This is a genomic window from Vibrio sp. J383, assembly GCF_023503985.1.
Taxonomy (GTDB): domain Bacteria; phylum Pseudomonadota; class Gammaproteobacteria; order Enterobacterales; family Vibrionaceae; genus Vibrio; species Vibrio splendidus.
In genome coordinates this window covers 400,298-457,968 of record NZ_CP097294.1, presented here as the reverse complement: position 1 = coordinate 457,968, position 57,671 = coordinate 400,298, and the positions used below count along the sequence as shown (strand labels likewise).

Genomic DNA, 57,671 nt, shown 5'->3' with positions numbered 1-57,671 from the left:
TCGATCTCTTCTCGATGGGGCGCGACGATCTTGCCTGATGGTTTCACTCTGGATTGGTACATCAACTTGCTAACAGATCCTCGCTTCTTACAAGCCTTTGGTCGTTCACTGTTTATCTGTGTCGCTGCGTTGTCACTGAGTGTGGTGTTGGTTCTGCCTGCGATTTTCGTGGTGTTTTACTATTTTCCGAAACTCGACAAGGTGATGAATATCCTGATCTTATTGCCGTTCGCCGTGCCGCCGGTGGTGTCATCGGTGGGTTTGCTTCAACTGTATGCTGATAGTGAAATTTCCTTGATAGGCACGCCGTGGATTTTGATTGGCACCTACTTCACCATCGCGCTGCCATTCATGTATCGCGCGATTTCCAACAGCTTTGAAGCGATCAACCTGCACGACTTGATGGACGCAGCACACCTACTCGGTGCAAGCACCACCAAGGCGTTCTTGTTGATTATTCTGCCAAACCTTAAGAAAGGCTTAATGGCGTCGCTGTTCTTGTCGTTCTCGTTCCTATTGGGCGAGTTCGTGTTCGCCAACATCTTGGTGGGTACACGTTACGAGACACTGCAAATCTACCTATACAACATGCGTCAAACCAGCGGCCACTTCACGTCAGCCTTAGTGATGACGTACTTCCTGTTTATTTTCTTACTGACTTGGTTGGCAAGTCGTTTCAGCCAGGGAACAAAATAATGAGCTATGTAAATGCGAAAAACCTCACCAAGCGTTTTGGTGACAACACGGTGTTTGAAGACATTGAATTTTCCATCGAGAAGGGCGAATTCATCACGCTGCTTGGCCCGAGTGGCTGTGGTAAATCAACGCTGCTGCGCAGCTTGGCAGGTTTGAATCCGGTCGATGGTGGCGAAATCTGGGTGAATGGCGAAGAGATTACTCACCAAGTGCCGCAACAGCGTGGCATCGGCATGGTGTTTCAATCTTATGCGCTGTTCCCGAACATGACGGTTGAGGGGAATATTGCGTTTGGCCTCAAGATGAAAAAGCTTGCTGCTGATGAGATTAAGCGTGAAGTCGCGAAAGTGATTGGGCTGGTGGACTTAACGGGCAAAGAGAAGTTCTACCCGCATCAGTTATCGGGCGGTCAGCGCCAACGTGTGGCCTTGGCAAGAGCTTTGGTGGTGAAGCCGCGTATTTTGTTGTTGGATGAGCCGCTTTCTGCACTGGATGCTAAGATCCGTAAACACCTACGCCAACAGATCCGAGATATTCAAAAAGAGATGAATCTGACCACGATCTTCGTGACTCATGATCAGGAGGAAGCGATGATCATGTCTGACCGTATCTTCTTGATGAACAAAGGCGAGATCGTACAAGCAGGTACACCCGAAGAGATCTACACTCAACCAGCCAATGAATTTGTGGCTGGGTTCATGGGTCACTACAATCTGGTGCAAGCGAACAAAGCCAAGCAACTTTTCAATATTGAAACAGAGTGGAAAGTGGCGATTCGACCTGAGTCTATCTACGTGAAAGAGCAAGGTCGACAATATGGCGAACATATCTCCGCGCCGAAAACGGGCACCATTCGCAACCACCAGCTCTTGGGTAACGTGATTCGCTACCAAGTGGACGTTGATGAGTGTGAATTAACGGTCGACCTACTTAACCGTTCTTCTGAACGATTGTTGGCCAATGGCAGTCAACTTGAACTCCTGTTTAACCTTAACGAAATTCAACCTGTGAGAGCCTAAGATGTTCAAACCTTTGTATGTATTTGATATGGACGAAACGCTGATCAATGCTGATGCAGCAATGCTTTGGAATGAGTTCTTGGTTGAAAAGGGCATTGCCACAGCGCCCAACTTTATTGAAGAAGATAAGCGCTTAATGGGCTTGTATTCGGAAGGCAAACTGAACATGGAAGATTACCTCACGTTTTCCATGCAGCCTTTGGCCGATATGCCAACAGAGCAAGTCACCGCATTGGTGGAAGAGTGTGTTGAACAGCATATTTTGCCTAGACAGTTCAAGCAGTCGAAACCCTTGATTGAGCAGCTTGAGAATGATGATATCGACATGTTGATCATCTCTGCCAGCGTGACTTTCTTGGTGGAAGCGGTGGGTCGCAAGATTGGTATCGAGAATGCACTCGGTATTGATTTGATTGAAAACCAAGGCCATTTTACTTCTCAAATATCAGGTGTGCCAAGCTACCGTGAAGGCAAAGTCACCCGTTTAAAAGAGTGGTTAGACAATCAAGAAACTAACTACTCAGACATTCACTTTTATACCGATTCAATCAACGACTTACCTTTGTGTGAACACGCTGATTTTGCTTACTTGGTGAATCCATGCCCGCGTTTGAAAGCACTGGCTGATCAACCGAATTGGTCGATTCTCAACTGGGATTAACGCAAATTTTCAATTCGAATTAGGTTCGCTCTAGAACTCATCAAGCCGCTGACGACAGCGGCTTTTTTGCATCATCAGTCTAATGTTCGATTTATTACCTTAGCTGACAAAAGGATAGATGTAACAATTCAATAACATCTCTTGCTCTGCTGTAAATCAAACCACCATCTTTCAATCCCTTGATAGCACTCACTTTCCTGCCTTAGTTGTCTGTGTGTAACAAATATTTTACAAGTTGACGGGTTTTCATCGAAATTGCCCATTTTCCTCCATCCATTCCATTATTTCCGCTTGTGGGCCAAATTTAATTAAGGGCAAAAATCACGTAATACAAAACCAATAGGTACAAGGAGAAAGTTCATGGTGGATACATACAACCCGCTTGGCACGGATGGATTCGAGTTTGTTGAATACACGGCCGTTGACCACAAGGGAATTGAGCAACTTAAAGCACTGTTTGTGTCACTTGGTTTTGCTGAGGTCGCCAAGCATCGCTCAAAAGAGGCTTGGCTGTATCGACAAGGTGACATCAACTTCATCGTTAATGAACAGCCACACAGCCAAGCGGAAGCGTTCGCTAAAGTGCATGGGCCATCGGTGTGCGGCATGGCCTTTCGTGTCAACGAAGCAACAGCTGCAATGGAACAAGCGTTTAAGGGCGGTGGTGAAGAGTACAAAACAGAAATAGGGCCGATGGAGCTGAGTATTCCTGCCATTTACGGCATCGGTGAAAGCCTGCTCTATTTTGTGGATCGTTATGGCAAGCAGAGCATCTATGACGTCGATTTCCGATTCTATGACGATGCGGAACAACGCATGGCCGAAGCCAATGTTGGCTTGTATGAAATCGACCATCTCACGCACAACGTGAAACAAGGCAATATGGATGTATGGTCTGGGTTCTATGAGCGTCTTGGCAACTTCCGCGAGATTCGCTACTTCGACATTGAAGGCAAGCTGACAGGCCTTGTGAGCCGCGCCATGACCTCACCGTGTGGCAAAATCCGAATTCCAATCAATGAGTCTTCCGACGACAAATCACAAATCGAAGAGTTTATTCGCGAATACAACGGCGAAGGCATCCAACACATCGCACTCGCCACAGATGACATCTACAAAACCGTGAAGACTCTGCGTGATCGCGGTATGGACTTTATGCCAACCCCAGATACCTATTATGAGAAAGTTGATGATCGTGTGAAAGGCCACGGTGAAGATACCGATCTGCTGCGCGACCTACGCGTTCTGATTGATGGCGCACCGACCAAAGATGGCATCTTACTGCAAATTTTCACGCAGACGGTAATCGGGCCTGTGTTCTTTGAAATCATTCAGCGTAAAGGCAACGAAGGCTTTGGCGAAGGCAACTTCAAGGCGCTGTTTGAATCGATTGAAGAGGACCAGATTCGTCGAGGAGTATTAGACGATGCATAAATGGATCTCGTTTCCTCATCGGGAGGGGGTGTGCTCTAAACAAGCGCATGCCGACTTCCCCGAAGAGGCAATTTATGAGCGAGAGGCGGGCCGAAGTGGATTCTTCGGCCCTGCCGCTCATTTTCATCACCAACATGCCCCAACAGGTTGGTCGGAGTGGGAGGGCGATCTGCGCCCTCGCGCTTTTGATTTTACGCTGGTGGAAAAAGCCAGCCAGATAACCCCTTGGGCGGTGCCTCATCTTTTGCACAATGCGGACTGCAAAATTCGTGTGTGGCGCATGGATGAGAAGATGGATTTCTTAGTGCGTAATTCCGACGGTGATGAGCTGCTGTTCATTCACCAAGGTAGCGCCGATCTCTATTGTGACTATGGTCATCTAGCGGTGAGTGAAGGGGATTACGTGATGATCCCGCGCTCAACCAACTGGCGTTTAGAGCCAAGTGAGCCGATGTTCATCTTGATGATTGAGAACACAGACGCGGCTTACTCCCTGCCAGAGAAAGGCATGGTCGGTAATCACGCGGTGTTTGATCCGGCGGTGCTCGACATCCCTTCAATCAATGATCAATTTCGCGCTCAGTATTCGGAAAACCAGACTCAGGTTCAGGTAAAACGTCACGACAAAGTCAGCGTGATCACCTATCCGTTCAATCCATTGGATGCAATTGGTTGGCACGGCGACTTAGCTGTGGTGAAAGTGAATTGGCGCGATATTAGACCGTTGATGTCACATCGCTACCACTTGCCACCTTCTGCGCATACGACGTTTGTTGGCGCAGGCTTTGTGGTGTGCACCTTTGTACCGCGACCGATTGAGAGCGATCCAGGTGCATTGAAAGTGCCGTTTTACCACAACAATGATGACTACGACGAAGTGCTGTTCTATCACGCTGGTGACTTCTTCAGTCGCGACAATATTGAAGCGGGCATGGTGACTTTCCACCCTGCGGGCTTCACGCATGGGCCTCACCCTAAAGCCTTTAAGGCAGGTCAGGCGCATAAGAAGAAGTTTACCGATGAAGTTGCGGTGATGATCGATACTCGCCATGCACTGCAGTTCTCTGATGAACTCGATAGCGTTGAAAACAAAGAATATGTCTACAGTTGGCAAGACTCTGGTTTGAAAGAAATGGCTGACGATAAGAAATAAGGGACAAGGATGAAATTAGCAACCAAGAAAAATGGCACTCGCGATGGTCTATTGATGGTCGTGAGTAAAGATCTCAAACAGTGCGTAGCTGCCACCGAAATCTTCCACGCGATGCACCTTGCACCCACCATGCAGGTGGCTTTGGATAACTGGGACAGCGTTGTTTCTCAGTTACAAGAGTTATACACCTCGTTAAACAACGGGCATGTGACTGGCAGTGAAGTGTTTGCCACTCAGTATTGTGAATCGCCATTGCCACGCGCTTATCAATGGGCGGATGGCAGCGCGTATGTCAACCACGTTGAACTGGTGCGTAAGGCGCGTGGTGCTGAAATGCCAGAAAGCTTCTGGGTCGATCCTTTAATGTACCAAGGCGGCTCAGATGCGTTTATCGGCCCGCGTGACAATATTGAATTTGTTAGCGACGAATGGGGCATCGATTTCGAGGGTGAAGTCGCGGTTGTCACCGGTGATGTACCGATGGGTGCTAGCGCCAAGCAAGCGCATGATTCGATTCGTCTGCTGATGTTGGTGAACGATGTGTCGCTGCGTGGCTTGATTCCGGCAGAGCTTGCTAAGGGCTTTGGCTTCTTCCAATCTAAACCGTCTTCGGCGTTCTCTCCGGTCGCTGTGACACCTGATGAGTTTGGTGAACAATGGAAAGGCAGCAAGGTGCATTTACCGTTGATATCGACCTACAACGACCAACCTTTTGGTTGTCCGAATGCGGGCGTCGATATGACTTTCAATTTTGCCGAACTAGTTGTGCATGCAGCGAAAACTCGACCATTATCGGCAGGCGCGATCATAGGTTCAGGCACGGTATCGAATAAGCAAGGCACTGACCACGGCACCTCAATTGCCGAGGGCGGCGTGGGTTATTCATGCATAGCTGAAGTTCGTATGATTGAGACCATCCGTGATGGTAAGCCTTCGACTCAATTCATGTCGTTTGGTGACTCGATCAAGCTTGAGATGTTTGATGCTGCAGGTCATTCTATTTTTGGCGCGATAGACCAAAAAGTGAGCCAGTATCGAGCGCTATAATCCACATAATAGGATTTCTATATGAGCGAGAGCATCGTGAACAAGAGCATTATACTTTACGGTTACTGGCGCTCTTCCGCTGCCTATCGAGTGCGTATTGGATTAAACTTAAAGCAACTCAGCTATGAGTCTAAATCGGTGCACTTGGTGCGCAATGGCGGCGAGCAGCATGATCCACAATATCGCGATCTCAATGCCAGTGAATTAGTGCCGGTGCTGGTGGATGGTGACGTTCAGCTCAATCAATCGCTGGTTATTCTTCAATATCTCGATGAGCACTATTTGTGTGTGAGCAGCCGAGAAGCCTCGATAATCCCTGAGCAAACACCACTGCGCTATCAAGCGCTGGCAATGGCTCAGGACATTGCGATGGAAATTCATCCTCTTAATAATCTACGTGTGTTGCAGTATTTGGAGCGAGAATTATCATGCGGGCAAGAGGCTAAAATGGATTGGATTCACTATTGGATGAGCCAAGGGTTTTCAGCGTTAGAAGAGAAGCTGGCGAAGCACAGAAAAGCACATGGAGATTCAGTGTATAGCCTCACGGATGCGCCTTGCATCGTCGATATCTGCTTAGTGCCACAAGTCTATAATGCACTGCGTTTTGATGTTGATATGTCGTCTTATCCGCTGATTAACTCGATTGTCGAAGCGTGTAATCAGTTACCCGCTTTTATTGATGCGATGCCAGAGAACCAAGCGGATGCGAATGCACCGATGTGAACGTATTGAATTGTTTTTTATGAACTGGAAACGTTATTTGGATGAAGTCTCGTTATAATTACGCTTTGGTATATTTAAAGATATTATGTATTCATTCTTTTCAGGTTTAATTTCTAATTTTATGAATATTTATCTCATCTAGCATTAAACGGTCCTAATAAAATAAGCCTCATTATAATTAAATAAGAGGCTTGTAATATAATTTATATTAGTAGTATTTATCACTCGATAAGGTTAGTAATAAACAATACCTTCGCCTTTCGTAATCAGAGTACCAGCTTCATTGGTAATTATTTTATCTAAATCAAATAATGAACCAATCGCCGCATTACCCAATCCAGCTTCAACGAATTTACACACGGCATCAATTTTTGGCCCCATAGAACCAGCAGGGAACGAAAATTCTGCTAAACCAGCAGGCGTTGCTTGCTTCATTTCTGCTTGGTCTTCTTTACCATAGTTACGGTAAATCGAACCATCGGTTAAGATAATAAATAGGTCAGCATGGATTTTTTCAGCCAGTAATTCAGCCGTAAGATCTTTGTCGATTACGCACTCTACGCCAGTACTCTTACCCTGTTCAATACTCACGGGAACACCGCCGCCGCCACAAGCGATAACAAGGTTTTCTGTATCTAGAAGTGTTTCAATTTGCTGTATTTCAACAATGCTTTTTGGCATAGGAGAAGGCACAACGCGTCGGTAGTACTCGCCATCTGCTTTAAACTGCATTGTGCTTTGAGCCATTAACTCTTTAGCTCGTTGCTCTGTATATACAGGCCCAACAAATTTTGTCGGGTTAGCAAACGCAGGGTCTTTTTTGCATACTTCAGTTTGCGTGACTAGCGTCGCTACGTCTAATTCAGGGTCAATGTTTCTTAGCTCTTGTTGTAACATGTAGCCCACCATGCCACAGGTTTGAGAGCCGAGTACATCCATTGGGTATGGGGTAGTCTCTGGCGAATATTCGCTATAAGCCGCGTTTTGTTCCATCAACAAACCTACTTGTGGGCCATTACCATGAACGATAACAATCTCATGCTCGCGTGCGATTGCAGCAATACTCGCCGCTGATTTGATTATATTTTCACGTTGGTTCTCAGCCGTTAATGCTTGTCCTCTTGCTAAAAGAGCGTTACCGCCTAAAGCTAATACTATCCGCATGATAATGATCTCCGATCATTTAATAATGATTTTATTTATTTTACGTAGGGATTAACCGCTTGTTTCTAATTAAATTCAAGCTTATTAATAACAATGACTATGTTTTTTAATTACTCTTAAGTAATTAACATGCCGAGATAGTATGGGAAAATAACCGTTCTAAATGTGATAGCTATCAAATTATCATTTCACTAGAAATAGAGCTGTGGAAACGGTAATTATTATAATTCGATTAAATATCCATAAGCTGGGATACAATCCAGTGGTGGACTCTTTTTTTGTATAAATGATTCGTCTTTAGTGAATATTATCTCAGCCCAAAAAATGAATAATTTAACATTTTTGTTTTAAATATGACGTTCAGATCTCATTAAGAACTTTAGAAACGGTACGGGGCAAAACTGAGGCAAGGGTTCACGAGCTTAAAGAGTAGTTTCGATTCGGTTTTTATTGGCAAATCAAGGGCTGCTTAAAGTGTTCAGTGTTTAATGCTTCTCCCGTTGCTTTCTTCACTCAGTCATCGGTTTTCAATCGGCTGCCTTTACTTCAGATGTTATCTGACAGCCAAGTGAAAAGTGGAGATAGCTTGCTACGTTCTAGGCCTAATCGCTAAAGCGACACAACGCGCTTTATCTCTTCCAAGACCTCGGCGTTAGCGATAGCCCCGAGGTTTTCTACACTCTTGCCATTGATCACCTGTTTCACTGCTAGCTCCACAAGCTTGCCCGACCGTGTTTTTGGCACATCGCTGATCGCAAATATCTGGCTTGGCACGTGTCTTGGTGAACAAGAGGATTTGAGTTTGCTTTTGATGGCTGTCAGTAACTCATCATCTAGATCCACACCTTGTTGTAGTTGAACAAACAGCCATATCTGTTCGTTGCGGTCGATGTCCTTACCGACTGCGATAGAATCAACTATGCCGTCAATGGTGTTCACTTGTTGATAGATCTCAGCGGTACCAATTCGCACGCCACCAGGGTTGAGTGTGGTGTCGCCTCGCCCGTAGAACAGGTAGCCGCCATGTTCGCTCTGTGCGACTTCATCACCGTGATGCCACACATTATCGAATCTATCCCAATAAGTGCTGTGATAGCGCTCTCCGGTGTCATTCCAGAAGCCTACAGGAAAGTTGGGTAAGGAATTGGTGCACACCAGTTCGCCGCGTTCGTGATTGACCTTTTGACCAGACGAATTGAACACTTTGATGTCGACTCCAAGCCCTGCCTGTTGGCACTCACCGCGATACACAGGCGAGATTGGGTTACCCAAAACAAAGCAGCCACAAATATCCGTGCCACCAGAAATGGACGCTAAATGCAGGTCTTGTTTGATGTGCATGTAGACGTAATCGAACTGCTCTGGGTAGAGCACTGAACCGGTCGAGCACAGTGTTCTTAATTTAGGAAGGTTGTGACTGTCGATCGGTGAGAGCTCCGCTTTCTCAATCGCTTCTAGGTACTTGGCTGAGGTGCCAAATGTCGATACATCAGCTCGCTGCGCTAAATCCCACAGAACGTTAGGTTGCGGATAAACTGGGCTGCCATCAAAGATGACCAAACAAGCCCCGCTGGCGAGTGCAGAGACGTGCCAGTTCCACATCATCCAGCCACAAGTGGTGTAATAGAACACGCGATCGTTGGGCTTTATATCGCAATGAAGTTGATGCTCTTTTAGGTGATTGATGATGGTGCCGCCAACAGAATGCACAATGCACTTTGGCTTGCCCGTTGTGCCGGAAGAGTAGAGTACAAACAGAGGTTCATTGAAGTTCACACGAGTGAATCGAAGAGGTTTTGGCTGATAGTGATTAATGATGCTGTGCCAGCTTTGGGTTAACACATTGTGTTCAACGTTGTTCTTCTCTAAATGACTCTTCTCTAAATCGCTCTTATCTAAATCATTGTTCGGTTTCAAGTAACTGATCTGACACACCTGTTTTAATTCGTTTAAGTGTTCGATGATTTCACGGTTCTTGTCCGTCATATCGAACATTTTGCCATTGAAGGTGTAACCGTCACAGGTGAACAACACTTTGGGTTTCACTTGGCCAAATCGCTCAATCACACTCTCGACGCCAAAGTCAGGTGAGGTTGATGTCCAAATCGCCCCCAAGCTGGTGGTCGCTAGCATTGCGACCACGGTTTGTGGCAGATAAGGGGTATAAGCGGCAACTACATCACCTTGCTCCACGCCACAATCCAGGAGCCACTGTTGAACACTAGAGACAGCTTCACACAGGGTTTTCCATGTATAACTCTGTTGTTCGCCACGCTCATTCTCAAACCAAATCGCACGTTCATCCGGAATCTCTTGCGCCAAACGCAGCAAATTTTCGGCGTAGTTTACTTGCGCATTCGGAAACCAAACCGCATCGCGATTCGATTTAGGCTGCTGCCAGCGGCTCTCGCCTTGAATGTTGATGCGCTCGCCTTGTGCTTTATTAATACAGTCTTGCGAGCCGACCATTCCACAAAACTGCCATACGTTCTGCCAAAACAACTCTGGATGTTCCACAGACCATTGATGAAGCTCCGCGTAGTTTTTCAATTCCCGCTCGAGTACGCCCTGCTGATCAAGGCTATCCATGAATCGGGTCACGTTGGCTTGTGCTATACGCTGCTCACTAGGTTGCCAAATTGGCTTATTGCTTTCGTGCATTCCTTTACCTTTAACAAAAAGTTAACGTTTTCAGTCTGGTATTTAGGTTTTACAAAGTCAAAAGATCAGCAAAATAAGGGGTTGTCGAAATTGTGTAAATAAAATGTTACATGATCGCTTGTTTCGAAAAATCGCGCAAATTGGCGGATATAAGGAGTGGAGATAGGCTTAAAGGGAGACATTCGAAAGGAGGTGTGTAATGACTCAATATCATTCTAAGCCCGTGAGCCAAGAGGGATGGGTTGAGTGGAGCCTCGAAGAAGACGCCATTTGGCACGACTTAGTGAAAAGGCAACTGGACGTTATTAATGACCGCGCATGCGATGCCTATTTGCACGGTTTGACCCTGCTGGATCTGCCATTAGACAGAGTTCCCCAGCTTCCAGAGATAAACAAAGTGCTAATGGAAACAACAGGTTGGCAGGTACAGCCTGTGCCAGCGTTGATCGATTTCGACCGTTTCTTTGATTTACTCGCCAATAAGAAATTCCCAGTTGCGACATTTCTGAGAACACGAGACGAGTTCGATTACTTACAAGAACCTGATTTCTTTCATGAAATTTTCGGTCACTGTGCCATGCTCACCAATACCGATTTTGCGACATTCACTGAGCACTACGGCAAACTAGGCCAAGCAGCTACACCTAAACAGCGTGCGTATCTTGCCCGTTTGTATTGGTTTACGGTCGAGTTCGGTTTAGTAAAAGAAGGCGATAGGCTGAAAATCTATGGCGGTGGCATTCTTTCGTCTCCGGCGGAAACCATGTATGCGTTGGAAGGGGACTTGGCCGTTCGTGAGCGGTTCGATCTGCAAACGGTTTTAAGAACCCCTTATCGCATCGACATCATACAACCGAAATATTACGTGATTGATGAGCTGTCTGAGCTCTTCAAAATCAGTCAGGAAAACCTATTGCAGCAAGCTGATCTCGCGATAGACGAGGGATTACTACCACCACTTTTTGAACCTAAGGAACCAACACATGTTGAATGAACAAAAATGCGAAGCCTGCAGTATCGATGCAATTTCTCTTAATAAAGATGACCAACAATCTTTACTGTTGGAGTTGTCTGATTGGCAGATCATCGAAAGAGACGGCATCCCACAACTTGAGAAGGTGTTTAAGTTTAAGAACTACAAACAAGCATGGGCATTCAGCAACAAAGTGTCAGAGTTAGCAGAAGAAGAATTCCATCACCCTTCGATCTTATTGGAATGGGGCAAAGTCACCGTCACCTGGTGGAGCCACTCAATCAAAGGCCTGCACAAGAATGACTTCATCTGCGCCTCACGCTGCGATGTGTTTGCGGTGAGTGAGTAGCCTTTTTGGGTATAGATGAGGCTTTTTTCCGACCTCTGTGATGTGATTATCTTATTATTCGGCTCATAAGGTGAGTCGAATAAGCGCTTAAACGGCTCATGGTATGAGTTGAATAAGCGATACTTTCGTATCATTGGGCGTAACTTCTCCCAAAGTAGCTTGACCTGCATCAGCGACTTGCTGCTTTCTCGTCCGACAACCCCCACTATTGCTCATAGTATTGGTTTTATGAGGCTGCTCTATGATATATTTCTCGGCCAAGCGTATTACAGACGAAGGCTAATAATGTCTATCAACCTTTCACTCCTTCCACCCAGCGAGAAAAATAAAATCGAACTGGATAAGCAAGCATCGTTTCTTGTATGGAAACTGAAGCAAGCGAAATGTGGCCCTGAAGCCATTGTTGAAGAAGCAATGAAGCTAGGTGATCCTGAAGAAAAGGCTTGGTTTGATCAGTCTGTTGAAAAATACAAACGAGTAATGGGTGTCGCATAAACGCAGACAAACCTTACCCAGCAAAGCTGTTGAATTGAAATGACGCAGTAATTTGCTAGAATTTGCACCGTTAATTGAATCAGAGAGAAGATCCCGATGGGAAGAAGTTTTGAAGTGCGCAAGGCCTCAATGGCGAAAACTGCAGGCGCAAAAATTAAAGTTTATTCTAAATACGGTAAAGAGATTTACGTACTGGCTAAGAACGGTAGCTCTGACCCAGACATGAACTTACCTCTTAAGCACCTGATTGCTAAAGCGAAGAAAGACCAAGTACCCGCTCACGTTATCGACAAAGCGATCGATAAAGCGAACGGCGGCGGCGGTGAAGACTTCCAACCAGCTCGTTACGAAGGTTTTGGCCCAGGTGGCACAAGCGTAATCGTTGACTGTTTAACAGACAACGGCAACCGTACTTTCCAAGACGTTCGCCAATGTTTCGTTAAGACTGGCGCGAAAATCGGTGTTGAAGGTACTGTTTCTCACATGTTCGCTCACCAAGCTGTATTCCAGTTTGCTGGTGAAGATGACGAGATCATCCTAGAAACGCTAATGATGGAAGACGTAGACGTAACTGACGTTGAGCTAGAAGACGGTGTTATCACTGTATTCGCTCCAACGACTGAGTTCTTCAAAACGAAGACTGCATTACACACTGCGTTCCCAGAGCTAACGCTAGACGTTGAGGAAATCACTTTCGTTCCTCAAACAACTACGCCAGTAGCTGAAGAAGATTCTGAGAAGTTCCAGAAGTTCTTAGACATGCTTGACGACTGTGATGACGTTCAGCAGGTTTACCACAACGCTGAGCTGTAATATCAATCATAATTGATAGCTTTGCTCTTGTGAGTAGAATGTAGAATACAAAAAACCGAGCCTAGTGCTCGGTTTTTTTATGGGAGTAATTCAGGCGTTTATCCATGAGCAGAGCTTTTTGAACGCATCTCTTTGATCGCAGAACCTAGGTCATAGCTCCTGAATATTAGCCCTTGATCATCGTTCCGTGATCTCAGGTTCGCAAAGCGTTCTCGGGCGACAAATCCATGCTGAGAGTTTTCTGATCAAAGGGAGCACGGTGAGGTTGAGCGTGATGGCACATGGCCAAGCAATGAAAAAGCTCTGCAGCCAGATTGGTGGCCACTCGTGGCTGAAGCCCATTTTGTAACCTGAGATAAGGCCAGACATAATCGTTGCCATGGTCAAGGAAGATAAAATCGCGGTGACCCAAAATTGTTTGTTGTTCATACTATGTTCTCCCGTGATTTTCTGTTGTTGATGAGATAAGGTTACATCTATCCATTAATGAGAAAAATAGGCACATATAGAAGTATGAATTCCATATTTGGAAACATTGATGATCTGTTCTTATTCTGTGCAGTGGTTGAAGAGGGTTCTTTGCTTTCGGCATCGAAACGTCTGCAATTGCCTGTGTCGACCATGTCGCGTCGGTTAACCGCATTGGAAGAGCGCCTGAATATTCGTCTTTTGGAAAAGAAAGGTCGAGAGTTGGTGGCCACTAAAGACGGTGAGGCGGCCTTTGCTGCACTGAGCAGTGGCATGGAGTCTATCCATCAAGGCTTTAATAGCTTGTTGGAAGAGCGTGATGCTATCCAAGGCAAGATTAAGCTCGCAGTACCTCATAACTTCTATAGTGGCTTTCTACGGTCGACAGTAGAGCAATTCCTCACTCAATATCCAAACGTTCAGCTCGATCTTACCCTGAGCCAACAACAGCTCATTCCGCAGACCGACCGTGATTTACTGATTACGTTTAAGATCTCGGATATGGAAGGCATGATTGCTCGTCCGCTTTTCAAGGCCAAACACGGATTTTTCGCGAGCCAAGAATATTTGGATTCGCGTGAAACAATAGAAAAGCCGGACGACCTGGAGCTGCAAGATTGGATTAATGTCGATGATGTGTTTGATATGCCGCTCTACAAATCCGACCGCTTAGAGCAGATGATCACGATTAAACCCAAGTTCATCGTCAACGATATTCATGCGGTGGCGGCCGCGGCGCAAAAAGGCTTGGGGCTCGCTTCATTGCCTTTTCGTCATGTATCCCCTGAGATGAATCTGATTCAAGTGCTCCCTGAGTACCATCGGGGTGATCGCCAAGCGTATTTAGTGTACAAAGAAAGAAAATATCAGCCAAAGGCTTTGACCCTGCTTATTGATGCATTGATTGAGAGTGTTCGATCTTTTCATAGCGATGACTCGGTCAAATAAAAGGAGAAAGAAATGAAAGTAAGTTTTATCGGGCTAGGCGTTATGGGCTTCCCAATGGCAGGCCACCTAGTCAAAGCCGGTTTTGAAGTAACGGTATTTAACCGCACTCACAGCAAAGCGCTAGACTGGGCTGATAAACACCAAGGTAAAGCGGCAGAATCTGTGGCTGAGTGCGTCGCAGAAGCTGACGTAGTATTAGTTTGTGTGGGCAACGATGACGATGTACGCAGCATGACAACCAGCGAAACAGGCGCATTGGCAGCAATGAAGCCAAACGCAATTCTTGTCGATCACACCACAACGTCGGCAGTTCTGTCTGAAGAGCTTGAAGTGGCAGCGAAGCAAGCCGGTATTCGCTTTATGGATGCACCAGTGTCTGGTGGTCAAGCGGGCGCAGAAAACGGCGTGTTAACCATCATGTGTGGTGGTGAACAAGCGCTTTTCAACGACCTTCAACCTGTATTCGAAGCTTACGGAAAATCGTCGGTTCTGATGGGTAAAGTCGGCCAAGGCCAACGCGCAAAAATGGTTAATCAGATCTGCATCGCGGGTGTATTGAACGGCTTATCTGAAGGCTTGGTACTTGCTGAAAAATCAGGTTTGGACATCCCAACTCTGGTTGATTGCCTGAAAAACGGCGCAGCTGGTTCATGGCAGATGGAAAACCGCGCAACCACAATGGCGCAAGACAAGTTCGATTTCGGTTTCGCGATTGATTGGATGATCAAAGACTTAGGCTTCTGTCTAGATGAAGCTGAACGCCAAGGTATCCAACTTCCACTGACTGAAAAGACCAACAACGCATACAAGGCACTGTCTGCCCAAGGACAAGGCCGCATGGATACATCAGTATTGATGAAAGCTGTGGTTGAAGAGACAAAGAAATAGAAAGAGTAATAGAAGCTTCGTTTAGATAACTAAAAATAGCCGCTGATTAGCGGCTATTTTTTTTGGGTTTGTGCTTTGGTGAATTCCCAGTCTTCATATAAAAGAATAGGTAAATTGCTAGCTCTGAGGCTCTCAATTTGGCAAACATGCTTACTTAAGGTTTGTCGGCATTACAATTCAGAGACATCCGCAAAGATTTTATATTGATGTATCAACCCCTGCTTAAAAGATAAGAAAGTCGCGAACTTAGCGGCATGCGCGCTGCCATTTAGGCGCACGTAATCCACCTGACCCTCACACGCAACCGTATCATCGTTTACGTAGATCCCAGAAAACGTATGTGTCATTGATTCAATTGATCCAAAGAACGCTGCGTTGACCGCTTCGACCGCTGGCTTTCCTACTACTGGTGCGGCGTTCGAAAAATGAAACGACACGTCATCATGCAGTAGTGCCATTAGGGCGTGGACATCCTTTTGGTCGACGATTTGATATAGATGTTTTGTCTGTTCGATTAATGGTGACATAGCAATTGCTCCTTTGAATTTGAACTATTTGGATTTGAACGAGATTAAGATTTAGCGTGATTAAATAAGTACAGGCTTATCAGCAACAGTATTACGGCTGCGATCAATTGCAGCGTTAATGGCTCGCCATACCACGTGATCCCAATGGAAACGCCGACGACGGTCACCACATTTCCCACTTGGCTAAAGCCCAGCCCATCGGTGATTCGCTGAAAACGAAACGTCAGTAAGTAACTGAGTGCTGATAAGCTTGCCATGAGCGCGAGTACGCCAGCTCCGTTTGGAATGAATTCACCATCGACCGCATGAGTAAACGGAAGCCATATCATGCTCTGTAGTGTCAGCATGCCAGCGGCTAGAACAATTGGATTGGCAAGAGGGGGGAACGCGCGACTGCGATAGACATTGCCAGCGGCTAAAAATATGGGTACGAGTAGCGCAATGGCCAGTGCTGACCAAGGGGATGACGTGTTCATTTGTGGTGACAAAGTCACAGAGAGTGCGGCAACGACCCCAACCATGATCCCGAGTACTTTTCGCCAGGTTAACGAGGAGCCTTGGAAAGGTAAGGTGAATAACAAGGTAAAGATGGGCGACAAAGTGACGAGTACACTGAACGTACTGGTATTGAGAGATTGTAGGGCATAGGTTGACGCCAGATTAGGAATTGCGACGCCCAGTAAACCAGCCCAAAGATAATAACGGTAATGCACCAATGCCGTTCGGTTGAGCTGACCTCGCATAACCAATAACGTCATCAACAATATAGCTGCACCTGCCATCGGTATAATCGCGACATCAATCGGTGGAATGCCAATGGTCACAGCATATTTGGCTAACGCAAAATTCACGGCGACAAGACTGCCAATGCTGACCACGTATAGCGGAGACTGGAATTGCCGACCGATACCATTAATGTGCCTTTTTTCCGCTGTCGGTTTTATCAGTGATTTCATGTCTTACTCTATTGTTGAAGTCGATGAAATCAGGATAAAAGACCTAGATTGATTAGAGAATAGGCTCTACACTCTCCACACTGTATCCAAATTAGCGACAATCATGCAGCACTTAGACGCTATTCCTTATTTCCTTGCGGTGGTAAAACAATCGAGCTTTGCGGGCGCAGCGCGTGAACTGGGCGTGTCACGTTCGGCGGTCAACAAGCGGGTGATCCAACTAGAGTCGAGTCTTGGAGTGCGTTTGCTGCATCGTACTACGCGCCAAGTATCGCTTACTGAATCTGGTGAGCAGTTTTATGATCACCTCACCAAAGCCAATTATTGGCTGCAGAAAGCTGAAGATGCAGCAACCAGTCAGCAAAATCAGGCAATTGGCACATTGCGGGTTAGTGCGCCAATGTCTTTTGGTCGTCTGGTATTAGCCCCTCTCATCCCACAATTTCTTAAACGCTACCCTCATATTCACATCGACATGACGATGGACGATGGTTACGTCGATATTGTCGAAGGAGGATATGACGTCGCGATTCGAGCTGGGGATTTAAATGACTCGAGTTTGGTGGCGAAGCGGTTAACCAGCGTCCGTAGCGTTATCTGCGCCTCGCCTACGTATTTTGATGAGAATGGTTTGTCGATCCCAACCGAGATCTGCGAACTCAGTGCACACAACGCTTTGCTCTATCGTCATACATCTGAGAGCGCCGAGTGGTTTTTTGGTCACCAAGATCAGGTGACCAGTGTTGTAGTGAAAGGCAATTACCGAGTCAACAACAGCGAAGCATTACTGTGTGCGACCCTTGCAGGGCTTGGGATCGCTAGGCTTCCCGACTTTATTGCTAATGCACCCATTCAGTCTGGGGAATTGCTGCCCTTGCTACCTAGCTATCTGATGCCAGAGAAAAATGTCTATGCATTGTTTCCTGAGCGAGATCCAATGCCCCTCAAACTACGATTGTTTATCGATTTCCTTGCAGATTCGCTCAATGATCGTTGAAAGTTTACGAAGTTGATAAGAGGCTTTAGGCGTACCTAGCCTTTTTATCCTTTCCTACTCGTGCTTTTTGTTTGGAGCTCCCACCACTCACGCCCCGATTCAACCATTCACTCCTCGTAATTACCATTCGTCGCATTGATAAAACTACATGACAAATTCTAGTTAACCTTTCAACGTCAACATTTGAAAGGGATTAGAAATCATGACTACTTCACACTCATTTAAATCAGGCTTTACCACTTCTCTGCTTAAGCGTTCATTACTGATTGCGCTTGTTTCTTTTGCACCGTCATTAGCTTTGGCTAACCCAAGCTCTGACGTGCTCGATATCTACAATCAAGCCGCGCAAGGCAATGAAGACCTGGTTGAGGTGGCTTATGAACGCCTTAATGACACGCTGCAAAAAGATGGCGCAACACCACTGACTTTGGTTTACCTAGGAAGCACAGAAACCCTGATGGGGCGTGATGCGTTCTTACCTTGGAACAAGATGAAGTATGTGGAAAAGGGTTTGTCGACCATTGATAAATCACTGGTGCTGCTTAAAGACGAAGACCAACCGATTCATGAGCAACCTCGTGTTCAAGGGCTGCCAGATTCTTACCTGACTCGCGCTATGGCTGCGGTGACTTACACCTCTCTGCCAGACATGTTTAACCATTTCGATCGTGGTTATGACTTGTTCCTCTCGTTACTCGCGGAAGATGATTTCCAACAACAACATTTCGCTGCGACCTCATGGATTTACCGTTACGCCATTACCGCATCGATTCGTGCTGAAGACTTCGAGCAAGCACAGGTGTGGCTTGAAACAATGGAAAGTACCGATGCCGGAAACATCGAGACCATGACAGCGAAGGCCCTAATAGCGAAAGCCAAGTAACAGTTGCCAAAGCCAAATAACAGCTGTGAAAGCTCAATTGCGGTTTACGAGAGCTTGATAATGGATTGGTAATAAGAGGACAACGAAATGATTGAATTTAAAGATATCGGCAAAGCATATGTCACGGGCGGTCAACGTGTTGATGCACTAAACGGGGTCGATGGACACATCCAACGTGGTGAAATGGTGGCGCTGTGCGGCCCGTCGGGTTCTGGCAAAAGCACACTTTTGAATATTTTGGGTTTGTTGGATATGGACTATCGAGGGCAGATCAACATTGATGGCCAGCCGTATCCGACAGAGCAAATCGCCGCTGCACGTTTTCGTCGTCAGTCGTTGGGTTTTGTGTTTCAGCGCTTCAATTTGGTTCCTGTAATGACGGCTCTTGAGAATGTAGCTTATCCATTGATGTTGAACCAATGCTCTAAGCAAGAACAGCAGACCAGAGCACAAGACATGTTAGAGCGTGTTGGGCTAGGGGATTACGTTCATCACCGACCAGACAACCTTTCAGGTGGCCAGCAACAACGTGTCGCGATAGCCAGAGCGCTGATTCATAACCCAAGCTTGGTGATTGCTGATGAGCCGACAGCCAGCTTAGACAGTCACACTGCGAACCTTGTGATCGATATCATGAAAGAGCTCGGCCACGAAATGGGCACGACTTTTATCGTCGCAACGCATGACCCAAGAATGGCGCAGCGTTGTGACAGAGTGATTGAGTTAATCGATGGAAAACTCGCTCCACAAGCCGCAACCACGGAGGCTATCTCATGGGCAAGTTAACACAAAGAATGAGCACGTTTTTGCTTCCTACCTCGGTGCGTTTGGCGTGGCTTAATTTATTGAGAAACGGTCGCCGCAGTTTGTTGTCGGTATTGATCATCGCGATTGCGGTGTTTGCATTGACCAGTGCGGGTGGCTATGGGCTTTACACTTATGAATCACTAAGAGAGTCGACGGCGCGTGATACTGGTCATCTCACTTTGAGCACGCCGGGTTATTTTGAACAAGACGAAGACATGCCGCTGAGCAATGGTCTCGATAATGTTCAAACACTAACCAAGAGCATCATTGGTGACAGTGACGTGCGTGGTGTGCAGCCGCGAGTCTACTTCAGCGGTTTGGTGTCTAACGGCAGCAAATCGACCATCTTTATGGGAACGGGCGTGAATGAGCGTGAGCTCGATATGAAAGGACCTTTCCTTGATGTGCGCAGCGGGCAAACCCTGTCGGATGTGAAATCCCCAAGATACGACAGTCAAGAGCCACAAGTAATGCTGGGAACTGACCTTGCTCGCAACCTCAAAGTTGCGGTTGGTGATTGGGTGACACTGCTTGCGACTACTAGTGATGGCGCTTTGAATGCCTTTGATTTTAAGGTGCAGGGCATCTACTCGACTGGGGTTCCTGAGCTGGATAAGCGTCAGCTGTATGTTCACATCACCGCAGCCCAAGAGCTTTTGGCCTCAGACAAAGTCAGTACCTTGTCGGTGTTCCTATTTGAAACAAGCAAGACTTCGACCGTTCAACAACGCATTCAATCGACTTTAGATCGAAATAGTGCGAGCCAAAGCGATCAAGGCACAGAGATCGAGATTACTCCGTGGCAAGATCGCGCGTTTTTCTACACTAAGGTTAAAGATCTATACGACCGGATCTTCGGCATCATGGGTGCTGTTATGGCATTGGTGGTATTCGTGTCTTTGTTTAACACCATGACCATGTCGGTGACCGAGCGCACTCGTGAAATTGGCACCTTGTCGGCACTCGGCAGTTACCCTTCTGAAATCGTGGCAGGCTTCTTAAAAGAGGCGGGATTACTGGCGGTGATTGGCAGTGCGATCGGTGCGTTAGTGAGTGGTTTAGTGTCGCTGTTATTGCTGGTAGTTGATATACAGATGCCGCCACCTCCAGGCAGAACCGAAGGTTACCCACTCAACATTTACTTCTCACTGGAATTAGTTGGTTACGCCACTTTAGGTGTGCTGACGATATGTTTGCTGGCTGCTTATTTCTCTGCTCGCAAAGGCGTGAATAAGCCAATCACGGAGGCGCTGGTTTATGTATAAGTTTACTCGTTTACTCACTGTTTTAGGTTCTGCATTGGTTCTAGTATCGACACCAAGCTGGGCTGTCGATTCGCAACAAGTCACAGAGATGATTGCCAAAGCTGATAGCTATCGTTTGGACAACGATAAAGCGTCTAAGGTGGTTTCCTTGGTGACGCTGTACCAAAACGATCAGCTTGATAAAACCCGCGAATACAATGTTTACACAAGGCCAAATCGAGAGTCGTTAGTGGTTTTCAAATCGGCCGTGGAAGCGGGACAAAAGATGCTGGTGATTGAAGACAATTATTGGCTGTTGATGCCGAAATCACGCAGACCAATTCGTATTACACCGATGCAAAAACTATTGGGTGAAGCCTCGGTTGGCGATATTTCGACCCTAACTTGGAGCGAAGATTACCAAGGTGAGTGGGTGACTCAGCAAGATATTGAGATGCCATCTGGCGAGCAGCAAAGTTCTCATCATCTTAAACTAACGGCGAAAACCAAAGGGGCAAGTTATCAATCGATTGACCTTTGGTTAACGTCAGATCGCGCGTTTCCTATCAAAGCCGATTTGTATCTGCGTTCAGGAAAGTTGGCAAAACAAGCGTGGTTTACAGAGGGTGTGCGTGATGGTTTACCCACAGTTGTGTCGATGACCTTGCTCGATAAGATTCAACCGAGCAAAAAGACCGTGATTGAATACAGTGAAATCAGCGAGCAAACCTTAGCGGATAAGTATTACAACCCCGCTTATCTGTCGCGTAACAGTGTGTCTGGATTGTAGGTGAGCGTTATGAAAGCCTCTCATTGCAAACACCACCTAAGCTCTTCAGTCACAGCCTTGCTTGCTTTGTGCTTTATGAACGACGCAACTCAGGCGGATGAGTTGAGCTTGGTCTGGGACTGGCAACTCAGTGCAGAAGCTGTTGAATCGAGAGAGTCGCCATTCAGCCCCTTACCATCTGATAATCGTCAGTCATTCAATGGCTTGCTGGATCTTGAGGTTGGATATGGCAATTGGCTTGGTCTGTTCGCAGTGAAAGCCAACGATATTCTAAGCAATAACCCTCAACAACATGACGCGAGCTTTGAATCGGAATTCATTGTGCGTGAGTTGTTTTGGCAAGGGGGTGTTGAGCTGTCGAATTCGGCGTTCGGTGACCATTACCTAGATGTCACGCTCGGTAAGGTTCGCCTTGATTGGGGCGTGGGTTATGGCTACCGACCTTTAGACATCATCAAGCCTTATCGACAAAACCCGGTGGGCATTGTCGCAGAAGAGGGCGCGGGTGTGGCTTCGGCGTCACTGTTCGATATGACAGGAGAATGGACACTGCTTTACAGTGATTCTTCGTGGACTTCTCAAGACGTAAATGAATTCGAAAAGCAGAACCAGCAACAAGGGTTTGGGGTGCGTCGTTACAACTTAGTGGGCGATCATGAGTATCAATGGGTCGCTTATTATGACGATGTGCGCCATGGCTTGCTTGGGATGAGTGTGATCTCGGTATTGAATCTCGCGTGGGAATTTCATGGCTCGGCAGTCTATCAACGCCAAAGTCTTGGCTACAGTCAGCCTCACTCAATGCTTAAACCGGTTTATCTAGAAGAGCAGGGAGAGGCTTATCAAGCGCTAGCCGGACTAACATGGGCCAATGACACAGGCCATAATGTGGTTCTGGAATACTGGTTTGATAGCCGAGCTTGGAGTCATTCTGAGTGGCAAAGCGCGATAGCGAGTGCTGAGTCTTTGTCAGTAAATCCGATGACAGCATCACTAGCAGGTTCTTACGCTCAAGGTTTTCAACATGCCAATTTGGTCCAACATAACATCATGTTTCACTGGTCTTTGGATTCAACAAATGGTTGGCTTGAAAATATCACGCCGACATTCGATGTTATGCTGTCTCCTCAAGACGGTGGTTTCATTGCAACGCAGTGGCTTAATTATCAGGCTTTAGACAATGGCGATTCATCGTTGGATTTGGAACTTGCTGCACGCTTTCTAGGCGGTAAAAGTGATTCTGCTTACGCCAACCTACCCGATAGTCATATGATTCTATTAAACATCAAAGGGCGATTTTAATGAACACTTCTTCAAACAGTCAGCTTTCATGGATTAAGAGCTTCACGCTGACGACCTTGTTTTGTTTTATCATTGCCGTCACCACTCAAACGATTTGGGGCGGAGACCTTGTGGTTAACCTCGCGATCAGTTTTGGCTTTGGCTACAGCGCCGTGGGTTCTTCTTTCATCTTAGTTAAGTTGTTCAAGAGAACATCCAGAACGCTTGAAGTGGGCATCTCAATGGTGTTCGCGATGACCTTTGGTACCTTGAATGCGCACTATTGGTTGAACGGATATTTTGGAGCCAATATCTCGGACCTTAAATCCGTGGTGTTGCTCGGTGTGATTTTCTGTTCGGTTTGCTATTACTATTTCTACACCCGAGAGCAGCAGTTACGTGCCGATAACGAATTGGAAGTGGCCAAGCGTCGTCAGGCAGACCAAGAAAAGGTTGTGGTGCTGAGTCAGCTTAAGCAACTGCAAAGCCAAATTGAACCGCACTTCTTGTTCAACACACTTGCGACCATCAATGTGTTGATTGAGAGTGACAGCGCGAAAGCCAAGTTGATGCTCGAAAAACTCACTGACTTATTGCGTGTGACTTTGAAAAACAGCCGCACTGAGCAATCGACCATCGCACAAGAGGTCGATTTGCTAGACGCTTATCTGAATATCCAAAAGATACGCTTGGGTGAGCGCTTAACGTTCTCGATTGAAACACACGAGATTAGCGATTTGCAGGTGATTCCCCCGTTCTTGATTCAACCCTTGGTCGAGAATGCACTCACACACGGTATTGAACCCAAAGCCGCTGGTGGCCAAGTGAATATCCGCATAGTTCAACAAGCACAGCAGCTAGAAATTGAAGTGTCCGATAATGGTGCGGGGTTGAAAACGCCTTCTGCGAATACGGGTCACGGTGTTGGGTTAAGCAATATTCGTCAAAGAATCGAAACCCTGTATGGTGATAAGGCGAGCCTAACGATTACTGAACACGCTGAAGGCGGGGTAGTCTCGACGATCTTGTTACCGTTGACTGATGCAGCCACCTAGAATTACAGATCAGAAAACACCGAGCAGTGACGCAAAATAGACGATTTACAGTGTGAATTTAAAGGACTAACCATGAACAACCCAGCAGTACAGCCGAGCGTAACGGCGATTATCGCAGACGATGAAGCACTGTTAAGGCACCACCTAGACAAGAGCCTTGCTGAGGTTTGGCCGGAGCTAGAGATCGTTAGCAAGGCACAAAATGGTTTGGAGGCGATGCAGAGTATTCAGCAGCTTAAGCCCGACGTGGCTTTTCTCGATATTCGTATGCCTGAGCTGGATGGTATCTCGCTCGCGAAACAACTCAACAAGCTAGATTCGCCGCCATTGATTGTGTTCATCACCGCTTATGACGAATACGCGGTCAAAGCCTTTGAGCACAATGCGATGGATTACCTGCTGAAACCCATCAACGAAGAGCGCTTACTCGCTACCTGTCAGAAGGTTCAAGCGCGTTTGTTAAGCCGTCAAAAACAGCCTGATGACATCTCAGTACAGCCCGATATCACAGCGTTAATGGCTCAGCTTCAACAGCTATCACAATCGACTTCCCAGCAAACGCAGCCTCCTTATCTATCGCAGCCCCTTTATCAACAGCAGAAGAAACATCTAACGTGGCTTAAAGCCAGTGTTGGGGAAGACATTCACCTAATCGCCGTCGATGATGTGGCTTTCTTCAAAGCTGAAGATAAGTACGTGTCTATATTTAAAAAGGGTCAAGGCGGTTCGTTAGAAGAGTTTATTCTTCGCGTGTCGCTAAAAGAACTGATCGCTCAGCTCAATCCTGATGAGTTTTGGCAGATCCACCGCTCCGTGGTGGTGAAAGTCTCCGCTATTGATAAGGTGAAGAAAGGGCTCTCAGGCCAGATGTCGGCGTATGTTTCTGGAGAGAAGTTACCGATCAGCCGCGCTTCGCAAGCCCTGTTTAAAGGTATGTAGCGAACAAGCTTAAAAGGATGTATTAGGCTCTATCAAAACGCTGCTTTAAACGAGCATAGTCAATCTTACATAACGCACGGTGATTTATAAAATGAAGATCTAGATCACAAAGATATTCATCGGGTTAAATATAAAATAATAATCGTTAGCTCAATCTGTATATTGTCGATGAATGACATTAAGAGGTTGTTATGAAAACATATTATTTAGCGGCGGCAGTATGCCTTACCTTAGTTGGCTGTAGTTCAACATCAAATATCACCGAAACCTTAATCCAACCGGATCCGGCATGGACTTCGGGTCAGCTAGAAAATGGCCTTACCTATCATGTTTATCCAGATCATGAAGAGTCTGTCTCTGTACGTTTAGTCGTGCACGCGGGTTCGTTCCAAGAAACTGACCAACAAGAAGGTTATGCGCACTTTTTGGAGCACATGGCATTCAATGGCAGTAAGAATTTCTCTCAAAATGATGTGATACGTCTATTCGAAGATGCAGGCGCTAGCTTTGGTGCTGATATCAACGCCTATACCTCTTACCAAGAAACTGTGTACCAATTAGATTTACCTGATAATGTCCAATTACAGTCTGCCCTGACGTGGATGCGAGATATTGGTGATGGTCTGGACCTATCAAGTTCAGAAGTTGAAAAAGAAAAAGGCGTGATTCTTGGTGAGTTTCGTTATGCACGCTTAGACGACAAACCATTTGCAGAACAATTCTTTGACCACTTCATTGAGGGTGGTCAGTATGAAGGTCAAGATGCCCTTGGTACTAAAGAATCTGTGCTCAACGTGACTTCTCAAGGGCTAAATAGCTTTTATCAGACGTGGTATCAACCTCAAATCGTTGAAGTGATTGTCTCGGGTGATATCGACACAAAAATCGCTATCCCACTCATTGAAGAGAAGTTTTCAGATTGGCAGCGTGGTAAAACTCCAAAGCCAGAAAAACAAAGAATCACAAACTTCAATGACGGTGATTATATCGAGTATGCAGAAGGGGAAACCCCAAGTATTTCTTTGATGATAAACCGAGGTTCAAGCGAGATAGAGACTCGCGAACAACAACATCAGCTTTGGCTAGATGAGACCGCGCAGCAACTGATTCGACAACGACTCAATACCAAGTTCAATGATGCGGCCTTAGCGACTCAATGGGTGGTGGCTGAACATTACTCTATGGAATATCAGCGTTATTCATCGATCAGCGTTGGTTACCCTGTGGGCGCGCGTGATGTGACTCAACAAGAGCTTATCGCGACATTGGCATCTCTGCGTGATTATGGTGTGTCTGAAAATGAGATCATCAGCGAACAGCACTATTACCAAGATTTGCTCGATAATGTTGAGATCGATTGGGACAACATGGACAGCGTACAGCACGCTAACCAGAAAGCGATGGCTTTAGTGAACGAACAGGTCGTGCAATCACAACGAGACTATGAAGCGAGCCTTGAAGAGTTTGTCGCAAACCTCGACCTTGATGTGATTAATGCCAATATTAAGGCTTTGCTTTCTAGCGACTATTTCGTAGTGGTTGGTATGAATGAAAGTGAAGATAAAGTTGCGATTACCCAAGCCATCGAGAGCTTAAAAGCAACTTATAGCGAAAAGGGTGCCAAACCGTTGTTTTCGGTGACCAGGAGTGCTTTTGCTGTACCGAGTTCGCAAGGCGACATTGAGTTAGTTGAACAGATGTATGTAGACCCATATGTTCAAAAGTGGACGCTTAGCAATGGTATCGATATGTGGTATCTGCGTGACTATCATGCAGGTGATGACATAGGTATTTACTACACAAGCTTAGGCGGCAAGGCAGCAATTGATCCTAGCTTATACCCAGCGACAGAGTTAGTCCTTCCTGCTATTGGTAGAAGTGGTGTTGGCAGTTTTTCAGGAACGGAGCTTGATGCGCATTTGGATCGTGAAGATATCCAGGTTTATCCGTTTATCGATTTTACCCGCCATGGCGTCGAATTTAAGCTCAACAGTGGTGGCTTAGCGGAAACTTTTGCTGCACTCAACGCGATCGTTACATCAGTTAAAGTGTCGCCAGAGCAACTTGAGGCGGTTAAACAAGAGTTCATTCAAAATCGAGATTCTTACTTAGCAAGCCCGACTGGTCAGTTCGCATATGCAATGAACCAAAATACCTATCAAGCGGACAGTGATCATGTGTTGCTCGATAGTGAAAGTGTGGAAACGGTTTCTGTTGAAGAGATAAAGAGCGTCCATCAGCAGTTGTTTGGTCAATTCCGAAATAATCAGCTGGTTATTGTGGGCGACATTGATCCAAGTGAACTGAAACCTCTGGTTCGCCAGTACTTGGCTTCTATTCCATTGGAAAAAGCCGTTGTGCCGGACTTTAACGTCGCGTACAAGCACCCATCTAAAGCGCGTATTGATTTGTCGGTCAACACGGCTAATAGCACTGAGTACATGCTAAGAGTCATTGCGGAGCCTTCCGAGCAAACTGGAATAGTAAGAGGGCAAACGGCGAAAGATATCTTTATGGAAGACATGCTGCAACGCCTGCTTGTTACTCGTTTAGACGCGTACATACGTGAAGATTTAAGCCTAGATTACTCACCTTATGCTTACTATGCATCCCAAGATGGTGAAACAAGTCATGACTGGTTTATTGGTGCGATGATCGACCCTAAAAATGCTGATCAGATAGAAGTAGCGATTGATAAAGTGGTTGCAGATCTTTTGAAGGGTGTCTCACAAGACGAAGTTAGAGTGGCAGGCAAGCAATTAGAAGCGGACTTTACGCCTTTAGATACTATCGTTGTTGACCAAGCATGGTTCGTGTCTCGTTATCTTTTGCACGACTATGGTGTAGAAGCCTTGTTTAACGTGAAAGCGACGGTTAACTCGATTTCTCGTGAAGACATGAATCAACTTGTCCAACGCATCTTTGGTGAAAATAGCCGTAAGGTTAAGAACATCATGCGTCCTAAAGCCTAAAGCCTAAAGCTTGAAGCAGACAGAAACACTTAACCCAAAGCCAAGCGCACACCGCTTGGCTTTCTTGTTTTTACACCATTCATAATATCTATGCACCAAGCTTTGTTGAGCTCTTTTTGAGGTATATAAATCTAAATGCCGTGAGTGCCTAATCGGTTGCATCGTATCATTTTCTAAAAAAATGTTTTAAATCAAGACAGCGTTTCATTTGTATTGTAGATTGACGATCTACGAGAATGTTGTTTGGATATTAGATTGCTTAAATTAGGTACCCGATTAGTCTTAATGTTGTTTTTACTGAGCTTTGGCTTAGTGAACTCTAACGGCTATTCGTTCCCTTCTAAGCCATTTCAAATATACTCGGCTCAAGAGCAATCTTCGCAGAATGAACAATCTTCCTCGATAAAACAGTGTAAACAAGCCGCTACGGATAACCCGTCGAGCTACTTCGAGTGCAACAAAGCTCAGTTTGGCACCGATCCTTCTGGTGACAGTTCCAACTATCACGACACAGAGTCGAGCCTCCAAGCTGCAAACTTCAGACGTATGCTCAGTAACGAGCAAGAAAGCGTGGCCGATCTTGAGCCAGCTTATCATTTACTGATTGACTTCTCTCCCCCCTCAATACTGGCTTCCCTGCTCTTCAACACGCCGTTGTTGGATTCCAAGCTGCACTGGACCAGTATTGTGAGTTCTCCGTCTTCCCGGCTTTCGGGGTGGAAAGAGGGCAACATCCAATACTCGCATTTCCGAGAACTTCTTAGCTAATCGTTTGACCCTAAATTGGTCGTATCGATGGTCGCCTAGTGCCCATTGAACTCGCCAGTTAACCAAGACAAACATAGCGACATCAGCTTTAGCATCACTACCATTCAATCAGCTTGTTCTGGTTTCAGCTATCGATCGTGTTCGCAAAACATTAGTTATACCAATCGTAGTAAATAACTGGTCATCCTAGCTGGTTAAAACGCTCGTTCACTGCTTTTTTCCGGTGCTATTTTTGAGCTCGTATTTACGGTGATTGGTAAAAAGAAGAGATCTTGACTGTGAAAAAACGCATTCAAAGAAAACAAATCAACCACTATTCAAAGTGGAAATACGCGGTGCTTATCGCCACCATTATCATCATGGTTCTGAGTGCTTTACCTTCTTGGTATGGCGAGAATGCATCGGTTCAAATCAGCAATCGCTCTGAGCAGACAATCGATGCGACTCAAATTACTCAATACCTTGCGAGCGAAGGCATCCAAGCCAAATCTGCATTTCAAAAAGACCAACGTTTAGTCGTGATCTTAGAAGATGCTGAACAACAAGCGAAAGCCAAAGAGGTGCTGAATGAGCGCCTATTGGATAACGCGACCGTTGCGTTAGCGATGGAGCCAGCAGCACCAAAATGGTTGACTGACATGGGTTTTGCGCCGATTCAGTTAGGCCTTGATTTACGTGGTGGTGTGCAGTTCCTATTAGAAGTGGATATGGAGCCAGTTTATCACGCGCAAGCTCAAGCGATGGTCGACGAGATCACCAACGAAGTGCGTTATGCCCGCGGTAAAGTGGTGAACAATCAAGTTCAGTTTGATTTCCGTACCGACGCCGATTTCGAAAAAGCCCAGAAGCTGATTCGTCAAGAGTTCCCACAATGGCTACGTAACCGCTCAGACAAGTCGCTAACGTTAACTCAGTCTGAAGAAGAACAAAGAACGCTACGCAACCTTACGGTTCAACAAAACCTGCAAATCATGCGCAGCCGTATTGAAGAGCTAGGCATCACTGAGGCATCGATTCAACGTCAAGGTGAAAGCCGTATCCGTATCGAGTTGCCGGGTGTACAAGACCCTGCAGCTGCGAAAGACGTGATTGGTGCAACCGCATCTTTGGCGTTCTATTCGGTGTACGACAATGCCACTCGCAGTACTCAAACCCTGAAAGATTCAGACGGTAACCGTGTGGTCGTCGACCGCAAGGCTGTGTTGAGTGGCGAACACATTATTGATGCTCGCAGTGGCATTGGTGAGATGGGCAGTGCAGAAGTCAACATTACGCTGGATTCTTCTGGTGGTAAGAAAATGTCTGAGTTCTCACGTCATAACATCGGTAAGCCAATGGCAACGGTGTACAGTGAATATAGCCGCGATAGAGCGGGCAACAGCAAGCAAGACAGTGAAGTGATTAGTGTGGCAAACATCCAATCTCAACTGGGTAGCCGCTTCAGAATCACAGGCGCTGGCAGCTTAGCTGATGCGCAAGAGCTTGCGTTACTGCTGCGTGCGGGGTCATTGACTGCGCCTGTGACCATCATTGAAGAACGTACCATTGGCCCATCTTTGGGGGCTGAAAATGTAACTAACGGCTTTGCTGCTTTGGCACTTGGTCTTGGCCTTACACTGACGTTTATGGCGCTATGGTACCGCCGCTTAGGTTGGGTCGCGAACTGTGCATTGGTGGTTAACATGACCACATTGTTTGGTTTGATTGCGCTGCTACCGGGTGCGGTATTAACTCTGCCGGGTATTGCGGGTTTAGTACTGACCGTCGGTATGGCGGTGGACACCAATGTGCTTATCTTCGAGCGTATTCGAGACAAGATGAAAGAAGGGCGCAGCTTTGCTAGCTCTATCGATCGTGGTTTCGATAGCGCATTCTCGTCTATTTTTGATGCTAACGTCACCACCATGATCGTTGCTGTGGCTCTATATACCATTGGTAATGGACCGATTCAGGGCTTCGCTCTGACACTGGGCTTAGGTCTTCTAACCAGTATGTTTACGGGTATTTTTGCTTCACGAGCAATCATCAATTTGGTTTGGGGGCGTGACCAACGCCACGATGTAAGGATTTAAGCATGAGTATTTCAAAAATGACTATTTCAGACCGCTATTTTTCAAACAGTAATATGACTCGCCTTCGTAAGGTGATGTCTATGATCTCTATTGTGCTGTTCATGAGCTCTGTGATGCTGGTGGCAGTGAAAGGTTTTAACTGGGGTTTGGACTTTACAGGCGGTGTGGTTGCCGAAGTTCAGCTCTCTGATCAAGTGACTAAAGACGCGTTAAAAACAAAACTCGATACAGCTTTCCAACAAGACGTGCAAGTGGTTGGTATGGCAGAACAGGATCGCTGGACTATTCGTTACAGCCAACTGACAGACGCTCCACAGCCAAACTTAGTGGATGCTTTGTCATCGGTAAGTGACCAAGTAAAAGTGCTTAACAGCAGCGTGGTTGGGCCTCAAGTGGGTCAAGACATGGTTGACCAAGGTGGCTTGGCGGTATTGGTGTGTTTCCTAATGATCATGCTGTACCTGAGTGTACGGTTTGAATGGCGTTTGGCACTCGGTGCGCTTGCCGCGATCATTTATGACGTGACGCTTATCTTGGGTCTGTTCGCTTTTACTCAGTTTGAGTTCAACCTGACCGTATTGGCGGCCGTGCTAGCGATTCTCGGTTATTCATTGAATGACTCGATCATCATCGCCGACCGTGTGCGCGAAATGCTGCGCGGCAATCCAAACGGTGATACTGATAACCTGCTTAACGAATCGGTTAAAGCGACCTTCTCACGCACCATGGTGACTTCAGGAACAACGCTAATCACCGTATCAGCGCTTTGGCTACTGGGTGGCGCTGCGCTGCAAGGTTTCGCTATTGCACTCGTTGTCGGCATTGTCAGCGGTACGTGGTCTTCAGTGTCTGTCGGCATAACACTGCCTAAGCTACTTGGCCTACAGCCTTGTCACTACCAAGTGAAAGCGCCAGTAGAAGTTGAGGGTGAGTACCCTTAGGTTATCTTACCCCTTGAGGTTACGAATTAAATAGTGCTCAGGCTAGTGATTAGTAACCAGTGAGCGAGCTTACCAAGCCCTTCGTTTTTAACAGAACGAAGGGCTTTATTTTTATAAGAGTCAAACAGTTAGTGAAAAGAGAGGCTATTTCAAAAAACGATAGATTGAACAGGCAAGCACACATGATATGAAGTATGTTTATATGACGTTCGTAGAAATGAGGCAAGGGAATGGAATATCGACATCAATGTCATGTAGGCGACCATGGTGATGCACTGAAGCATCCAGTATTGAGTGCACTGGTTCAGTCATTAATGCAGCAGCATTCACGCCTCAACGTTATCGACACGCACTCAGGTACAGGGTGTTATGACCTCACCACCGCACCAAGTAATCACGCAGGTGAGTTTGCAGAAGGGGTCGGGTACTTGTGGCGAAATAAGGCTTATCTTCCTCCGGCGTTCGCTTCTTTTATGTCGGTTCTTGAATACTACAATCCGAATCAACTTATCTCTTTGTATCCGGGTTCTGCCGCCATCACTTACCAGCAAGGTCGCAGCCAAGATAGCTTCTATTTTTCAGACATTCAGCAAGATGAAGCTGATTTACTGCAAACTAATATTGAGAAGTTACAATGTAACCTAAATATATCGAGCAAGCTTACGATTAGCGCAGGTGATGGGCTTAAAGCGTTACCTGATGACGTAGCTAAACATGACAACCACCATCTGATTGTTATTGACCCGCCTTATGAAACCGATTCTGAATATCTCGCGGTGATTGACGCCTTGGTTAAGGCGTATCAGCAATCTGAGAAGGTGTCAGCCCTTATTTGGTATCCGCTTTACACGGACGACAAGAGCTCACTGATTCTGAACCACTGTGTGACCGCAGTGAAAGATGGTTTGCTGCCAAGCCCAATTAAGTCGGAGCTTCGCCTTCGAGACCCGAAAGGAGATGATCGCCTAATCGGTAGTGGTTTGTTGTTATTTAATCCACCTCAAGGGATTGCAGGAACGGTCGCAGATACGCTTGATTATTTACACAGCCAACTCGCGACCAATGGCGAAGGTTACTGGCAAATGAGAAGCCTATAGATCTGATTTTTATGGGATTTGTGATAATTTTCGAGATGTAGATCGCTAAATCATTTCAATCTGTATGGTTTAAATTGACCAAACTCTAACTTTTATCGATTGATTAATTGCAGTGAATCATTTAAAAATAGAATATCAATGCGCACAAGTGCATAATGGCTCATAAGTTAAATAATTAATCTTAAGATTAAACTAGATTGTGGTTTACCCCCTAAACTGCATAAGGCTCGCACTAGTCATGCGAGCCTTTCTTTTGCCTGTCGGAAATGTTTCTAGTGGTTAGAAACCATTATCTCCTCCAAATTCACTACAACGCTGGGTAATCGATGTAGCCTTTTTCGTTGCCGCCGAACAGAGTGGCGCCGTCGAGATTGGATAGTTCACGGCCGTTTTGTAGGCGTGAAACGAGATCTGGATTCGCAACGAATGGGCGACCAAATGCGACCAGGTCGGCGTAGCCTTTGCTTAACACTTCTTCGGCGCGTTCTGGTGTGTAGCTGCCAGCAACGATGATGGTGTTAGAGAACAACTCTCTTAGCTCTACACGGAAGCTTTCAGGTATCACCGGCGCGTCATCCCAATCGGCTTCTGATAGGTGTAGATAAGCGATATTACGAGCTTGCAGTTCCTTTGACGCTTCTAAAATCGTTGGCACGATGTCTGGGCAGTTCATGTCTTTGAAGGTGATGAAGGGAGCTAAACGTACGCCCACTTTGTCAGCACCAATCGCTTCAATTACCGCATCCACGACTTCGATTAGAAAACGAAGTCGGTTCTCGCGGCTGCCGCCATAGTTGTCGGTGCGCTTGTTTGAATTTGTTCTTAAGAATTGATCGATCAGGTAGCCATTACCACCGTGGATTTCCACTCCGTTGAACCCTGCCTCGACTGCTTTTTTCGCTGAGTTAGCAAAATCTTGAACAACACGATCGATGTCTGCTTGGGTCATCTCTCTTGGTTGGATGCAATCCACCATGTTGCCGTTACCATTTTCATCAGAGATCCAAACCTGCGTTTCTATGGGTGCCAGAGCAGAAGGTGCAATCGGCAACTCGCCTTTTTGAAAGGTAGGGTGTGATACTCGGCCTACGTGCCATAGTTGGCAGAATATCGCGGCACCTTGCTCTTTTGCTGCTGTTGTTACTGATTTCCAACCTTCGATTTGCGCATCGGTATAGACGCCGGGTGTGAATGAGTAACCTTGAGAGTCATCTGAAATTTGTGTGGCTTCAGTGATGATAAGCCCTGCACTTGCTCGTTGTTGGTAATAAGTCGCCATCATGTCGTTTGGCACGTTTCCAGGTTGGCTAGTGCGAGCGCGTGTCATGGGTGCCATAACCACGCGGTTTTGCAGCTCTAGGCCTTTCAGTTCTGATGTTTCGAATAATTTGTTCATGGTCTCTACCTTTATGAATTTTTAGTGCAGTGCCAATTCCAGTTTGATAATGAATTGGCACTTTGAAGTTACGGAGTTCTTAAATTATTTAGCTTCTGTTGGTGCAAATATTGAGTTGCTTTGTGGTTTTTCAGCTTTGTTGGCTTTCGCGATAAGCAGTAAACCAATAACAGGGACAACAACGGCTGCGAATGGAATCATTCCTGCACCTAGCTGGCTGTCGAGTACCATGCCGCCAAGGAATCCACCAAAGGCATTGGCTAAGTTAAACGCTGAGATATTCGCGGTTGCTGCTAGCTCTTGCCCTTCGCCACCGTGGTTCATTACTCGAAGCTGCATGGCAGGAACGTTCGCAAATGATGCAATACCAAAGACAAATGCAGCGGCAACGAAGAGGATTTTGTTGTCTACCACCAAGCCAACCACAACTAATGAAACGATCATTGCGACAGCCCAAAACATTGAAGCTTTGCCTAGGTTTTTATCTGAAGAGCGCCCGCCCAAGGTGTTACCGATGATCAAGCCAACACCCACAATCACTAAGATCCAAGTTACGGATTCTTGACTGTAACCTGTGATGTGCATGGCGATTGGCGCAAGGTAGCCGTAAAGCGTCATGAAGCCAGACCAAGCAAAAGCGGTGATTGCTAAGCTGATCAGTAACATTGGATTCTTGAACGCTAGAAGCTGAGTTTTGATGTCTTTCGCTTCACTGTGACCAGTCGATTTAATCGAAGTCAGAATGGCAAGCATCGCGATGGTGCCAAGTGCTGCCACGGTAAAGAAAGTAGTGTGCCAGCCGAATTGCAAGCTGACCCACGTACCCGCGGGAACCCCAAGAACGTTAGCGAGTGTTAAGCCTGCGAACATTTGGCCAACGGCACGACCTGCCATTTTTTCAGACACTAAGTTGGTTGCAACAACTGCACCTATGCCATAAAAAGGACCTTGAACTAAGCCTGCGATAACACGACTTGCCAGTAGTAATGGGTAGCTTGGCGCTAAGGCCGACAACACGTTACCGATGATGAACAGTGCCATTAAGCCAATCAGCACCATCTTCTTGTTAAAGCGAGCAAGGTAGATGGTTAAGATCGGTCCACCGATAACGATAGCCAACGCGTAAGCACTGATAAGGTAGCCAGCTTGGCCTTCTGTGATTGAAAGTGATGTGGCGATTTGTGGAAGAATGCCTGCGATAACAAACTCAGCCGTGCCGATTGCAAATGCAGCGAGTGTCAGTATCCAAACTTGGAATGGAATCTTTTCTTTATGGATAGTTTCTTGGTGGATGGTTTTTTGTTTCATGATGATCTACCTATGTAAATTCTTGTTTGTCAGGACGTGAGATACACGCCCTAACGATTGTTCTTTATGTCTTTGCTTCTTTGCGGAGTGTTAGCCGAGTAGAGCGCCGCCGTCGATGTCGATGATTGACCCAGTTACGTACGGGTTATTAATCGCGAACAGGTAACCCATGGCTATCTCTGAAGGTTCGCCAACCTTGCCTGCGGGTAGGTTGTTTTTGGCGTTGTCGTACATGTTTGTACGAGCGGAATCGTCCATGTTCTTATACGCTTCTGTCATGGTTAAGCCGGGGCTCACTGCGTTGACTCGAATCGGTGACAGTTCTTTTGCTAACACTTTTGTGACGCTTTCTAGCGCGGCGTTAATCGCGGTTTTAACGTAAGTGCCTGCAACGACTTTGCGTGACAGCATGCCAGTGGTGAAAGTGATTGAGCCATTTGATGTCATGTAGCGCGCAGCATGTTTCGCAACGTTTAGGCTTCCCCAAAACTTGGTGTCAAAGGCTGCTTTTGCATCTTCAACGGCAACATCTGTGACTTTGCCTGCTGGAGCGAAAGAGCCTGCAGTTACCACTAGGTGATCAAACACACCGATGGATTCAAAGTATTCACAAATCGACTTTTCATTATTGATATCTACGCCTGTGTGTCGGCTAGCGATGTGTACCGTGTTGTCTTCGTTTCTCAATTGCATTGCTAATGCTTTTCCGATGCCAGATGTTCCACCGATGATGACGAATGTACGTTTCTCTTGTTTTGAATGCTCAATTTGCATATTCCGAATTCCTGCATTGTTCTGCTGATGGTTGTTATTATATTTATTCGACTAAATTTGATAATTGACTAAAATACGAATTCATTATTCGGTTAATATGAATAATGTGGCTAGGCATTAAGATCGAGCACTAAGACGAAGGGGCGGAAGCGCGAAGAGTATGGATAAGTTTTCAGACATGGCGATGTTCGTAAGCATCGTGAAGCATCAAGGTTTAGCCGCTGCAGGGCGCGAACTGGGTCTCTCCCCTGCAACCATGACAGCAAGGCTTCAGGCGCTTGAAGAGCGATATGGCGTGAAGCTACTGAACAGAAGTACAAGGCACGTGTCCTTGACCGATTCGGGGGAGCTGTACCACAAGGCGTGTCTGGAGATATTAGATAACGTCAGTGAAGCTGAAAACCTGATTCAAAACGGTGTCAAAGAGGTTAAAGGCCCCCTAAAAATAGCGGCGCCGAAGGATATCGGTAAGCAGTACATTCTTCCGATCCTGTCTGAATTCTGTCAGCAATACCCTGATGTTATCCCTTACTTATATTTGGACGATCACTTATCGAATATTGCCGAATCGGGTTTGGATATTGTGATCCGCTATGGAGACTTAGTGGACAGCAGCCTTATCTCCAGACGCTTATCGCCAAGCCGACGAGTGTTGTGTGCCTCACCGGAATATCTTGCCAAGCATGGAACGCCTTTGAAGCCACAAGACTTAGCAGAACATGACTGCTTGGCCATGCTCCGCAGCAATGAAGAACTCAAAACTTGGCACTTCCAAGATCATGATATGAAGAAAGCTGTCACGGTCGTACCTAAGCGGTTCTCGGATGATGGCGAAGTGATTCGATACTGGGCATTAAAAGGCGAGGGTATTGCGCTTAAATCGGTGTTGGATGTGCAAGACGATATCAATAACCAGCGCCTTGTGACGTTACTTAACGGCTACATGAAGAACTTCAATACCGCGATGTCGGTGTCCAGTGCCGATTTGAATGTGGTGTACATCAGCAAGAAGTATCAGCCAAAACGTATCCGGTTGTTTCTGGACTTTCTGTTCGAAAGGTTTAGTGGCTTGATCGAGAAGTCAGAGTAGTTTCTATTGAGATATTCTAAAATACCGATGGTATAAAAAGTCCATTCAAACTAGGGAATGAATGCTATGCCATCGGTGTTTAGGAAAGAAAACGTTGAATCATCATCTCTAGCTACCACTGAAAAGATCAACTCGACAACTGGTTTAATATATACCTAGGCGTTTGGTACCACTCTGAGTTTCTTTTCGCCGTTGTGGTGAACTTCTTGCAGCTCTGCATCACCTAACTTGAACTGGCGAATTTGACCATCTTGAACAATTGTTGAGGAACGTCCTTTGGCGTTACGAATACGGATTTCTACACCATCGCGATAATCTGATACAACATCACCAATGATTGCACCTCCGACAACTCCGCCAAGAACTTCCCAAGCATCGCCGCCAGATATAGCCGTTCCAACACCCCCTATGACCGCTGCATCCCCTGCACTATTATAACCTAGCTCTACCTGTTGAACTGAAGTGATGGTTACCCAATCTGCTAGAGTTGGAAGTGAAATAGATAGTGCTACGATAGTTATAACTTGTTTAAACATAGCGCTTTCCTAATTAATAGTCTTGATAAAATGTGGTGAAACTTAGACAGATCAGAACCTGTATTTCGTTTGATTCCTAAGTCGTATTGGCCACCTTTAAAGTGAATATGAAAAGTTGATACCTTGAGCATCTGTGTTACCGAATCGAGCGGGTTCGATGGATAAATTTGGATCTTTATATTCAGACGTAACTAAATAACTCACGGTAATGGCCAGAGCTGCACCCGCTATAACGTCAGTTTCCCAGTGCTTCGTGTTTTTTACTCTTGAGTAACCAACGTATGAAGCCGCTAGGTAAGCTGGTATGCCATATTTAAGGCCATAACGATGATGCAAGAAGGCTGCTCCACTGAAAGCTGCGGATGTGTGGCCTGATGGAAACGATTGATAATTAGAGCCATTAGGTCTGAGAACTCCGGTTGTGTTCTTTAGCAAATGAGTGACTCCCGCAGTAATCGCGATGCCTTTAGTTGCCTGCCAAAACCCTTCTTTGTCGTCATGGCCAATGGTGGCGCCAATAGCCACTAACGGAATTGCTATTTGTCCTATGTCCCCCCAATCTTCGCTGTTCAATGAATTAGCATGAGATAAGCTAGGCATTAGAATTGCGGCAGTGAGTATGGCTCTTTTAAACATTTTGCATCGCCTCTATTTCTTTGCTTTTCTTAGCCCATCGAGATAGCTTTTTATTCGAAATAGCTTGGATCATTTCTTCTATCTGGTGCGAGTTCGTTATGCCATTGGCTGCCATCTGCAGAAAAATGATATCGAGTGCGACGTTGATTACGTCAATCGCTTCTCCAACCACCCCGTCGACACCGCCTTTTGCTTTTGGCAAGTGACCTTTAGTGACCTGTATTTCTATTGCCAACTCGCCAACTTCCTCCACAAGTTTCGCTAAATCAAACTCTAAAGTACGAGTGACTCCTGTCGTCCCAAATAATGCTGATTGAGCCAACTTTTGTTCAATAAACATGACTTATACCTCCAACAGGTAGTTAAGTAGCGACTCAAGTTCAGGAAAGCTATTAAGGGCTTGAAGGTTAACTTGCTTGTTTCCGTTTACGACAATAGTTGGCGTATGTTTGACGTCGTATTCAAGGGCTATTTGATCGAGTTGTTCGGCTTGCTCAGTTAATTGAGAGCAGCGCTTACGGTAGTCGCTAGCATTGCCGCCCGTCTGTTCAAGAAGTAGGGCTAAATCTTCACGAGTTCGTGGGTTCTTTGTTTGTTGCATATGTATCTTTGCCAGAAGAGCAATCGTGAATTTTTCCTCTAATCCCTGATTTTTAGCGGCGATTACACACTCTTGAATATCTCGACCAAAGCTCCCTATGTTCATGGGAACGTCAATAAATTTGGCGTTGGCGCGCTTAGTCATCATTTGAATTGGCGAGTGAACAAGGGCGCAAGGGCGGCAAAAAGTCGTATAGAAGATTTTAACCTCGGGTTCGCTGCTTTTTGGGTGATCAAGAGTGATGTAGTGATTACCATTAATGAACTCTGTACCAGCAAAAGCTTTTGGCATGTGTTTAATGCTAACGACGGTAAGAACGGCAATAAGAGAGAAAAAGCCGAGTGCAGATAGATGCACTTGTTTAGTAAATATCATGGATGATCTCATTGTTATAAGAAGGCCACTAATGGCCTTTGATTAGGACAACAAACACCATCCATGGCGCTTTAGGTATCGAGTGGTTAGAAGATGTACTGTGCGCCAACGCCAGCAGATAGTTGGTCGTTAGAAACCTTACCTTTTGTTTCGTAGTTGACACTCATCGTGCCTGACCAGTTGTCTGAGATTTGGTAAGCGCCACCGATAGCGATAGCTTGTTTTGAACCCGCAGCACCCATACCTACACCCATACCGAATTGGCCAGCAGAATTAAGAACAGGGCGTGCGTTTGTGATTGCGTGAGAAGAAGCAACAACACCATCCATGCGGTCTTCAAGAACTAGCATCTTGTTACCCATAGCTTGCATGTCTTTTTCAAGAGAGCCGATACGAGATTCATGGTTAGCTAGTTTTGCATCAGTCGCCGTAGCGTAAGCAGAAGCTTCGTTGTAAGCAGCGGCACCTGCAGCGTCAATGCGCTTGTCTACTTCATTTGAAATATCGTCTACTGCTTTCTCAACATCACCAGTAGGTTCGACAATAGGTTTAATCTCACCGTTAGCTGGATCAAGTTTAGAATCGTCATCGTTTGGAGTTTTGTTGTCAGCCATAGAAATAGTGCCGTTATCATTTACTCGGGCAATGCGGTTTCCTTTGGTGTCAGTGATGTACCCATCTTTCTCTACACCACCGATAGCAACGCCGTCAGCGTCTTTAATAGTGCCATTTTCTACATTGTAGTTAAGACCTTTAAGATCACCTTTGGTGAAATTAACAGTATTTCCACCGTCAACAATCACAGCGCCATTTTCTTTAGCGATTTTTGCAATAGTAATGGTGCTGTTATCTACTGGTTTCTTAGCATCGTCACCAGAAAGGTCGTCTTTAATTGTTCGTGTTTCAGACCATTCGCCATCTTTTTTATTCTGGCCAGAGACAGTGATCGAACCATCTTCGCTATCATAGTGAAGATATTCAGTGTCTTCTGGATTTCTATCGTTGCGGATAAACACGTTATCATCTTGGTAATCGATCTCAGCAACTATTTCTTGAGTTTTATTGTCAACTAAATGGCTTTGACCACTTGCGTCAACCATTACTGAGTAATTGCGAGAAGCTTTAATCATGTCAGAGGCGTTGATTTCTTGAGCGGCCATTGCGCTAGTTGAGAAGATAGAAGTTACTGCTAGAGCGATAATTGTCTTTTTCATGGGTTTTACACCTAATTTAATTTGTTTGGTTTCGTTTAAAAGGTGGAAGTCCGTTTCCCATGAGCATTCCGTTGAATTTTTTTAGAAGCTGAATTTAGCGCCTAGCTTGATTTGGTTGTCTTTACTATCGTGGTTGTGTGCGTACTGAACGTAAGGAGCAACACCGCTGTAAGAAGTAAGCGTTGCTTTCACTTCACTGGTCCAAGAAGAGTTAGATGTACCCAACTTGTCTACGTCTAATGGTGTCGTGTCAGCAAACTTATCGAAGTCATTCAGAGCATCGTTAATCTTGCGAATATCTTTGTTGAGTTGAGTCTTATGAATGGCTTTAGCAGTAAGAGTTACAGCATCAAAGTGGTAACCAATAAGAAGGTCGGTACGACCAATGCGGCTTGTTTCGCTTACTAGGTCATCTGAAACCACTTTTCCAGCAGACTTAGGTCCAGTCGCGGTGAGTTTGTTTTTTGAAGTATCCATCTCTATGCGGTAGCGAACAGAAGTGAAGAACTCGCCGAAGTTAGCGCCAGTTTCCAGACCTGCTTTCATAACGTTTGAGTTTGGAATGTTTAAGTGCAGTTGGTCATAACGATTTTGGATTGGGTCAAGGTTAGCGAATTTACCTGTAGATGCTTTATAGCCATCCTCAGACTCAATTACGTACCCCATTTGTGGTTTTAGATAGAAGTTAGAACCCAATTCAAACTTGTATGCCACACCTAAATCTAAGTCTTTGTCAGTAGTTACTTCCGCATCAAAATCTAGATTTTCAATTGGAGAGTAACCAATCACCACGCCTTGTGTTGCTTTGTCTGCGTTTGCGAAATCTTTGTTAGTTGTACGGTCCCCATAAATATCGACGGTAACTTCTGCGAATGCTGATGATGCTGCCAGTGATGCTAGAACAGCTGTTGTTATTGCTAGTTTTTTCATTGGATGTTCCTAATTGATTCAAATTTGAAAAAACCATCCTTGGGTAGTATCACAAACATCGGCACCTTGCCCTTTTTGTTTCATTTGTGATCTCTTGGTGCGAACTATACTTACGGCAGGATCATTTGTGAAGTGTTATTTTCTTAATAATTCAAAAAAGTTCATTTTTTTTGATAAAAAAAGCCCTAACAGAGAATGTTAGGGCTTTTCGGTTTCATATTTGATTCATTGATTAGAAGTAATAGCTGAAATTGAACGATGTATTGTCTTCTTTTTTATTTAAGAAAGAACTGTATTCATACTTAACTCCTAAGCTCGATCTGTCGGTTAGCATATAGCCAGCACCGACTTCAATTTCACTATTCCATTCTTTAAGGTGCTGTACATAAGTACTTTTAGGGTTCGCATACAACCAATGACCAGCGTCAAAACCGTACATTGCGTAGATTCCGGGCTGTGCAACAATAGAGTTCATTTTGACTTTTTCATTAGCGCTGGAGTTTGTTGCAAACACTTTACCAACCGAAAGCATAGGAGCGACAATGATGTTAGGGGTCACGTTGAATTTGTGAAGATAACCAGCCAGTAATCCTAATGATTTCGTGCTTTTACCATTGCTGCCGATAACATCTAGTGATACCCCATCTCCCGCATCAGACACTTTGAAGTAGCGTATGCGATAATCCATGATATTCTTTTTGGTGTTTTTACCTATTTCGGCAGAACCGATATTGCCGTCATCATCACCGTATACGCCGGATAATTTGTAAGACTCTTTATCGCGGCTAAAACCTACACCTTTATAAGACGCAGTAGGGTCGCCATAGTTAACCTGCTGAGTGGCGCTGTTTGCTCCGTCATAGCTGTCCATTGAGCCACCAAGCACGTCTTGCGAATTCCGACTGCTTTCATCGTCTATAGTGTGTTCCGCGACAATGACGACTTCCCCGCTTTCTTCATCTAGATATGCCGCCTCGGTATTGGCTGAATGACCTAAGGCGATAGCGAAAGCCGAGAATGAGATAGCAGCGTAAAATTTAGCGCTTTGAGTTTTCATAAATCTGTTTCCACATTGACAAAGCCGCCTAAGCGGCCTCTAAGTTGATTGGTTAAGCGTTACTTTAGTGCTGTAAGCAGAGTTGGTACGACATCGAGGAAGGTCATTGATACAGTGCGATGTGATTCACGCTCGTCTTGAGCTCCAGTCATCGCAAGAACGATACCTGTAGAAGGTTCACCGATAACCACTTGGCCGTGAATACCAACGAATGCTAGAAATTTGTGTCCATCAACGTTAAACGTGCGGATTTGGTCTTTGTACCATGCGTCAGCAACCATCTTGCTCTCTTTGCCTTTTGACCAAGCACTCTTCACATCGGCATTGCCTGTGATTAGGTTGTCGACGAATGCTTTAGGGACTATTTGTTCACCACGGCGGTTCTTACCGTCATTGACTAACACGTCCATCATGCGGGCAACGTCTCGGGTTGTTGCGTTTAAACCACCAGAGGCAACTGCCTCACCAACAGAGTTTGTTTGCATGTAAGCATTGCTTTCAAAGCCGACTTTTTTCCAAAGTTTTTCTTCCATAACTTCTGATGTGGTTTTATCTGTTACCGATGTGATTACCATTCCAAGCATCTCGGTGTTAACGCATTGATAGTCGTATGCTTCACCTGAATTAACGTCATCTCGTGCGCCAAGTAGAGCGCCGAATTCAGCGACAGTGGTGATTTCTGGGTAAGCATTTGCTCCGTTCCATTCTTGAACATTAGTCATGCGTTCATCCCATGATTTACCATTAATGCCTTTAACAAGAACACCAGAGCGCATATCGGCGACTTCTTGTACTGTAGCTTTAGCGTAAGCAGGTGAAGCTTTAAGCTCAGGAACGTATTCAGTGATGAGTGCATTCATATCGACTAGCCCATCGTTTGCCAGTGTTGCCAATGTCATAGAGGTAAATGACTTAGTGACACTCATCATTAAGTGTGAGTGATCTTTGTGCATACCAGACCAGTAATACTCATCGACTAATTGGCCATTTTTAAGGATGACTAAAGATTCTTGATTTAGACGGTCTCGTAAAATGACAGACATTGGTTGTTCGCCGTCGAAGTCTTGCGCCGTCATACTATTTAAATCAAAACCAGAAGCTTGACCGATGTCGTGGGTGTATTCCCCCTTGGACAATTCCACATGGTGTGTAAAGCGGTACGCGTTTTTGATTGTTAGTTTTGCTGCTTTTCCACTATCCCAGTTTGCTTGTGTGATGCCTACTTGTGCTACTTTCTGAATGAATTCAACGTCAGGTTTGTGGACTTCTTTTGCATTAATTCCAAAAGTAAGTGCTGATAATGCAACTGCCAAGATTGTTTTTCTCATAAATGAAACCTCTCATGGTTGTTATGTTCATGTTTGCTCTCTATGGTTGGTAATATACACGATAAAAATCATTTGTGAACCTTTGTGAATGTATTTTTGAGTTATTTTTGATTTTATTTCTATTTGTGTGTCATTTGTGGTTGTTTTGATGTGTTTTAGTTTCATTTTTGGTTTCTAATGAGCAAAAAAAAGGCCAACAATAAGTTGGCCTGTTACATTTTAAGTCACGGAGGAAAAGCAAAAGGTTATGTAAGGATCATTTCAATATCAATAAAGGGGTAAGAGCTCACGAGTTCTTGATGTAGCTGAGTCTTTTTATTGATAAGAGTGCTTTGGTTATTTGGGTTGAGTTTAGTTAAGTCTAGACCTATGACTACAAGGTAACTTGAACCTGTTTTTGAGATATGTAGTGACGTTATGTGGTGTGTTTGGGCATCAAATTTGGATTCAACTTTAGACTTTATGTCTTCGTAGCTTTCAGTGTCCTGAAGTTTACCACCAGCCAATTCAACGAAAGCTTCTTTAATAATATTGATTGGTTGGGTAATCATCATGAGCGCTAAAGTAATCACAAGTATAGAGTCACCTATATATAGAAGAGGTGAAAATGTACTTGTCGGTTCTATGAATCCTATAACTACCAAGATTACACCTGTTGACGCGGATAGAATGCCATCAATGAAGGATGATTTTTGGTCGACTTTAAGCATTGAGCTGTTGTGGTTTATTCTTTTGTTCTGACGATGATAAAAGAATGACAACCCCCAACAGATCACGACCATGGCGATAGCGTAGTAAACAATAACCCCAGTTTTGATCGGTTCTATTTCTGCGCCTTGCCAATAACTTAAGACTTTCGAGCTGTTGCTGCTAATTGCTGATATCACGACTCCAAGGAGCAGTAACCCTTTCATTAGAGAATACAGAGCTTCTGCGACGTATAGACCAAAAGGGAAGATATCGGATTTGTTTGATTTTATTTCTGTGATTTTTAAAGCAACGAGGGTAGTGATGAACAAAATGAAAGACATGTTCCCGTCTAGAAGTAATGCCTCGGAACCGGAAAGGTTAAAGGCCGTCCACCCTGAAATTGCCATAACTAAGTTAGCTATTACACCTATGATTAGTGCTCGTTTTTCAATGTGAGCAATGTGTTTTGTCATTCATTTACCCTGAAATCAAAATTGATTATTCACATTATCAATTGTTGAGCCCGTGGATCAAACTTGAATCTGAGTATTTCGACCTAGTCGAGGTCTGTAGGGCTATATTTTTGGCGGTAAAAAGCAGGACTTTAAAGGAAAAAATTGATGCAGTCAGCATAGCTTCTTTAGCTTGTATATATGGCTTGAACGTAGGCACAAAAGAGACTATCGTTCATTTGGTTTCATTTTTGATTCATTTTTAAATATCACTCTCGAAAGGTACATCATAAATGCAAGAAAACTACCAAGATCGAATCGCGTCATTGATGAAAGAACGTGGCGAAAACAATGCGACTCTTGCAAAAGGTATTGGCAAAGGTAAAGCAACCATTGGACGTTATCTTTCTAGAGCGGAAAATAGAACTTATCCTAGCTTGGAAGAGCTAGAGGATATTGCTAAGTATTTAGAGGTTGAAGCTCATTGGTTGTGTTTTGGTATTGGGGAAAAGCATACCGATATTGAAACTATTAATAGTTTGAGTGATTCAGATGCGACGACGGTTAATGTTTATCGAAGAGGTGATGTGACGGAGTTTCTTGAGACAGGAAGCGCCCCTGTTTTTGATGTTATGCCGGTCAAAAAAGAACATGCTAACTGCTTTGCTGTTATCTACCCTGTTTTAGGTCATATTGGAAAGTCATGGGACTGTGCTGCTCTGATTGCTCGAGATCGACAGTGGGTGAATGACGATATCGTATTGGCAAGAATCGGTACTAATCCCATTCCTGAGTTTTTCACGCTAGTGAAAGTCGCGGATACAATCAATGTTTGGTACGGCGACGATACAAGTAAAAATCCAATTCAAGCGATCACCGAAGATGATATTGATGTAATAGGTGTTGCCTACTGGGGCACTTGGTCAAAACGGTATTAGGCTCGGAAGCGTCCCTTTCTTGTAATATGGATAGTTTAAAGCATTTGAACTATCCCGCTGCTAAGCGGAAACTCATAGCTATCCCTGAAGGTAAACTAACCTTGTTTGCTTGTTTGCTTGTTTGCTTGTTTGCTTGTTTGCTGAACTGGACTTTCTGTTCGAAAGGTTTAGTAGCTTGATCGAGAAACCTGGCAGAGATTAATTATTGTTAATCTATTGGAAATCAAACCTCAATGCAGGTGGATTTATATTGTCATTGAAGCGTTATTGATGAAATAAAGCTTTGTTATTCATTTACCAATTTATCAAGTTACCGAATTGCCGTTTACCCCCTAAACTGCATCTGGCTCGCATTAGTCACGCGAGCCTTTCTTTTTTCTGACGATAAATATTTTGTTTGCGATAAAATTTATCTTCGATAAAGAGGGCTACCAGTGAAAATACTAATCATCGAAGATGACACCACCACCAGAGAATTTATTGCCAAAGGCCTTGAAGAGCATGGCTATGCGGTCGACCAAGCGGAAGATGGCAAGAAAGGCTTGATGATGGCGCTGAGCTCGGAATATCAACTGGTTGTTCTTGATCGCATGCTGCCTTACTTGGATGGCATGAAGGTGCTTTCTGCCATTAAAGCCACCGAAGAAAACTTACCGGTTTTGATTTTAAGTGCCATGGACAGTGTGGAAGATCGCGTGAATGGCCTACAAGCGGGAAGTGATGATTATCTGATTAAGCCTTTTGCGCTCGCCGAGCTTATCGCAAGGGTTGATATCATTATCAATCGAACTAAACGTCAAAGCTTTAGCGATAACGGCCTCGCGTACGATTGCCTAAAAATAGATTTACGAGCACACCGTGTGATGTGCATGAATCAAGAACTTCAACTTCAGCCTAAAGAGTTTCAACTGATTCAGTATTTCGTGGAGCACAGCGAGCAAGTGGTATCAAGAATGCGCTTGTTTGAAGCGATTTGGAGTTACCACTTCGATCCGAAAACTAATGTCATCGATGTTCATGTTGCGAACCTGAGAAGGAAGCTTGAGGAAGCTGGATGCCCGGATCTACTTCATACGGTGAGAGGGGCAGGTTATGTCCTTCGTCGATGATTACTCCCTTACTCGTTCCTCGGTATTTAAAACCTTAGTTGGGTTGTTTGTGTTGGTGACGGTGATTAACGTCATCGTGATTAGGCAGGTATACAAAGACTCCGATGCTTTTCATCGAGATCAACTGGTCAAGCAACTGCAAGATGAATCTTCTGAATTTAGCTATGTCGCTAAACAGAGCAAAGCCGATGTTGAGAAGCTACTGGCCGCTAAACAGACCTCTGACACCAACTTTTACTATCATTTGGTAGAGCGCTCAAATACCCCTGCCACTGTTCCGATTTACCCTGTGAGTTCTGTCGTATCAGAGACGGCTGATATTCCAGTCGGAAATACGCATCGTCTTGTTATCGGTATTGACCAAAGGGCGATAGAAGAATACCGCAACACCCTGATTCCCATTGTCTTCTCTGGAATAGTATTACCGATTGCCGTGATGTTGATTGCGGCTCTGTTTTTCACAGTACTAATCTTAAAGCGCTTGGAAAGAGTCAACCAAGCGATGAATCGAGTGTTGTGTGGCGAACAACGCGTAAAAATCCCAGTATCTAAGCAAGATGATGAATTCGATATTCTGGCGATCCATCTCAACTTCATGATTGAGCAGATGGCCAAAAATGAAGAGTCTTTAAAATCATTAACGGTCGGTATGGCACATGACATGCGTACTCCTATGGCTCGACTGAAATTACGATTGGAAGAGGTACTTTCAGATCCAACGCTGACCGAAGCACATCAAGACCAGTTTTCTGCTTGTCACGATGAGCTTGAGCTTATCTTATCTCTGTTCAACAGCATGTTAGAGATCACCAAGTTAAATAGCGGCCAAACGCCGATCGCCACAGAGCGCGTGGGTCTTGGGAAAATAGCCCAAGATGCCATCGAATTTATTAGCCCTATCGCTGAGATGAAACAGCAAAAATTGGTTTGTCGTCTAGACCAAGAGTGCGAAGTATTAGGCGATAAAAGTCTACTGTTCAGGGCTGTTTTCAACTTGGTGGAAAATGCAGTGAAGTACACGCCTGAAAAGGGAGAAATTGAAGTGGTGGTTGATTATTTTGGTGTCACGGTGGCAGACAATGGCATTGGAATTTCTGACAGCGATAAGATGAATGTTTGTCGCCCTATGTTCCGTGCTGACAAAAGCCGAACTGAGCTTGGCAATGGACTTGGATTGTCTCTGGTTGATGCGGTAGTAAAGCGTCACCATGCTCACCTTATCTTAAGAGACAACACCCCCGGATTAAGAGCGCGCCTCTATTTTGAACGTTAACCTTAGGGGATGTTTGTAGGAGGCTAAAGACATAACCACAGTATCATCAGAATCACGACGTGTAATGTCTGTTGTATCAGCATCATTAACGACATCGTTCAAAACAGCCTTCATACTCAATCGTACAATTTACTTAATAAAGTGGCTTCGGGCTTGTTCAACACTCGGGATTTAGTGTTGGTTGCGCAACATCTTAATCCTTATTTGTTATGTGCAAGAACTTACAGTGTTATTTGAACGACGAATATAAAAGTAGCTATTGATAAACGTAACTAAATTTGAATGTCTTTTTTGTATTTCACTTTCAGTCCAATTTTTATTATTTCTTATTTCAGTATAACTACTTAAAGCTGTGTCTTGGAACAAAGATTTTTTGTGTTCAAAAGATTTGTTATTAAATTTGCTGTTCTGACTTTTAGTAAGCAATGCTAAATTTCCAGCTTTGTGTAGGTATAAATTTTTAAATTCATCACTATATTTAGTATTTGATGGTGTTTGCGGTGCTATGTGTTCGATAGTATATTCATCATATAGAAGCCTATCTAATAATACTCCCGACTTATTGGTCGCTCTAATACTATTTTCATACTGCCAAAGAATAAACTTAATAACATTTCTATTGTAATGATAATCTTCGTTTTCAAAATAATTGATAATTATATTTTCAAATTTCCCGCCATCATTCCAATACCACTTAAATCCACATGTTGCAGCATTTTCTATTTTGCTACTCAGAGTTGAAATATCACTATCCCCTGAAAAGTATGACTTAGCATACTTTGGAAGATAATCAGTTCTAAAATCACCAAGTTTCATTTTAAAACATAATATTTCCAAGTTTTTTAAAATAACCTTAAAATCTGAGGTGTCTGATTCTGCTCGATTAAATATTGCAATTAATATTATTTTCCAATCAACTTCATTCCCCACAAAGAAAAGGTTTGAAATTTCGTTTATGCGCTTGTTCAAAATAACAGACTTTGCATTGTCTGTTATTTCCTCAAACATTTCGAAAAAACCAGTAATCCAATCAATTTTGCCAGTTGATTTTGAAAGAGCTTCTTTCACTTCAGATACATTGCCCTTTATACTCCAACTCAAATTACATGTAATATTTAACAACTCTGATTCAGAAAAATAATTTTCTGTGGATTCCATATTTCTATATATTTTTGACACCATTGACTCGATGTCTGATATAGCATAGTTTGCTAATGATTTTGTATCTGCCTGTATATAAATTTGGTGCATTAAATAAGCTTTAATAACTTCAAACTGAGATAAATCTTTGCCTCTATTGTTTTGATATTCAAAAACCTGTGTTGCTTCAACTTTACTATCAATATGAAAAGTTGTGATTAGAGCACCCTCTAGCGCCTCTAAAATTTTACTTATAGCTTCTTGGTTTCGAGGGAGGTTTTCATAAAAATAGTTATACGCCTTTACAATTCGCTTCTGAGATAAAGTTTCAAGATCGGTAACTTTTGGTGCAATATATTTTCTTGTGCATTTTTTAAAAAGAATTTGATCATCACGAATTGTCTGAAAATAATCAGTTAAATATAGTGATGCAATTGCAGTTGTATCCAGTTCTAGATCTTTCAACCTTCGAGTAATCGCTGAAATAAGAATGACAGATGTTGTTAAACGTTGCTGTCCATCTATTATGTATCGAATTTCATTATCAACTTCAAAAAGAAGTTGACCTAAATAATAATGTTTACCGTTCTGTTCGACTAAATCTTCCAAAAACTGTATGCAATGTTTATCTTCCCAACTATACGATCTTTGATAATTAGGAATTCTAATTCCATGAGTAGAACTGAATAAATCTCTGAGAGATTGGTTTTTACTACTTTTATCAATCAATTAATTCACCTTTAATCTTATATAGAAAGCACATAATGCCGCGCGCTTGCGAATACCCTCATAATCAGGCGGAAAAACGATTAGGTAGATGCACATCACCGTCTTTTAACTGATGGATATCGCTGAACACACATTTCGAACAAGTGGGTTAACAATGCTCGACATTCAGATTCTACAACAAACCATATAAAATCAATGTCCCTCCATTCACAAAAAACGCGTTAGTTCTCTGATGCTTGCTACAAAAAGTATACTTGACGGCTCAGACTTTACGCTGACTAAACTAGGTCGGAAACTGGAAATTAATACCACGGTAAAACATGCGATCTAGAAGAAAAGCTCGTTGAAGGTAGTCCTGAGTATCAGGCAAAAAAATACAATATTGCAGAGCGTCCCAGGAATAGAAAACATTGCCGCTGCATCACTGATTGGTGTCGCTCCAATAACACGCGAAAGTGGGCGCTACAAAGGTAAGCGTGTAATCGAAGGCGGTCGAGCTCAAGTACGCACAGTGTTATATATGGCAATGATGTCAGCCATGCAATGTAACCCCGTATTCAAAGCGACTTATGCTCGACTTTTAGCTGCCGGAAAGCCTAAGAAAGTCGCAATAATTGCGTGTGTTCGAAAGATGGTTGTGACCCTTAACTCTATGCTGAGAGATGGCGCAATGTGGGATGAAAATACAGCCAAAAACTAATCATTGACGCCATAGTCGTTTGTTAGCTGTTGCTCATGAACACTTTGATAGTTTTGCAATCACTATGAAAATCTACGAGTTCTCCCGAAAATATATGTAATCGACTTAAGCTCACATTTGTTTTTTCTACTCTCCAACCCAATATCAGAGTTAACAACCTCTCAAGGTAGATACTTAAGTGGAAATTTGCAGTAATTAGGGCACAAAATAGGTTTCTTGGCAAAGTGTCACCATGTATTAGCTTATTTCTAATATCTGATAAACCACTAAGTTCCTCTGTTCCAAAGATTGGCCATAAGTCGTTGTAAAACAAACCATAATGAGAAGAAAACTTTTCAAATGACTCTTTTAGAGACAAACGATTTAACTCACCTAGTTTTAAGTAAATACTAGCTCTTTTCTCCTTCGTCAGTGATAACTTATCACAATGCTTTATTGAGTTTTCAATTTGCTTTCTTAGTATTTTCCACTCTCCACTTGTGAGGATAAATTCAACACCTTCATCTCTTTTATAGACAAGTACAAGCGACTCTAGTGCTGCAAATTTAGACAAGAATGACTTTTCAAGTGAGCTTTCTGAAGAAGATAACAATGAAAAAATAGCACTTCTTATTACTTCCTTATCTGTATATTTATCAAATCTTTCGACTGCAGGGCCAATAAAACAGTCAAACGAGGCGATATCAATCAGCGCATCATTTATGTCGTTTTTTTTCTTAGGTGGAATAGAGTAATTCCCCCTAAAAAATTTCACATGAGACTTTGAATCGTATTTATCCCAACCAACACAAACTGTACGATGCCTAGAAGCAAAAGATGTTAGTAACAAAAAATCATCGAGTTCGTTAAGGTAATTACTGATTATCGATTCGGTATCCATAGTAGAAAGCTCGTATTCGCACCTGCCAACTAGATATTTACTTTGAACCATGTCACCGCAAGCATTTTCTGCATACTTATACCTATTTACAAAATCGAAAGTAGTTCCATGAACATTGTGTGATATATATCTTGAGATCTTCACTTCCACGCTACCATCGTAGCTATGAGTAGCTATGAGTAGCTATTGAAGGTGGTGTAATATATGAATTTGATGTTGTCCAGAATTCAATTGATGATTTTGAAACATCATTTCTTCTTAGAAGAGAAATGACCTCTAAGTTTTCAGCATTATAAGAAATCGTAGTTTCTTCTACACCCACTCCCCAACTACTAGTAGTCGCACTGTCGGTATATACTTCTGGGCATTTAATTCTTGTCTTTACAGCCTCATCATAATCGAGTATTTCAGCCTCTAGAGAAAGCTTCCAATGACTTGAAATGACCCACGCTCTTCGACTAGAAGATCTAACAACAATTTTGGGTTTATCATAGATAGTTTCCGGAAGGTAAATCTTACAAGGTAGTTGTTCATAGCAAGAGCTTTCAGATCTAAAGTTTCCATTAACTAAATAGTTTTCTTTCTTTTCTTTCATTTTTGTAAAACTCGATTATTTACCCAAAAGACAGCTAAAATTTTAATATCGCGCAAGCACGAATCAACCCGTCTAACATATCAAGATTATTGCTTATAACCAACTGAATGCTATGCACATAATCTATAGTCGTCCTAAATTTTAAGTGAGTAACCGTGCAAGCACACATTACCGCCTACAAAAAAGGCCAAAGCGAATCGCTTTGGCCTGAGTGTTGTAATGCGCACTGCAACGGGTGCTGTGCTTTAGTGGTGCTGGTTTTAACTCGGAAGTGGGACCGATGTTAGGTCTTGGCTTTCAGGAATCTGCTTCATTGCGTGCGCAATTTCTTCTGCTTCTGTCCCGATGATGACTTGTAGGTTGTTTGAACCAATCTTAACAACGCCCATTGCGCCAATCGCTTTCAGTGTCGCTTCTTCAACAAGGCTGATGTCTTCAAGTGTTAGACGTAATCGTGTGATGCATGAATCGATACTGGTTAGGTTGGCATGTCCACCAAGCGCTTTTAAGTATTGAGCGGCTTTTTCATTCGATGACGCTTGGTTTACTTCTGCGATTTCAGCATCTTCGCGGCCTGGTGTTTTTAAATCGAATTTTAGGATAGCGAATCGGAAAATTGAGTAGTAAATCGCAGCAAAACATAAGCCTTGGAGTACAAGCATGTATGGTTTAACGGCGAGTGGTAGGTTGTAAGACAACACGAAATCAATCAAACCACCACTGAAGGTGAAGCCTGCGATCCACTGCATGCTTGCTGCAAGGTAAAGTGAGATAGCAGCCAAGAACGCATGAATAACGTAAAGTACCGGTGCCACAAACATGAAGGCGAACTCAATAGGTTCTGTTACGCCCGTTAAGATAGCGGTTAGTGCTGAAGCACCTAGAATACCGCCAACTTTCTTTTTGTTTTCTGGTTTTGCACAGTGGTACATCGCTAAACAAGCGGCAGGTAATCCATAACCCATTACTGGGAAGAAACCACCTTGATAGATACCCGTCACGCCAAGCTCACCCGTACCTGACCAGAACTTCGAAATATCGTTAATACCGACTAAATCAAAGATGAATACTTGGTTTAAAGCATGGTGCAAACCGACAGGTATTAGAAGTCGGTTAAAGAAGCCATAAAGCCCAGCTCCCACCGCACCCATTTCAGAAATTGCGATACCAAAGTTAACAAGTGCACCATAAACAACAGGCCACACATAAACCATGACCAAGCTGATACCGATAGCGGCGATTGACGTCACGATAGGAACGAATCGTTTACCACCAAAGAAACCAAGAACGGCGGGCAGCTTAATGGTGTGGAAGCGATTATAAAGTGAGGCTGCAACTATACCCATCACGATACCAGTAAAGGCACTGACAGCTGCTTTCGATGCGATAAGCTCAGGTGCCCCCATGTCAGCAACAGGCACGCCTGTAATTTGCGAAATAACATTCACATCACCGACAATCATCTCAATGATCAACAGACCCAATAGGCCGGAGAGTGCTGCGGCACCGTTGTTATCTTTTGCTAAACCATAAGCGACACCAACGGCAAATAACCACGCTTGGTTATCCATGATGCCTTTACCGCCATAAACCAAAATGGTTGCTAGCGGGCTGTTGGCTCCCCAGCCTGTTGGGTCAATGGCATAACCTAACCCCAGCATTAAACCACCGGCTGGCAGCACCGCGATCGGCACCATCAGTGCTTTACCTATTTTTTGTAAGTATCCGAGTATATTCACTGTTCATTCTCTCTATATTTCGATTAATACTGGAAGCTTACTTGCACAAGGATTAAGGGCGGATTGTGCTTAGATTAACGATTATTAATGTAAGGCAATGTCGTTGAAATACTGAGAATTGTTGATGACTTTGTCGATCAGTTGATTGTGCTGAAAGTGCGAAATTTAAAGCTTCATTACGGACAGCGTAAATGGTTCTCGTTAAAATAGTTCGAATACAAGGACGTGATTGGAGAGAAAAATGAAAGTAGTCGGCAATACGATTATCCAACCTTTTCACAAGGCAAGCTGTCACTGCGGTGCGGTGGAATTAGAGCTCAGCCTACCTAACGGGATAGAAAAGCCACGTCGCTGCGATTGCTCTATCTGTCGTCGTAAAGGCGCGATAGTTGGCTCTGTGGCGCTAGATGGCATAAAGATCCTGAAAGGTGCTGTACATCTTAAGCTGTATCAGTTTAATACCAACACCGCGAAGCATTACTTCTGCTCAAACTGCGGTATCTATACCCATCATCAACGCCGTTCTAGCCCAAATGAATATGGGTTTAACATCGGCTGTTTGGAAGGGGTAAACCCTTTTGATATTGGTGATGTGGTGACCAACGATGGCGTTAATCATCCTGCTGACCGCTAAGTCGTTACACAATATAAAAGGAATTAATTATGTCTGAATATGGAGCGGTCATTCGCTGGCAAAAAGCGGAAGATGAAGCCTTTAGTGACAATCAATACAGTCGCGGTCATACGTGGGAGTTCGATGGCGGAGTTACTGTGCCAGCTTCATCTTCTCCTCATGTAGTGCCACTGCCTTTTTCGGTGGAAGCGAATGTTGACCCAGAAGAGGCCTTTATTGCTGCGCTCTCTAGCTGTCATATGCTGACTTTTTTGGGCATTGCGGCAAAGCAGAAGTATGTGATCGACTCTTATGTGGATGATGCGATTGGTGTACTTGAGGAAGATGAATCAGGTCGTTCGTCGGTTACTAAGGTGACTCTGCGACCTAGGATTGAATTTGTAGGCAGCAAGGTTCCAAGCAGTGCGCAGCTTGATAAGTTACATCACTTAGCACACAACAATTGCTTTATCGCTAACTCAGTGAAGACTGAGATCAGAGTAGAGATGCGAGATTGATTTCAATTTTTGCACATTATTTTTTGCAAAGCTTCGTCTTTTTGATTTTGCCGTCGTCTTAAGGGTATTCGAGCAATTGATTTGATTGCAAAGTAATAGAATAACTATTTGAGGAAACCTCCATGACAGCGTTTAACAGTGCATCTAATTACGGTGAAAATGCGTTTATCAAAAGCAAGCCGCAAATGCTACAGAACATTTATAACACCACAGATGTATTCCCTTACTGGGTTGCCGATATGGATTTTCAGGTAGCGGAACCTATCACTAAAGAGTTGAACCGTTTGGTTGAGCGCGGTGTGTACTCTTATGAGTTTCATGAGCAGGCTGTATTTGAAGCGCTTTCTCAATGGTATTCAAAACGTCATGGTTTGACTCTTTCTGCTGATAAATTTGTACAGGTGCCGGGCGTTTTATCTGGTATTGCACTGCTACTGCGTCAATTTACCAGTGAAGGCGATGGCGTACTTATCCATACTCCGGCTTACCATCAGTTTGCTAATTTGGTAAACAAAGCGGATCGCCGAGTGGTGAAAAGCCCGCTTATTAATGATGAAAACGGCTACCAGATCGATTTCGCAGGGATGGAGCAACAGATCATCGAGCAAAAAGTGAAAACGATGATTTTCTGTAATCCACACAACCCAACAGGCCGAGTGTGGACGCAGCAAGAAATCGAACAGGTTATCGAGATTGCCAAGCGCCATGATGTACTGATCATCAGTGATGAAGTCCATTCAGACATTATCTTTGAAGGTCACGCTTTTACGAGTTTGACCAGTTTTGACTACGATAAGGTCATCACCTTGATTGGATCTCCGGCAAAAACATTTGGTATGCACAGCATTTCAAACGGCTATGTGTATACAAACAATGATGAGCTATTTGAAGCGTTCAAAACCAATGTGGTGGCGATGTATCTTGACCATGGTAATGCATTCAGCACGTTCGCAACCGTGGCGGCCTTTGAAAAGGGCGAAGCGTGGTTAGATGGCATGTTGGCGTATCTGCAAGACACGGTTAAGTGGATCACTCAATTTGCTGAGCAACGTATTCCTCAGTTGAAAGTCTTTCAGCCGCAAGGCACTTACCAAGTGTGGTTTGATTTCTCAGGCTTAGGCTTTTCGGAAGAAGAGCTAAAGCATGTGGTGTTTGAACAGGCGAAGATGGGCTTAACACCGGGTGGTTGGTTTGGCGCTGAGAGTCCTAATTTTATGCGAATGAATATTGCTACTTCACGCGACAATATTGAGAAGTCGTTTACGGCTTTGGCCGACGCTATTGATGGTTTTGAGCGAGGAAGTGAGGGAAATTCTAACTGTTGCGATAACGGTACTTCAAAAAGCTGCTGCTGATTGATTTAAGCTTAAGCTTAGGCTCTGGCGTTGAATAGCCGAATCTGAAGAACGGATAAAACAATGTAAAACCGCGAGTCTGCTTAGCGCATGACTGGCGGTTTTTTTGTGTCTGTGTAATCCTACGTACGGTTTTATTGAGTGACAGTTAGAAAGTACTGAGAGATAGGTAGCGATCTCTTGAATGGTAGGAATAGATTGGTTAGCAGAGAGTTATGTTTAGCGTCCCACTGAATAGTTTTGTGCATCGTGTGAGTGATAAAAGCCAAGTGATGGCCAATGCTGCAGATTGCGGATGCCAGTTAAAGCGAGTTCGACGTTCGCGTAATTGGTTATTGGTGGCTCAAGAACATCAGCTCGTTGAATTTAAAACCATGTTAACCCATGAGAAAGACGATTGGATAGCAACCGCAATCGACAAAGTGCTGCCTAAACCTGTGGTTTGCTTGGCGTCATTATTGGCGGCTAACCCCTCTGTGACTGTCGCACAATTGGTGATGGAATCGGGTTGTTCAATGGCAGAAGCAAGGCGTGCCATTGATGAACATGAAGGGCTGTAGGCACAAACTATAAGTGAATAGATTGTGCTGTGAAATGTTGTAAAAAGTGTTGTAAAAAAAGCGCGAGCAGCAAAAAGCCCGTAACGATATTATGCTTTTTCAGCGGAATATCGTTACGGGCTTTATCATCTGTGCTTACTGTGAAGCTAGATCACGAGGCAGTTCAATTGCCTGTTCTTGTATAGCGCTAGTTCTTATTAAGAGTTAGCGACTTTTACACGAATCGTGTTTTTGCCAAGCTTTGACAGGTTTAGCTTGTTTAGTGCTGCTTTAGCTTCTTCGTGCTCTGGCATTTCAACAAAAGCAAAGCC

At 44.4% G+C, this 57,671-nt stretch carries 56 protein-coding genes and 3 pseudogenes (2 of these 59 running past the window's edge); 35 read left to right on the top strand and 24 right to left on the bottom strand.

Translation table 11 applies throughout. The annotated features are described in order from the left end of the window. The 3 genes in view from M4S28_RS18675 to M4S28_RS18665 are tightly spaced (at most 1 nt apart) and all read left to right on the top strand, a layout consistent with a single transcriptional unit that may run on beyond the window. Nucleotides 1-696 carry the 3' portion of an ABC transporter permease gene (locus M4S28_RS18675; protein WP_102502129.1) on the top strand. 90 nt of this gene lie to the left of the window's left edge, so only the last 696 of its 786 coding nucleotides appear in the window; the start codon falls outside the window, past its left edge; the stop codon is at nt 694-696. After that, complete coding sequence (locus M4S28_RS18670; RefSeq protein WP_004732593.1) at nt 696-1,715, top strand: ABC transporter ATP-binding protein; 1,020 nt, start codon at nt 696-698, stop codon at nt 1,713-1,715. Before M4S28_RS18675 ends, M4S28_RS18670 begins: the two co-directional genes overlap by 1 nt. A gap of 1 nt (nt 1,716) precedes the next feature. After that, nucleotides 1,717-2,376 (top strand): HAD family hydrolase, encoded by a 660-nt coding sequence (locus M4S28_RS18665; RefSeq protein WP_249633478.1) that lies wholly within the window; start codon nt 1,717-1,719, stop codon nt 2,374-2,376. A 94-nt stretch (nt 2,377-2,470) separates the two neighbouring features. Here the strand turns inward: M4S28_RS18665 and M4S28_RS18660 are convergent. Continuing rightward, nucleotides 2,471-2,653, bottom strand: a pseudogene (locus M4S28_RS18660) (hypothetical protein). Nucleotides 2,654-2,736: 83 nt separating this feature from the next. On the opposite strand from M4S28_RS18660, the gene hppD reads away from it, so the two are divergent. Genes hppD through maiA form a run of 4 tightly spaced genes read left to right on the top strand, consistent with a single transcriptional unit; the run spans nt 2,737 to nt 6,736 of the window. After that, nucleotides 2,737-3,810 carry a 4-hydroxyphenylpyruvate dioxygenase gene (gene hppD / locus M4S28_RS18655; RefSeq protein ID WP_017091952.1) on the top strand — a complete coding sequence of 358 codons (1,074 nt, stop codon included), beginning with the start codon at nt 2,737-2,739 and terminating at the stop codon, nt 3,808-3,810. Then, nucleotides 3,803-4,963: a homogentisate 1,2-dioxygenase gene (locus M4S28_RS18650; RefSeq protein WP_076667470.1), complete on the top strand. Its 1,161-nt coding sequence runs from the start codon at nt 3,803-3,805 to the stop codon at nt 4,961-4,963. Before hppD ends, M4S28_RS18650 begins: the two co-directional genes overlap by 8 nt. A 9-nt stretch (nt 4,964-4,972) precedes the next feature. Next, on the top strand, nt 4,973-6,010 hold the full coding sequence (locus tag M4S28_RS18645; protein WP_249633477.1) for a fumarylacetoacetate hydrolase family protein: 1,038 nt from the start codon (nt 4,973-4,975) through the stop codon (nt 6,008-6,010). A gap of 21 nt (nt 6,011-6,031) precedes the next feature. Further along, nucleotides 6,032-6,736 carry a maleylacetoacetate isomerase gene (maiA, locus tag M4S28_RS18640; RefSeq protein WP_249633476.1) on the top strand — a complete coding sequence of 235 codons (705 nt, stop codon included), beginning with the start codon at nt 6,032-6,034 and terminating at the stop codon, nt 6,734-6,736. Nucleotides 6,737-6,970: 234 nt separating this feature from the next. Here maiA and M4S28_RS18635 read toward each other — a convergent pair whose 3' ends face one another. Both M4S28_RS18635 and M4S28_RS18630 read right to left on the bottom strand, forming a co-directional pair. Further along, entirely contained in the window at nt 6,971-7,900 is a 930-nt protein-coding gene (locus tag M4S28_RS18635; protein ID WP_249633475.1) for a carbamate kinase, read from the bottom strand. Between the two features lie 609 nt (nt 7,901-8,509). Beyond that, complete coding sequence (locus tag M4S28_RS18630; RefSeq protein ID WP_249633474.1) at nt 8,510-10,561, bottom strand: acetoacetate--CoA ligase; 2,052 nt, start codon at nt 10,559-10,561, stop codon at nt 8,510-8,512. A gap of 199 nt (nt 10,562-10,760) precedes the next feature. Between M4S28_RS18630 and phhA the strand changes: the two genes are divergently transcribed. The 4 genes from phhA to M4S28_RS18610 all read left to right on the top strand — a co-directional run bounded on the left by phhA (nt 10,761) and on the right by M4S28_RS18610 (nt 13,191). After that, on the top strand, nt 10,761-11,555 hold the full coding sequence (gene phhA, locus M4S28_RS18625) for a phenylalanine 4-monooxygenase (RefSeq protein ID WP_017094167.1): 795 nt from the start codon (nt 10,761-10,763) through the stop codon (nt 11,553-11,555). After that, the gene (locus M4S28_RS18620; RefSeq protein WP_017084970.1) at nt 11,545-11,883 is read left to right on the top strand and encodes a 4a-hydroxytetrahydrobiopterin dehydratase; all 339 of its coding nucleotides are present in this window, start codon (nt 11,545-11,547) and stop codon (nt 11,881-11,883) included. Before phhA ends, M4S28_RS18620 begins: the two co-directional genes overlap by 11 nt. Nucleotides 11,884-12,168: 285 nt before the next feature. Continuing rightward, nucleotides 12,169-12,378 (top strand): DUF3283 family protein, encoded by a 210-nt coding sequence (locus M4S28_RS18615; protein ID WP_004732615.1) that lies wholly within the window; start codon nt 12,169-12,171, stop codon nt 12,376-12,378. A gap of 96 nt (nt 12,379-12,474) precedes the next feature. Further along, nucleotides 12,475-13,191, top strand: coding sequence for a YebC/PmpR family DNA-binding transcriptional regulator (locus tag M4S28_RS18610; RefSeq protein WP_004732617.1), 717 nt, complete (start codon nt 12,475-12,477; stop codon nt 13,189-13,191). 177 nt (nt 13,192-13,368) lie between these two features. Here M4S28_RS18610 and M4S28_RS18605 read toward each other — a convergent pair whose 3' ends face one another. Then, nucleotides 13,369-13,620, bottom strand: coding sequence for a DUF2798 domain-containing protein (locus M4S28_RS18605; RefSeq protein ID WP_249633473.1), 252 nt, complete (start codon nt 13,618-13,620; stop codon nt 13,369-13,371). Between the two features lie 84 nt (nt 13,621-13,704). On the opposite strand from M4S28_RS18605, the gene M4S28_RS18600 reads away from it, so the two are divergent. Both M4S28_RS18600 and M4S28_RS18595 read left to right on the top strand, forming a co-directional pair. Beyond that, nucleotides 13,705-14,607 (top strand): LysR family transcriptional regulator, encoded by a 903-nt coding sequence (locus M4S28_RS18600; RefSeq protein WP_249633472.1) that lies wholly within the window; start codon nt 13,705-13,707, stop codon nt 14,605-14,607. Between the two features lie 12 nt (nt 14,608-14,619). Continuing rightward, the gene (locus M4S28_RS18595) at nt 14,620-15,495 is read left to right on the top strand and encodes an NAD(P)-dependent oxidoreductase (RefSeq protein ID WP_050052652.1); all 876 of its coding nucleotides are present in this window, start codon (nt 14,620-14,622) and stop codon (nt 15,493-15,495) included. Between the two features lie 170 nt (nt 15,496-15,665). Here M4S28_RS18595 and M4S28_RS18590 read toward each other — a convergent pair whose 3' ends face one another. Both M4S28_RS18590 and M4S28_RS18585 read right to left on the bottom strand, forming a co-directional pair. Next, nucleotides 15,666-16,022, bottom strand: a complete 357-nt coding sequence (locus tag M4S28_RS18590; RefSeq protein WP_004732643.1) for a nuclear transport factor 2 family protein — start codon at nt 16,020-16,022, stop codon at nt 15,666-15,668. A gap of 44 nt (nt 16,023-16,066) precedes the next feature. Then, nucleotides 16,067-16,873 carry a DMT family transporter gene (locus tag M4S28_RS18585; protein ID WP_231903074.1) on the bottom strand — a complete coding sequence of 269 codons (807 nt, stop codon included), beginning with the start codon at nt 16,871-16,873 and terminating at the stop codon, nt 16,067-16,069. Nucleotides 16,874-17,081: 208 nt separating this feature from the next. On the opposite strand from M4S28_RS18585, the gene M4S28_RS18580 reads away from it, so the two are divergent. The 13 genes from M4S28_RS18580 to rlmJ all read left to right on the top strand — a co-directional run bounded on the left by M4S28_RS18580 (nt 17,082) and on the right by rlmJ (nt 32,824). Beyond that, a complete protein-coding gene (locus tag M4S28_RS18580) occupies nt 17,082-17,975 on the top strand; it encodes a LysR family transcriptional regulator (protein ID WP_249633471.1) in 894 nt (297 codons plus the stop codon). A 202-nt stretch (nt 17,976-18,177) separates the two neighbouring features. Continuing rightward, entirely contained in the window at nt 18,178-18,858 is a 681-nt protein-coding gene (locus tag M4S28_RS18575; RefSeq protein ID WP_249633470.1) for a hypothetical protein, read from the top strand. Nucleotides 18,859-18,945: 87 nt separating this feature from the next. Then, nucleotides 18,946-19,644, top strand: a complete 699-nt coding sequence (locus tag M4S28_RS18570) for an ABC transporter ATP-binding protein (protein WP_102462082.1) — start codon at nt 18,946-18,948, stop codon at nt 19,642-19,644. Beyond that, nucleotides 19,632-20,930: an ABC transporter permease gene (locus M4S28_RS18565; RefSeq protein WP_249633469.1), complete on the top strand. Its 1,299-nt coding sequence runs from the start codon at nt 19,632-19,634 to the stop codon at nt 20,928-20,930. Before M4S28_RS18570 ends, M4S28_RS18565 begins: the two co-directional genes overlap by 13 nt. Further along, nucleotides 20,923-21,699 carry an outer membrane lipoprotein-sorting protein gene (locus M4S28_RS18560; protein ID WP_249633468.1) on the top strand — a complete coding sequence of 259 codons (777 nt, stop codon included), beginning with the start codon at nt 20,923-20,925 and terminating at the stop codon, nt 21,697-21,699. Before M4S28_RS18565 ends, M4S28_RS18560 begins: the two co-directional genes overlap by 8 nt. 9 nt (nt 21,700-21,708) lie before the next feature. Beyond that, the gene (locus M4S28_RS18555; RefSeq protein ID WP_249633467.1) at nt 21,709-23,001 is read left to right on the top strand and encodes a hypothetical protein; all 1,293 of its coding nucleotides are present in this window, start codon (nt 21,709-21,711) and stop codon (nt 22,999-23,001) included. Beyond that, a complete protein-coding gene (locus M4S28_RS18550) occupies nt 23,001-24,035 on the top strand; it encodes a sensor histidine kinase (protein WP_249633466.1) in 1,035 nt (344 codons plus the stop codon). Before M4S28_RS18555 ends, M4S28_RS18550 begins: the two co-directional genes overlap by 1 nt. A 72-nt stretch (nt 24,036-24,107) precedes the next feature. Then, on the top strand, nt 24,108-24,974 hold the full coding sequence (locus M4S28_RS18545; RefSeq protein ID WP_249633465.1) for a LytR/AlgR family response regulator transcription factor: 867 nt from the start codon (nt 24,108-24,110) through the stop codon (nt 24,972-24,974). A gap of 191 nt (nt 24,975-25,165) precedes the next feature. Then, nucleotides 25,166-27,946 (top strand): M16 family metallopeptidase, encoded by a 2,781-nt coding sequence (locus M4S28_RS18540; RefSeq protein ID WP_249633464.1) that lies wholly within the window; start codon nt 25,166-25,168, stop codon nt 27,944-27,946. 285 nt (nt 27,947-28,231) lie between these two features. Further along, nucleotides 28,232-28,714, top strand: coding sequence for a hypothetical protein (locus M4S28_RS18535; RefSeq protein ID WP_029221919.1), 483 nt, complete (start codon nt 28,232-28,234; stop codon nt 28,712-28,714). A gap of 272 nt (nt 28,715-28,986) precedes the next feature. Next, a complete protein-coding gene (secD, locus tag M4S28_RS18530) occupies nt 28,987-30,786 on the top strand; it encodes a protein translocase subunit SecD (protein ID WP_249633463.1) in 1,800 nt (599 codons plus the stop codon). Between the two features lie 2 nt (nt 30,787-30,788). Beyond that, on the top strand, nt 30,789-31,727 hold the full coding sequence (gene secF / locus M4S28_RS18525; RefSeq protein ID WP_249633462.1) for a protein translocase subunit SecF: 939 nt from the start codon (nt 30,789-30,791) through the stop codon (nt 31,725-31,727). A 230-nt stretch (nt 31,728-31,957) separates the two neighbouring features. Further along, nucleotides 31,958-32,824, top strand: coding sequence for a 23S rRNA (adenine(2030)-N(6))-methyltransferase RlmJ (gene rlmJ / locus M4S28_RS18520; protein WP_249633461.1), 867 nt, complete (start codon nt 31,958-31,960; stop codon nt 32,822-32,824). Between the two features lie 307 nt (nt 32,825-33,131). On the opposite strand, the gene M4S28_RS18515 is transcribed toward rlmJ, so the two are convergent. The 3 genes from M4S28_RS18515 to M4S28_RS18505 form a co-directional block, all read right to left on the bottom strand. After that, complete coding sequence (locus M4S28_RS18515; protein WP_249633460.1) at nt 33,132-34,220, bottom strand: alkene reductase; 1,089 nt, start codon at nt 34,218-34,220, stop codon at nt 33,132-33,134. Nucleotides 34,221-34,304: 84 nt separating this feature from the next. After that, nucleotides 34,305-35,513, bottom strand: coding sequence for an MFS transporter (locus M4S28_RS18510; RefSeq protein ID WP_249633741.1), 1,209 nt, complete (start codon nt 35,511-35,513; stop codon nt 34,305-34,307). A gap of 105 nt (nt 35,514-35,618) precedes the next feature. Then, nucleotides 35,619-36,302, bottom strand: coding sequence for an SDR family oxidoreductase (locus M4S28_RS18505; RefSeq protein ID WP_249633459.1), 684 nt, complete (start codon nt 36,300-36,302; stop codon nt 35,619-35,621). Nucleotides 36,303-36,462: 160 nt separating this feature from the next. On the opposite strand from M4S28_RS18505, the gene M4S28_RS18500 reads away from it, so the two are divergent. Further along, the gene (locus tag M4S28_RS18500; RefSeq protein WP_076674641.1) at nt 36,463-37,392 is read left to right on the top strand and encodes a LysR family transcriptional regulator; all 930 of its coding nucleotides are present in this window, start codon (nt 36,463-36,465) and stop codon (nt 37,390-37,392) included. A gap of 155 nt (nt 37,393-37,547) precedes the next feature. Here the strand turns inward: M4S28_RS18500 and M4S28_RS18495 are convergent, their stop codons facing one another. The 9 genes from M4S28_RS18495 to M4S28_RS18455 all read right to left on the bottom strand — a co-directional run bounded on the left by M4S28_RS18495 (nt 37,548) and on the right by M4S28_RS18455 (nt 45,232). Next, on the bottom strand, nt 37,548-37,928 hold the full coding sequence (locus M4S28_RS18495) for a hypothetical protein (protein WP_076674644.1): 381 nt from the start codon (nt 37,926-37,928) through the stop codon (nt 37,548-37,550). Between the two features lie 96 nt (nt 37,929-38,024). Next, on the bottom strand, nt 38,025-38,564 hold the full coding sequence (locus tag M4S28_RS18490; RefSeq protein WP_249633458.1) for a phosphatase PAP2 family protein: 540 nt from the start codon (nt 38,562-38,564) through the stop codon (nt 38,025-38,027). Next, nucleotides 38,557-38,904 carry a nucleoside triphosphate pyrophosphohydrolase family protein gene (locus M4S28_RS18485; protein ID WP_076674650.1) on the bottom strand — a complete coding sequence of 116 codons (348 nt, stop codon included), beginning with the start codon at nt 38,902-38,904 and terminating at the stop codon, nt 38,557-38,559. Before M4S28_RS18485 ends, M4S28_RS18490 begins: the two co-directional genes overlap by 8 nt. 3 nt (nt 38,905-38,907) lie before the next feature. Beyond that, a complete protein-coding gene (locus M4S28_RS18480) occupies nt 38,908-39,540 on the bottom strand; it encodes a thioredoxin domain-containing protein (protein WP_249633457.1) in 633 nt (210 codons plus the stop codon). A gap of 86 nt (nt 39,541-39,626) precedes the next feature. Then, nucleotides 39,627-40,754: a YadA C-terminal domain-containing protein gene (locus tag M4S28_RS18475; protein WP_249633456.1), complete on the bottom strand. Its 1,128-nt coding sequence runs from the start codon at nt 40,752-40,754 to the stop codon at nt 39,627-39,629. Nucleotides 40,755-40,835: 81 nt separating this feature from the next. Then, nucleotides 40,836-41,684 (bottom strand): hypothetical protein, encoded by an 849-nt coding sequence (locus tag M4S28_RS18470; RefSeq protein WP_249633455.1) that lies wholly within the window; start codon nt 41,682-41,684, stop codon nt 40,836-40,838. Nucleotides 41,685-41,916: 232 nt separating this feature from the next. Then, the gene (locus M4S28_RS18465; RefSeq protein ID WP_249633454.1) at nt 41,917-42,741 is read right to left on the bottom strand and encodes a hypothetical protein; all 825 of its coding nucleotides are present in this window, start codon (nt 42,739-42,741) and stop codon (nt 41,917-41,919) included. A 59-nt stretch (nt 42,742-42,800) separates the two neighbouring features. Continuing rightward, a complete protein-coding gene (locus tag M4S28_RS18460; RefSeq protein ID WP_249633453.1) occupies nt 42,801-44,069 on the bottom strand; it encodes a serine hydrolase domain-containing protein in 1,269 nt (422 codons plus the stop codon). A gap of 245 nt (nt 44,070-44,314) precedes the next feature. After that, entirely contained in the window at nt 44,315-45,232 is a 918-nt protein-coding gene (locus tag M4S28_RS18455; RefSeq protein WP_102544888.1) for a cation transporter, read from the bottom strand. Nucleotides 45,233-45,504: 272 nt separating this feature from the next. On the opposite strand from M4S28_RS18455, the gene M4S28_RS18450 reads away from it, so the two are divergent. The 3 genes from M4S28_RS18450 (at nt 45,505) to M4S28_RS18440 (ending at nt 48,531) form a co-directional block, all read left to right on the top strand. Next, on the top strand, nt 45,505-46,149 hold the full coding sequence (locus M4S28_RS18450; RefSeq protein ID WP_102465419.1) for a helix-turn-helix domain-containing protein: 645 nt from the start codon (nt 45,505-45,507) through the stop codon (nt 46,147-46,149). A gap of 434 nt (nt 46,150-46,583) precedes the next feature. Further along, nucleotides 46,584-47,258, top strand: a complete 675-nt coding sequence (locus M4S28_RS18445; RefSeq protein WP_249633452.1) for a response regulator transcription factor — start codon at nt 46,584-46,586, stop codon at nt 47,256-47,258. Next, the gene (locus tag M4S28_RS18440) at nt 47,242-48,531 is read left to right on the top strand and encodes a sensor histidine kinase (RefSeq protein ID WP_249633451.1); all 1,290 of its coding nucleotides are present in this window, start codon (nt 47,242-47,244) and stop codon (nt 48,529-48,531) included. Before M4S28_RS18445 ends, M4S28_RS18440 begins: the two co-directional genes overlap by 17 nt. A 15-nt stretch (nt 48,532-48,546) precedes the next feature. On the opposite strand, the pseudogene M4S28_RS18435 reads toward M4S28_RS18440, so the two are convergent. Both M4S28_RS18435 and M4S28_RS18430 read right to left on the bottom strand, forming a co-directional pair. Then, a pseudogene (locus tag M4S28_RS18435) lies at nt 48,547-48,645 on the bottom strand (type II toxin-antitoxin system prevent-host-death family antitoxin); the annotation flags it as partial. 93 nt (nt 48,646-48,738) lie between these two features. Then, nucleotides 48,739-50,400, bottom strand: coding sequence for a DUF262 domain-containing protein (locus tag M4S28_RS18430; RefSeq protein WP_249633450.1), 1,662 nt, complete (start codon nt 50,398-50,400; stop codon nt 48,739-48,741). Between the two features lie 336 nt (nt 50,401-50,736). Between M4S28_RS18430 and M4S28_RS18425 the strand changes: the two are divergent. Next, nucleotides 50,737-51,100, top strand: a pseudogene (locus M4S28_RS18425) (transposase); the annotation flags it as partial. A 22-nt stretch (nt 51,101-51,122) separates the two neighbouring features. Here the strand turns inward: M4S28_RS18425 and M4S28_RS18420 are convergent. From M4S28_RS18420 to nagE, 3 genes are all read right to left on the bottom strand, one after another. Next, on the bottom strand, nt 51,123-51,980 hold the full coding sequence (locus tag M4S28_RS18420) for a hypothetical protein (protein ID WP_249633449.1): 858 nt from the start codon (nt 51,978-51,980) through the stop codon (nt 51,123-51,125). A gap of 163 nt (nt 51,981-52,143) precedes the next feature. Beyond that, the gene (locus tag M4S28_RS18415; protein WP_249633448.1) at nt 52,144-52,575 is read right to left on the bottom strand and encodes a hypothetical protein; all 432 of its coding nucleotides are present in this window, start codon (nt 52,573-52,575) and stop codon (nt 52,144-52,146) included. Nucleotides 52,576-52,835: 260 nt separating this feature from the next. Beyond that, nucleotides 52,836-54,314: an N-acetylglucosamine-specific PTS transporter subunit IIBC gene (gene nagE / locus M4S28_RS18410; protein WP_076654126.1), complete on the bottom strand. Its 1,479-nt coding sequence runs from the start codon at nt 54,312-54,314 to the stop codon at nt 52,836-52,838. A 241-nt stretch (nt 54,315-54,555) separates the two neighbouring features. Here nagE and M4S28_RS18405 point away from each other — a divergent pair, with 241 nt between their 5' ends. From M4S28_RS18405 to M4S28_RS18390, 4 genes are all read left to right on the top strand, one after another. Then, nucleotides 54,556-54,948, top strand: coding sequence for a GFA family protein (locus M4S28_RS18405; protein WP_102576754.1), 393 nt, complete (start codon nt 54,556-54,558; stop codon nt 54,946-54,948). Nucleotides 54,949-54,977: 29 nt separating this feature from the next. Then, the gene (locus tag M4S28_RS18400) at nt 54,978-55,445 is read left to right on the top strand and encodes an OsmC family protein (RefSeq protein ID WP_102465435.1); all 468 of its coding nucleotides are present in this window, start codon (nt 54,978-54,980) and stop codon (nt 55,443-55,445) included. Nucleotides 55,446-55,567: 122 nt separating this feature from the next. Beyond that, complete coding sequence (locus M4S28_RS18395) at nt 55,568-56,800, top strand: MalY/PatB family protein (RefSeq protein WP_102576753.1); 1,233 nt, start codon at nt 55,568-55,570, stop codon at nt 56,798-56,800. A gap of 215 nt (nt 56,801-57,015) precedes the next feature. Beyond that, on the top strand, nt 57,016-57,360 hold the full coding sequence (locus tag M4S28_RS18390) for a ribosome recycling factor family protein (RefSeq protein WP_102576752.1): 345 nt from the start codon (nt 57,016-57,018) through the stop codon (nt 57,358-57,360). Between the two features lie 197 nt (nt 57,361-57,557). Here M4S28_RS18390 and M4S28_RS18385 read toward each other — a convergent pair whose 3' ends face one another. Then, nucleotides 57,558-57,671, bottom strand: the 3' end of a protein-coding gene (locus M4S28_RS18385) for an RNA recognition motif domain-containing protein (RefSeq protein ID WP_004732698.1). 126 nt of this gene lie beyond the right edge of the window; 114 of the gene's 240 nt are visible here — the last part of the coding sequence; its start codon lies off the right edge, out of view — the gene reads right to left on this strand; its stop codon occupies nt 57,558-57,560.

Bases quoted from the DNA above. Each gene is read 5' to 3' on its own strand.
- M4S28_RS18545 (WP_249633465.1), top strand. From the start codon at position 24,108: ATGAACAACCCAGCAGTACAGCCGAGCGTAACGGCGATTATCGCAGAC.
- M4S28_RS18575 (WP_249633470.1), top strand. From the start codon at position 18,178: ATGACTACTTCACACTCATTTAAATCAGGCTTTACCACTTCTCTGCTT.
- M4S28_RS18390 (WP_102576752.1), top strand. From the start codon at position 57,016: ATGTTTAGCGTCCCACTGAATAGTTTTGTGCATCGTGTGAGTGATAAA.
- M4S28_RS18630 (WP_249633474.1), bottom strand. From the start codon at position 10,561: ATGCACGAAAGCAATAAGCCAATTTGGCAACCTAGTGAGCAGCGTATA.
- M4S28_RS18420 (WP_249633449.1), bottom strand. From the start codon at position 51,980: ATGGATACCGAATCGATAATCAGTAATTACCTTAACGAACTCGATGAT.
- M4S28_RS18440 (WP_249633451.1), top strand. From the start codon at position 47,242: ATGTCCTTCGTCGATGATTACTCCCTTACTCGTTCCTCGGTATTTAAA.
- M4S28_RS18620 (WP_017084970.1), top strand. From the start codon at position 11,545: ATGTTGAATGAACAAAAATGCGAAGCCTGCAGTATCGATGCAATTTCT.
- hppD (WP_017091952.1), top strand. From the start codon at position 2,737: ATGGTGGATACATACAACCCGCTTGGCACGGATGGATTCGAGTTTGTT.
- phhA (WP_017094167.1), top strand. From the start codon at position 10,761: ATGACTCAATATCATTCTAAGCCCGTGAGCCAAGAGGGATGGGTTGAG.
- M4S28_RS18475 (WP_249633456.1), bottom strand. From the start codon at position 40,754: ATGAAAAAGACAATTATCGCTCTAGCAGTAACTTCTATCTTCTCAACT.
- M4S28_RS18590 (WP_004732643.1), bottom strand. From the start codon at position 16,022: ATGTCACCATTAATCGAACAGACAAAACATCTATATCAAATCGTCGAC.
- M4S28_RS18470 (WP_249633455.1), bottom strand. From the start codon at position 41,684: ATGAAAAAACTAGCAATAACAACAGCTGTTCTAGCATCACTGGCAGCA.
- M4S28_RS18550 (WP_249633466.1), top strand. From the start codon at position 23,001: ATGAACACTTCTTCAAACAGTCAGCTTTCATGGATTAAGAGCTTCACG.
- M4S28_RS18665 (WP_249633478.1), top strand. From the start codon at position 1,717: ATGTTCAAACCTTTGTATGTATTTGATATGGACGAAACGCTGATCAAT.
- M4S28_RS18615 (WP_004732615.1), top strand. From the start codon at position 12,169: ATGTCTATCAACCTTTCACTCCTTCCACCCAGCGAGAAAAATAAAATC.
- M4S28_RS18570 (WP_102462082.1), top strand. From the start codon at position 18,946: ATGATTGAATTTAAAGATATCGGCAAAGCATATGTCACGGGCGGTCAA.
- M4S28_RS18635 (WP_249633475.1), bottom strand. From the start codon at position 7,900: ATGCGGATAGTATTAGCTTTAGGCGGTAACGCTCTTTTAGCAAGAGGA.
- M4S28_RS18650 (WP_076667470.1), top strand. From the start codon at position 3,803: ATGCATAAATGGATCTCGTTTCCTCATCGGGAGGGGGTGTGCTCTAAA.
- M4S28_RS18505 (WP_249633459.1), bottom strand. From the start codon at position 36,302: ATGCAAATTGAGCATTCAAAACAAGAGAAACGTACATTCGTCATCATC.
- M4S28_RS18555 (WP_249633467.1), top strand. From the start codon at position 21,709: ATGAAAGCCTCTCATTGCAAACACCACCTAAGCTCTTCAGTCACAGCC.
- M4S28_RS18500 (WP_076674641.1), top strand. From the start codon at position 36,463: ATGGATAAGTTTTCAGACATGGCGATGTTCGTAAGCATCGTGAAGCAT.
- M4S28_RS18580 (WP_249633471.1), top strand. From the start codon at position 17,082: ATGCAGCACTTAGACGCTATTCCTTATTTCCTTGCGGTGGTAAAACAA.
- maiA (WP_249633476.1), top strand. From the start codon at position 6,032: ATGAGCGAGAGCATCGTGAACAAGAGCATTATACTTTACGGTTACTGG.
- M4S28_RS18610 (WP_004732617.1), top strand. From the start codon at position 12,475: ATGGGAAGAAGTTTTGAAGTGCGCAAGGCCTCAATGGCGAAAACTGCA.
- rlmJ (WP_249633461.1), top strand. From the start codon at position 31,958: ATGGAATATCGACATCAATGTCATGTAGGCGACCATGGTGATGCACTG.
- M4S28_RS18560 (WP_249633468.1), top strand. From the start codon at position 20,923: ATGTATAAGTTTACTCGTTTACTCACTGTTTTAGGTTCTGCATTGGTT.
- M4S28_RS18450 (WP_102465419.1), top strand. From the start codon at position 45,505: ATGCAAGAAAACTACCAAGATCGAATCGCGTCATTGATGAAAGAACGT.
- M4S28_RS18495 (WP_076674644.1), bottom strand. From the start codon at position 37,928: ATGTTTAAACAAGTTATAACTATCGTAGCACTATCTATTTCACTTCCA.
- secF (WP_249633462.1), top strand. From the start codon at position 30,789: ATGAGTATTTCAAAAATGACTATTTCAGACCGCTATTTTTCAAACAGT.
- M4S28_RS18515 (WP_249633460.1), bottom strand. From the start codon at position 34,220: ATGAACAAATTATTCGAAACATCAGAACTGAAAGGCCTAGAGCTGCAA.
- M4S28_RS18395 (WP_102576753.1), top strand. From the start codon at position 55,568: ATGACAGCGTTTAACAGTGCATCTAATTACGGTGAAAATGCGTTTATC.
- M4S28_RS18645 (WP_249633477.1), top strand. From the start codon at position 4,973: ATGAAATTAGCAACCAAGAAAAATGGCACTCGCGATGGTCTATTGATG.
- M4S28_RS18600 (WP_249633472.1), top strand. From the start codon at position 13,705: ATGAATTCCATATTTGGAAACATTGATGATCTGTTCTTATTCTGTGCA.
- M4S28_RS18465 (WP_249633454.1), bottom strand. From the start codon at position 42,741: ATGAAAACTCAAAGCGCTAAATTTTACGCTGCTATCTCATTCTCGGCT.
- M4S28_RS18540 (WP_249633464.1), top strand. From the start codon at position 25,166: ATGAAAACATATTATTTAGCGGCGGCAGTATGCCTTACCTTAGTTGGC.
- M4S28_RS18400 (WP_102465435.1), top strand. From the start codon at position 54,978: ATGTCTGAATATGGAGCGGTCATTCGCTGGCAAAAAGCGGAAGATGAA.
- M4S28_RS18415 (WP_249633448.1), bottom strand. From the start codon at position 52,575: ATGAAAGAAAAGAAAGAAAACTATTTAGTTAATGGAAACTTTAGATCT.
- M4S28_RS18535 (WP_029221919.1), top strand. From the start codon at position 28,232: ATGTTGTTTTTACTGAGCTTTGGCTTAGTGAACTCTAACGGCTATTCG.
- M4S28_RS18670 (WP_004732593.1), top strand. From the start codon at position 696: ATGAGCTATGTAAATGCGAAAAACCTCACCAAGCGTTTTGGTGACAAC.
- M4S28_RS18405 (WP_102576754.1), top strand. From the start codon at position 54,556: ATGAAAGTAGTCGGCAATACGATTATCCAACCTTTTCACAAGGCAAGC.
- M4S28_RS18460 (WP_249633453.1), bottom strand. From the start codon at position 44,069: ATGAGAAAAACAATCTTGGCAGTTGCATTATCAGCACTTACTTTTGGA.
- M4S28_RS18490 (WP_249633458.1), bottom strand. From the start codon at position 38,564: ATGTTTAAAAGAGCCATACTCACTGCCGCAATTCTAATGCCTAGCTTA.
- M4S28_RS18485 (WP_076674650.1), bottom strand. From the start codon at position 38,904: ATGTTTATTGAACAAAAGTTGGCTCAATCAGCATTATTTGGGACGACA.
- M4S28_RS18565 (WP_249633469.1), top strand. From the start codon at position 19,632: ATGGGCAAGTTAACACAAAGAATGAGCACGTTTTTGCTTCCTACCTCG.
- M4S28_RS18455 (WP_102544888.1), bottom strand. From the start codon at position 45,232: ATGACAAAACACATTGCTCACATTGAAAAACGAGCACTAATCATAGGT.
- M4S28_RS18595 (WP_050052652.1), top strand. From the start codon at position 14,620: ATGAAAGTAAGTTTTATCGGGCTAGGCGTTATGGGCTTCCCAATGGCA.
- M4S28_RS18605 (WP_249633473.1), bottom strand. From the start codon at position 13,620: ATGAACAACAAACAATTTTGGGTCACCGCGATTTTATCTTCCTTGACC.
- M4S28_RS18480 (WP_249633457.1), bottom strand. From the start codon at position 39,540: ATGATATTTACTAAACAAGTGCATCTATCTGCACTCGGCTTTTTCTCT.